The organism is Pseudomonas arvensis, from assembly GCF_056688935.1.
In genome coordinates, this window is sequence record NZ_CP162038.1 from 4065306 (window position 1) to 4122162 (window position 56857).

The 56857-nt window shown below is 59.6% G+C and carries 54 protein-coding genes, 5 tRNA genes and 1 pseudogene (1 of these 60 running past the window's edge); 12 read left to right on the top strand and 48 right to left on the bottom strand.

The genetic code is table 11. The features are described from left to right. Nucleotides 1–521: 521 nt before the first annotated feature. The 9 genes and pseudogenes from AB3G88_RS18195 to thrS all read right to left on the bottom strand — a co-directional run bounded on the left by AB3G88_RS18195 (nucleotide 522) and on the right by thrS (nucleotide 7977). Nucleotides 522–598 (bottom strand) — tRNA-Pro (locus tag AB3G88_RS18195). A 90-nt stretch (nucleotides 599–688) separates the two neighbouring features. Then, complete coding sequence (locus AB3G88_RS18200) at nucleotides 689–1045, bottom strand: MerR family transcriptional regulator (protein ID WP_191959858.1); 357 nt, start codon at nucleotides 1043–1045, stop codon at nucleotides 689–691. Beyond that, nucleotides 1026–1328: an integration host factor subunit alpha gene (ihfA, locus tag AB3G88_RS18205; RefSeq protein WP_002553164.1), complete on the bottom strand. Its 303-nt coding sequence runs from the start codon at nucleotides 1326–1328 to the stop codon at nucleotides 1026–1028. The genes AB3G88_RS18200 and ihfA overlap by 20 nt, the downstream gene beginning before the upstream one ends. 3 nt (nucleotides 1329–1331) lie before the next feature. Continuing rightward, nucleotides 1332–3710, bottom strand: a complete 2379-nt coding sequence (gene pheT, locus AB3G88_RS18210) for a phenylalanine--tRNA ligase subunit beta (protein WP_112196232.1) — start codon at nucleotides 3708–3710, stop codon at nucleotides 1332–1334. A gap of 26 nt (nucleotides 3711–3736) precedes the next feature. Continuing rightward, nucleotides 3737–4753 (bottom strand): phenylalanine--tRNA ligase subunit alpha, encoded by a 1017-nt coding sequence (gene pheS, locus AB3G88_RS18215; RefSeq protein ID WP_017737822.1) that lies wholly within the window; start codon nucleotides 4751–4753, stop codon nucleotides 3737–3739. Between the two features lie 109 nt (nucleotides 4754–4862). Beyond that, nucleotides 4863–5218 (bottom strand): annotated as a pseudogene (rplT, locus tag AB3G88_RS18220) (50S ribosomal protein L20). A gap of 30 nt (nucleotides 5219–5248) precedes the next feature. After that, nucleotides 5249–5443, bottom strand: a complete 195-nt coding sequence (gene rpmI, locus AB3G88_RS18225; protein WP_002553160.1) for a 50S ribosomal protein L35 — start codon at nucleotides 5441–5443, stop codon at nucleotides 5249–5251. 60 nt (nucleotides 5444–5503) lie between these two features. After that, a complete protein-coding gene (gene infC, locus AB3G88_RS18230) occupies nucleotides 5504–6055 on the bottom strand; it encodes a translation initiation factor IF-3 (protein ID WP_015884933.1) in 552 nt (183 codons plus the stop codon). Further along, the gene (gene thrS / locus AB3G88_RS18235) at nucleotides 6055–7977 is read right to left on the bottom strand and encodes a threonine--tRNA ligase (RefSeq protein ID WP_099586515.1); all 1923 of its coding nucleotides are present in this window, start codon (nucleotides 7975–7977) and stop codon (nucleotides 6055–6057) included. The genes infC and thrS overlap by 1 nt, the downstream gene beginning before the upstream one ends. 356 nt (nucleotides 7978–8333) lie before the next feature. On the opposite strand from thrS, the gene AB3G88_RS18240 reads away from it, so the two are divergent. Both AB3G88_RS18240 and AB3G88_RS18245 read left to right on the top strand, forming a co-directional pair. Beyond that, on the top strand, nucleotides 8334–8648 hold the full coding sequence (locus AB3G88_RS18240) for a hypothetical protein (protein WP_400528635.1): 315 nt from the start codon (nucleotides 8334–8336) through the stop codon (nucleotides 8646–8648). A 289-nt stretch (nucleotides 8649–8937) separates the two neighbouring features. Next, entirely contained in the window at nucleotides 8938–9150 is a 213-nt protein-coding gene (locus tag AB3G88_RS18245) for a cold-shock protein (protein ID WP_003234260.1), read from the top strand. A gap of 68 nt (nucleotides 9151–9218) precedes the next feature. Here AB3G88_RS18245 and AB3G88_RS18250 read toward each other — a convergent pair whose 3' ends face one another. Beyond that, nucleotides 9219–9539, bottom strand: coding sequence for an I78 family peptidase inhibitor (locus AB3G88_RS18250; RefSeq protein ID WP_099586514.1), 321 nt, complete (start codon nucleotides 9537–9539; stop codon nucleotides 9219–9221). Between the two features lie 145 nt (nucleotides 9540–9684). After that, on the bottom strand, nucleotides 9685–9990 hold the full coding sequence (locus AB3G88_RS18255) for a hypothetical protein (protein ID WP_099586513.1): 306 nt from the start codon (nucleotides 9988–9990) through the stop codon (nucleotides 9685–9687). A gap of 153 nt (nucleotides 9991–10143) precedes the next feature. Here AB3G88_RS18255 and AB3G88_RS18260 point away from each other — a divergent pair, with 153 nt between their 5' ends. After that, nucleotides 10144–10356: a hypothetical protein gene (locus AB3G88_RS18260; protein ID WP_032886978.1), complete on the top strand. Its 213-nt coding sequence runs from the start codon at nucleotides 10144–10146 to the stop codon at nucleotides 10354–10356. Between the two features lie 33 nt (nucleotides 10357–10389). Here AB3G88_RS18260 and AB3G88_RS18265 read toward each other — a convergent pair whose 3' ends face one another. The 7 genes from AB3G88_RS18265 to AB3G88_RS18295 are packed head-to-tail and all read right to left on the bottom strand — an operon-like array spanning nucleotide 10390 to nucleotide 17354. Then, nucleotides 10390–11418, bottom strand: coding sequence for a nucleoside hydrolase (locus AB3G88_RS18265; protein ID WP_099586512.1), 1029 nt, complete (start codon nucleotides 11416–11418; stop codon nucleotides 10390–10392). Nucleotides 11419–11444: 26 nt separating this feature from the next. Next, nucleotides 11445–11849 (bottom strand): D-ribose pyranase, encoded by a 405-nt coding sequence (gene rbsD / locus AB3G88_RS18270; RefSeq protein ID WP_099586511.1) that lies wholly within the window; start codon nucleotides 11847–11849, stop codon nucleotides 11445–11447. Continuing rightward, nucleotides 11846–12763, bottom strand: a complete 918-nt coding sequence (rbsK, locus tag AB3G88_RS18275) for a ribokinase (RefSeq protein ID WP_191946467.1) — start codon at nucleotides 12761–12763, stop codon at nucleotides 11846–11848. The genes rbsD and rbsK overlap by 4 nt, the downstream gene beginning before the upstream one ends. Nucleotides 12764–12786: 23 nt before the next feature. Next, nucleotides 12787–13809 (bottom strand): LacI family DNA-binding transcriptional regulator, encoded by a 1023-nt coding sequence (locus tag AB3G88_RS18280; RefSeq protein ID WP_099586509.1) that lies wholly within the window; start codon nucleotides 13807–13809, stop codon nucleotides 12787–12789. 3 nt (nucleotides 13810–13812) lie between these two features. Continuing rightward, nucleotides 13813–14790, bottom strand: a complete 978-nt coding sequence (locus AB3G88_RS18285; RefSeq protein WP_099586508.1) for an ABC transporter permease — start codon at nucleotides 14788–14790, stop codon at nucleotides 13813–13815. After that, complete coding sequence (locus AB3G88_RS18290) at nucleotides 14787–16340, bottom strand: sugar ABC transporter ATP-binding protein (protein ID WP_191959855.1); 1554 nt, start codon at nucleotides 16338–16340, stop codon at nucleotides 14787–14789. The genes AB3G88_RS18285 and AB3G88_RS18290 overlap by 4 nt, the downstream gene beginning before the upstream one ends. A 57-nt stretch (nucleotides 16341–16397) precedes the next feature. Further along, nucleotides 16398–17354, bottom strand: coding sequence for a sugar ABC transporter substrate-binding protein (locus AB3G88_RS18295; protein WP_191946470.1), 957 nt, complete (start codon nucleotides 17352–17354; stop codon nucleotides 16398–16400). Nucleotides 17355–17907: 553 nt separating this feature from the next. Here AB3G88_RS18295 and AB3G88_RS18300 point away from each other — a divergent pair. From AB3G88_RS18300 to AB3G88_RS18310, 3 genes are all read left to right on the top strand, one after another. Then, the gene (locus AB3G88_RS18300) at nucleotides 17908–18996 is read left to right on the top strand and encodes an asparaginase (RefSeq protein ID WP_112196238.1); all 1089 of its coding nucleotides are present in this window, start codon (nucleotides 17908–17910) and stop codon (nucleotides 18994–18996) included. A gap of 184 nt (nucleotides 18997–19180) precedes the next feature. Continuing rightward, nucleotides 19181–19432: a DUF1654 domain-containing protein gene (locus tag AB3G88_RS18305; RefSeq protein ID WP_099586504.1), complete on the top strand. Its 252-nt coding sequence runs from the start codon at nucleotides 19181–19183 to the stop codon at nucleotides 19430–19432. Nucleotides 19433–19436: 4 nt separating this feature from the next. Then, on the top strand, nucleotides 19437–20126 hold the full coding sequence (locus AB3G88_RS18310; RefSeq protein WP_112196239.1) for an endonuclease: 690 nt from the start codon (nucleotides 19437–19439) through the stop codon (nucleotides 20124–20126). A gap of 31 nt (nucleotides 20127–20157) precedes the next feature. Here AB3G88_RS18310 and AB3G88_RS18315 read toward each other — a convergent pair whose 3' ends face one another. Next, the gene (locus AB3G88_RS18315; protein WP_099586454.1) at nucleotides 20158–20538 is read right to left on the bottom strand and encodes an SPOR domain-containing protein; all 381 of its coding nucleotides are present in this window, start codon (nucleotides 20536–20538) and stop codon (nucleotides 20158–20160) included. Nucleotides 20539–20784: 246 nt separating this feature from the next. On the opposite strand from AB3G88_RS18315, the gene csrA reads away from it, so the two are divergent. Next, nucleotides 20785–20979, top strand: a complete 195-nt coding sequence (gene csrA, locus AB3G88_RS18320; RefSeq protein WP_003192511.1) for a carbon storage regulator CsrA — start codon at nucleotides 20785–20787, stop codon at nucleotides 20977–20979. Between the two features lie 96 nt (nucleotides 20980–21075). Here csrA and AB3G88_RS18325 read toward each other — a convergent pair whose 3' ends face one another. Continuing rightward, the gene (locus AB3G88_RS18325) at nucleotides 21076–21753 is read right to left on the bottom strand and encodes an HAD-IA family hydrolase (RefSeq protein WP_158878622.1); all 678 of its coding nucleotides are present in this window, start codon (nucleotides 21751–21753) and stop codon (nucleotides 21076–21078) included. A 235-nt stretch (nucleotides 21754–21988) separates the two neighbouring features. On the opposite strand from AB3G88_RS18325, the gene AB3G88_RS18330 reads away from it, so the two are divergent. Together AB3G88_RS18330 and AB3G88_RS18335 are read left to right on the top strand one after the other, a co-directional pair. After that, nucleotides 21989–22660, top strand: a complete 672-nt coding sequence (locus tag AB3G88_RS18330) for a heavy metal response regulator transcription factor (RefSeq protein WP_099586452.1) — start codon at nucleotides 21989–21991, stop codon at nucleotides 22658–22660. Continuing rightward, complete coding sequence (locus AB3G88_RS18335; RefSeq protein WP_480451059.1) at nucleotides 22657–24072, top strand: heavy metal sensor histidine kinase; 1416 nt, start codon at nucleotides 22657–22659, stop codon at nucleotides 24070–24072. Before AB3G88_RS18330 ends, AB3G88_RS18335 begins: the two co-directional genes overlap by 4 nt. Here AB3G88_RS18335 and AB3G88_RS18340 read toward each other — a convergent pair. From AB3G88_RS18340 to AB3G88_RS18350, 3 genes are all read right to left on the bottom strand, one after another. Then, nucleotides 24053–24499, bottom strand: coding sequence for an anti-virulence regulator CigR family protein (locus AB3G88_RS18340; RefSeq protein WP_158878619.1), 447 nt, complete (start codon nucleotides 24497–24499; stop codon nucleotides 24053–24055). The two genes, AB3G88_RS18335 and AB3G88_RS18340, sit on opposite strands and share 20 nt — an antisense overlap. Before the next feature lie 223 nt (nucleotides 24500–24722). After that, nucleotides 24723–25157, bottom strand: a complete 435-nt coding sequence (locus tag AB3G88_RS18345; RefSeq protein WP_112196243.1) for a hypothetical protein — start codon at nucleotides 25155–25157, stop codon at nucleotides 24723–24725. 230 nt (nucleotides 25158–25387) lie between these two features. Beyond that, nucleotides 25388–25464: transfer RNA gene (locus AB3G88_RS18350), tRNA-Val, on the bottom strand. Nucleotides 25465–25648: 184 nt separating this feature from the next. Here AB3G88_RS18350 and AB3G88_RS18355 point away from each other — a divergent pair. Continuing rightward, the gene (locus AB3G88_RS18355; RefSeq protein WP_112196244.1) at nucleotides 25649–26932 is read left to right on the top strand and encodes an NAD(P)/FAD-dependent oxidoreductase; all 1284 of its coding nucleotides are present in this window, start codon (nucleotides 25649–25651) and stop codon (nucleotides 26930–26932) included. 157 nt (nucleotides 26933–27089) lie between these two features. Here AB3G88_RS18355 and AB3G88_RS18360 read toward each other — a convergent pair. The 19 genes from AB3G88_RS18360 to leuC form a co-directional block, all read right to left on the bottom strand. Then, a tRNA-Asp gene (locus AB3G88_RS18360) sits at nucleotides 27090–27166 on the bottom strand. Nucleotides 27167–27272: 106 nt separating this feature from the next. Then, nucleotides 27273–27349 (bottom strand) — tRNA-Asp (locus AB3G88_RS18365). 55 nt (nucleotides 27350–27404) lie between these two features. Next, nucleotides 27405–27480, bottom strand: a tRNA-Val gene (locus tag AB3G88_RS18370). 100 nt (nucleotides 27481–27580) lie between these two features. Beyond that, nucleotides 27581–28345: an SDR family oxidoreductase gene (locus tag AB3G88_RS18375; RefSeq protein ID WP_480451062.1), complete on the bottom strand. Its 765-nt coding sequence runs from the start codon at nucleotides 28343–28345 to the stop codon at nucleotides 27581–27583. An 11-nt stretch (nucleotides 28346–28356) separates the two neighbouring features. After that, on the bottom strand, nucleotides 28357–29568 hold the full coding sequence (locus AB3G88_RS18380) for an O-succinylhomoserine sulfhydrylase (RefSeq protein ID WP_099583998.1): 1212 nt from the start codon (nucleotides 29566–29568) through the stop codon (nucleotides 28357–28359). A 65-nt stretch (nucleotides 29569–29633) separates the two neighbouring features. Beyond that, nucleotides 29634–31139, bottom strand: coding sequence for an amidophosphoribosyltransferase (purF, locus tag AB3G88_RS18385; protein ID WP_099583999.1), 1506 nt, complete (start codon nucleotides 31137–31139; stop codon nucleotides 29634–29636). A gap of 41 nt (nucleotides 31140–31180) precedes the next feature. Continuing rightward, entirely contained in the window at nucleotides 31181–31738 is a 558-nt protein-coding gene (locus AB3G88_RS18390; RefSeq protein WP_003192538.1) for a CvpA family protein, read from the bottom strand. 195 nt (nucleotides 31739–31933) lie between these two features. Next, the gene (locus AB3G88_RS18395) at nucleotides 31934–32584 is read right to left on the bottom strand and encodes an SPOR domain-containing protein (RefSeq protein WP_099584000.1); all 651 of its coding nucleotides are present in this window, start codon (nucleotides 32582–32584) and stop codon (nucleotides 31934–31936) included. Next, the gene (gene folC, locus AB3G88_RS18400) at nucleotides 32568–33875 is read right to left on the bottom strand and encodes a bifunctional tetrahydrofolate synthase/dihydrofolate synthase (protein ID WP_112196247.1); all 1308 of its coding nucleotides are present in this window, start codon (nucleotides 33873–33875) and stop codon (nucleotides 32568–32570) included. Before folC ends, AB3G88_RS18395 begins: the two co-directional genes overlap by 17 nt. Then, on the bottom strand, nucleotides 33872–34792 hold the full coding sequence (gene accD, locus AB3G88_RS18405; protein WP_099584002.1) for an acetyl-CoA carboxylase, carboxyltransferase subunit beta: 921 nt from the start codon (nucleotides 34790–34792) through the stop codon (nucleotides 33872–33874). The genes folC and accD overlap by 4 nt, the downstream gene beginning before the upstream one ends. Before the next feature lie 243 nt (nucleotides 34793–35035). Next, on the bottom strand, nucleotides 35036–35656 hold the full coding sequence (locus AB3G88_RS18410; protein ID WP_480451066.1) for a phosphoribosylanthranilate isomerase: 621 nt from the start codon (nucleotides 35654–35656) through the stop codon (nucleotides 35036–35038). Nucleotides 35657–35719: 63 nt separating this feature from the next. Then, nucleotides 35720–36544 (bottom strand): tRNA pseudouridine(38-40) synthase TruA, encoded by an 825-nt coding sequence (gene truA / locus AB3G88_RS18415; protein ID WP_099584004.1) that lies wholly within the window; start codon nucleotides 36542–36544, stop codon nucleotides 35720–35722. Between the two features lie 232 nt (nucleotides 36545–36776). Beyond that, the gene (locus AB3G88_RS18420) at nucleotides 36777–39347 is read right to left on the bottom strand and encodes a FimV/HubP family polar landmark protein (RefSeq protein WP_480451069.1); all 2571 of its coding nucleotides are present in this window, start codon (nucleotides 39345–39347) and stop codon (nucleotides 36777–36779) included. 162 nt (nucleotides 39348–39509) lie between these two features. After that, nucleotides 39510–40520: an aspartate-semialdehyde dehydrogenase gene (locus tag AB3G88_RS18425; protein ID WP_480451071.1), complete on the bottom strand. Its 1011-nt coding sequence runs from the start codon at nucleotides 40518–40520 to the stop codon at nucleotides 39510–39512. Nucleotides 40521–40687: 167 nt separating this feature from the next. Next, the gene (gene asd / locus AB3G88_RS18430; protein WP_032888280.1) at nucleotides 40688–41800 is read right to left on the bottom strand and encodes an aspartate-semialdehyde dehydrogenase; all 1113 of its coding nucleotides are present in this window, start codon (nucleotides 41798–41800) and stop codon (nucleotides 40688–40690) included. Between the two features lie 64 nt (nucleotides 41801–41864). Continuing rightward, nucleotides 41865–42947, bottom strand: a complete 1083-nt coding sequence (gene leuB, locus AB3G88_RS18435; RefSeq protein ID WP_017530190.1) for a 3-isopropylmalate dehydrogenase — start codon at nucleotides 42945–42947, stop codon at nucleotides 41865–41867. A 52-nt stretch (nucleotides 42948–42999) separates the two neighbouring features. Next, complete coding sequence (locus AB3G88_RS18440; RefSeq protein ID WP_112196251.1) at nucleotides 43000–43764, bottom strand: class I SAM-dependent methyltransferase; 765 nt, start codon at nucleotides 43762–43764, stop codon at nucleotides 43000–43002. Nucleotides 43765–43908: 144 nt separating this feature from the next. Then, nucleotides 43909–44553, bottom strand: a complete 645-nt coding sequence (gene leuD / locus AB3G88_RS18445; RefSeq protein WP_032888286.1) for a 3-isopropylmalate dehydratase small subunit — start codon at nucleotides 44551–44553, stop codon at nucleotides 43909–43911. Nucleotides 44554–44563: 10 nt separating this feature from the next. Beyond that, a complete protein-coding gene (gene leuC, locus AB3G88_RS18450) occupies nucleotides 44564–45982 on the bottom strand; it encodes a 3-isopropylmalate dehydratase large subunit (protein WP_112196252.1) in 1419 nt (472 codons plus the stop codon). A gap of 139 nt (nucleotides 45983–46121) precedes the next feature. On the opposite strand from leuC, the gene AB3G88_RS18455 reads away from it, so the two are divergent. Both AB3G88_RS18455 and AB3G88_RS18460 read left to right on the top strand, forming a co-directional pair. Beyond that, a complete protein-coding gene (locus AB3G88_RS18455; protein ID WP_099584009.1) occupies nucleotides 46122–47012 on the top strand; it encodes a LysR family transcriptional regulator in 891 nt (296 codons plus the stop codon). Nucleotides 47013–47077: 65 nt separating this feature from the next. Then, nucleotides 47078–50356: a sensor domain-containing protein gene (locus AB3G88_RS18460; protein ID WP_158878611.1), complete on the top strand. Its 3279-nt coding sequence runs from the start codon at nucleotides 47078–47080 to the stop codon at nucleotides 50354–50356. Between the two features lie 3 nt (nucleotides 50357–50359). Here the strand turns inward: AB3G88_RS18460 and AB3G88_RS18465 are convergent, their stop codons facing one another. From AB3G88_RS18465 to AB3G88_RS18490, 6 genes are all read right to left on the bottom strand, one after another. After that, nucleotides 50360–51643 (bottom strand): hypothetical protein, encoded by a 1284-nt coding sequence (locus AB3G88_RS18465; protein ID WP_480451075.1) that lies wholly within the window; start codon nucleotides 51641–51643, stop codon nucleotides 50360–50362. Between the two features lie 114 nt (nucleotides 51644–51757). After that, the gene (locus tag AB3G88_RS18470; protein ID WP_480451078.1) at nucleotides 51758–52525 is read right to left on the bottom strand and encodes a hypothetical protein; all 768 of its coding nucleotides are present in this window, start codon (nucleotides 52523–52525) and stop codon (nucleotides 51758–51760) included. 1680 nt (nucleotides 52526–54205) lie between these two features. Further along, nucleotides 54206–55165, bottom strand: coding sequence for a tRNA dihydrouridine synthase (locus AB3G88_RS18475; protein WP_099584014.1), 960 nt, complete (start codon nucleotides 55163–55165; stop codon nucleotides 54206–54208). A gap of 55 nt (nucleotides 55166–55220) precedes the next feature. Continuing rightward, nucleotides 55221–55655, bottom strand: coding sequence for an acyl-CoA thioesterase (locus AB3G88_RS18480; RefSeq protein ID WP_099584015.1), 435 nt, complete (start codon nucleotides 55653–55655; stop codon nucleotides 55221–55223). Nucleotides 55656–55695: 40 nt separating this feature from the next. Beyond that, nucleotides 55696–56529 (bottom strand): alpha/beta hydrolase, encoded by an 834-nt coding sequence (locus AB3G88_RS18485; protein WP_112196256.1) that lies wholly within the window; start codon nucleotides 56527–56529, stop codon nucleotides 55696–55698. 16 nt (nucleotides 56530–56545) lie between these two features. Beyond that, nucleotides 56546–56857, bottom strand: partial view of a TetR/AcrR family transcriptional regulator gene (locus AB3G88_RS18490; RefSeq protein ID WP_099584017.1) — the 3' portion only. The gene runs 228 nt beyond the window's last position; only the last 312 of its 540 coding nucleotides appear in the window; its start codon lies off the right edge, out of view; it ends in the stop codon at nucleotides 56546–56548.

Below are 56857 nucleotides of genomic sequence, written 5' to 3' on the forward strand. Positions count from 1 at the left end.
CAACCGAATATCGAGGCCAAATAGTCCAATCTGCGATGGAGGTACACCCAAAGCCATCCGAATCCGTCCTGGTCTCTGTCATAAATCGCCATTCGCGATCGCTCCCAACACCCGGTGCGAATGGGGGAAAAAATGGGGGCATAACTCGTTTTTTTTCCATCATCAGGAAGTTCATGCCGCCAAAAATACGAACTCCGCCGCTGGCACCATGTGATATCCGATGACTCTACCGGAGTCTGAGCGAATGCCCGACCCACCTCACCAGCAACAGAGAGCTCCGCACTATTTATCGCCTTCGCCCGAAGCTTGCCTCGCAGACTCTCCAAATCGGCAACCCTTTAACAACTTCGCGCCTTCAGGCTCTTGCACTGATACGAGCTGCCCGGGGAAACGAGAGTCGAACGCCTCTCAAGTGGCATATCTACCGAGATCCAAGATATCCGTGGGAGTAAATGTGGGAGTATTTTTTGAGACATGAAAAAGCCCAACCTTTTCAGATTGGGCTAAGTCATTGAAATATATGGTCGGGACGGAGTGATTCGAACACTCGACCCCTAGCACCCCATGCTAGTGCGCTACCGGACTGCGCTACGCCCCGACTAGGCGTGTTACTGGGTTTGCTTCGTAACGAAGCGATCAGGAATATACCGCAAGCTTTTGAAATGTGGAAGTATTTTAAAAGCCTGTATCACTTCTTCAAAACCATCAGCACATCTTCGAGTTCGGAGATCATCTGGCGGATCATTTGCTTGTATTGGGTGGTGTCGTCTTTGGCTTCATCACCGGACATGCGCTGGCGCGCGCCGCTGATGGTGAACCCCTGGTCGTACAGCAACGCACGGATCTGTCGGATCATCAGCACATCCTGGCGCTGATAATACCGACGGTTCCCGGTGCGTTTGACGGGGTTGAGTTGAGGAAACTCCTGCTCCCAATAGCGCAGCACGTGCGGTTTTACCGCACAGAGCTCGCTGACTTCACCGATGGTGAAGTAGCGTTTGCCTGGGATGACGGGTAGCTCGTCGTTATGACTTGGTTCCAGCATAAGCCTCAACTCGGGCCTTCAACTTCTGCCCTGGACGAAAGGTGACCACACGGCGAGCCGTGATCGGGATTTCTTCTCCCGTTTTTGGATTGCGGCCAGGCCGCTGGCGTTTGTCCCGCAGGTCAAAATTGCCGAAACCGGACAATTTGACCTGTTCGTTGTCTTCCAGAGCGTGTCTGATTTCTTCAAAAAACAGCTCGACCAATTCCTTGGCCTCGCGCTTGTTCAGACCCAACTCTTCGTACAGACGTTCCGCCATCTCAGCTTTCGTCAAAGCCCCCATACGTCACTTCCTTAACGTGGCGTTCAACCTTTGTTCGAGCGAGGTGAGGATATTTTGTGTCGTGGTATTCACCTCATCGTCATTAAGAGTGCGCGATGGATGCTGCCAGGTCAAGCCAACTGCAAGGCTTTTTCTATGCGGATCAATGCCTTTACCCTGATAGACGTCAAATAGCCTGAGGTCTGTCAGCCATTCCCCTGCATTTTCACGGATTACATCCAGAACAGCAGTGGCGGCGACTTCACGGTCGGCGATCAGGGCCAGGTCGCGGCGCACTTCGGGGAAGCGCGACAGCTCGCTGAATTTAGGCATCTTGCCCGAGGCCACTTCAGCCAGGACCAGCTCGAAAACGAAGACAGGACGGTCAAGGCCGAGGGTTTTCGACAGTTCTGGATGGATAGCGCCAACGAAGCCGACCAGGCGACCGTCACGTTCAATACGTGCGGTTTGACCCGGATGCAACGCCGGGTGGCTGCCTGGAACGAAGGTGAACGCATCCAAGGCACCGGCAAAGCCCAGCACGGCTTCCACGTCAGCCTTGACGTCGAAGAAGTCCACGGCGTCGCGGCCCTGTGCCCAACCTTCAGGCAAGCGGCTGCCACAAACCACACCGGCCAGCATCGGTTCTTGCTTCAAGCCATCGAGCTGCCCCACGAAACGCAGGCCGCTTTCAAACATGCGCACGCGGTCTTGCTGGCGGTTCAAGTTATGGGAAAGCGCTTTCACCAGACCCGGCCACAGCGACGAGCGCATGGCGGCCATGTCGTTGGAGATCGGGTTGGCCAGCAGCAGCGGCTCGACGCCAGGGTTGAACAGTTCGAACTGTCTCGGGTCGATGAAGCTGTAGGTCACCGCCTCCTGATAACCACGGGCAACCAGCAGACGACGCAACTCAGGCAGGTGCGCACGCGCCTCGGCCTTGGGTTGCGGTGCCAGGCGAGCTTGCGGGTAACGAACCGGCAGCCGGTTGTAGCCGTACAGGCGAGCCAGCTCCTCGATCAGGTCGACTTCCAAGCTGATATCGAAGCGATGGCTTGGCACTTCAACCTGCCACTGCCCTTCCCCACCTGCAGAAATACCGAGGCCGAGGGCCGACAACAGCTGCTCGATTTCAGCAGGCTCGATAACCAGGCCGAGCATTTGCTCGACGCTCTTGGCGCGCAGGGTGATCGGTGCCACCGACGGCAGATACTGTTCGCTGACCGTCTCAGTGATAGGGCCGGCTTCGCCACCCGTGATATCCAGCAGCAGGCCAGTGGCGCGCTCCATGGCTTCACGGGCCAGTTGCCAGTCCACGCCACGCTCGTAACGGTGCGATGCATCGGTGTGCAGGCCATAGGAACGGGCCTTGCCAGCGATAGCGATTTGATCGAAGAACGCGCTTTCGAGGAAGATATCGCGCGTGGTCGCGGACACACCACTGTGCTCACCACCCATCACGCCGGCAATCGCCAGAGCGCGGGAATGGTCGGCAATTACCAGAGTATCGGCGCGCAGAGCCACTTCCTGACCGTCGAGCAATACCAGCTTCTCGCCTTCTTCAGCCATGCGCACGCGGATGCCGCCGTTGATCTCGGCGAGATCGAATGCGTGCAGCGGCTGGCCCAGCTCCAGCATCACGTAGTTGGTGATGTCGACGGCAGCGTCGATGCTACGCACGTCGGCGCGGCGCAGGCGTTCAACCATCCACAGCGGGGTTGGCTTGGACAGGTCAACGTTGCGGATCACGCGGCCCAGGTAACGCGGGCAGGCGTTTGGCGCCAGCACCTCAATCGGCCGCACTTCATCATGTACGGCAGGCACAGTGGCCACCACTGGACGGGTAACCGGGGCGTTGTACAGCGCGCCCACTTCACGGGCCAGACCGGCCAGGGAAAGGCAGTCGCCACGGTTCGGGGTCAGGTCGACCTCGATGCTGGCGTCTTCCAGTTCCAGGTAAATGCGGATGTCCTGACCCACTGGCGCATCGGCCGGCAGTTCCATCAAGCCATCGTTACCTTCGCCTACCTGCAGCTCGGCCTGGGAGCACAGCATGCCGTTGGACTCAACGCCGCGCAGCTTGGCCTTCTTGATCTTGAAGTCGCCCGGCAGTTCGGCGCCGATCATGGCAAACGGGATCTTCAGGCCCGGGCGCACGTTGGGCGCTCCGCACACGACCTGGAACGTTTGCGCGCCGTTGCTGACCTGGCACACACGCAGCTTGTCGGCGTCCGGGTGCTGCTCGGTGCTCAGCACCTCACCCACGACCACGCCACTGAAAACACCGGCGGCCGGCGTAACGCTATCGACCTCAAGACCGGCCATCGACAGACGAGCTACCAGCTCGTCGCGATCTACCTGCGGGCTTACCCAGCCACGCAGCCATTGTTCACTGAATTTCATCCTGCTCTCCTAATGATTCGTTACGACTAGCGAAATTGCGCGAGGAACCGCAAGTCGTTGTCGAAGAACAGACGCAAGTCGTTCACGCCGTAACGCAGCATGGCCAGACGCTCAACGCCCATGCCGAAGGCAAAGCCCGAGAACTCTTCAGGGTCGATCCCGGACATGCGCAGCACGTTGGGGTGAACCATGCCGCAGCCCATGACTTCCAGCCAACCAGTCTGCTTGCAGACGCGGCAGCCTTTACCGCTGCACATCACGCATTCCATGTCGACTTCAGCGGAAGGCTCGGTGAACGGGAAGAACGATGGACGGAAACGCACCGCCAGTTCTTTCTCGAAGAACACCCGCAGGAACTCTTCGATGGTGCCTTTGAGGTCGGCGAAATTGATATCGCGATCTACGAGCAGGCCTTCGACCTGGTGGAACATCGGCGAGTGGGTGATATCCGAGTCGCTGCGATACACACGGCCTGGGCAGACGATGCGGATCGGCGGCTTGTTCGCTTCCATGGTGCGGACCTGTACCGGCGAGGTATGGGTGCGCAACAGCATGTTGGCGTTGAAATAGAAGGTGTCGTGCATCGACCGGGCCGGGTGATGGCCTGGGATGTTGAGCGCCTCGAAGTTGTGATAGTCGTCTTCGACCTCTGGGCCTTCGGCAATGCCGTAGCCGATATGGGTGAAGAACTGCTCGATACGTTCCAGAGTCCGAGTGATCGGGTGCAGACCGCCCGAGGCCTGGCCACGGCCAGGCAAGGTTACGTCAATGGACTCGGCGGCGAGTTTGGCCGCAAGATCGGCCTCCTCCATCGTCGCCTTGCGTGCATTGAGCACCTCTGTGACGCGCTCCTTGGCGACGTTGATCAGCGCACCGACTTGCGGACGCTCTTCAGCCGGCAAATTCCCCAGGGTCTTCATCACCTGAGTCAATTCACCCTTTTTGCCAAGGTAGTGAACCCGGATTTGCTCCAGGGCATTGATATCTTCAGCGCTTTGCACAGCCTCAAGAGCTTGAGCGACGAGCGCGTCCAGGTTTTCCATGTACAGACTCCAGATACAAAATAGGGGAAGAGCTTGAAGGCTCTTCCCCTATTTATGACGTTTACCACCCTGGGCTACAGGAGCAACCCAGGGTGACTGTCGGGGGTACTTAAGCCAAGGTGGCTTTAGCTTTCTCGACAATCGCAGCAAACACCGCTTTTTCGTTCACGGCCAGTTCAGCCAGAACCTTACGGTCGATTTCGATGGACGCTTTTTCAGGCCAGCGATGAAACGGCTGTAGGACAGACCGTTAACACGTGCACCGGCGTTGATACGAGCGATCCACAGAGCGCGGAACTGACGTTTTTTCTGACGACGGTCACGGTAGGCGTATTGGCCTGCCTTGATTACCGCTTGCTTGGCAACACGGAATACGCGTGAACGCGCGCCGTAGTAGCCTTTAGCAAGTTTCAGAATTTTTTTGTGACGCTTACGGGCCATGACGCCACGCTTAACACGAGCCATGAGTTACTTCCTCTAGTCTTGATCCAAAAATTAACGAAGGCGCAGCATGCGCTCGACTTTTGCCACGTCAGACGGATGCAGCAAGCTGCTACCGCGCAGTTGACGCTTACGCTTGGTCGACATTTTGGTCAGGATGTGGCTCTTGAAAGCGTGCTTGTGCTTGATACCGTTAGCGGTTTTCAGAAACCGCTTAGCAGCACCACTTTTAGTCTTCATCTTTGGCATGTTCGGATACTCCGCATTCAGTTGATAAACATAATCAGAAGGCCTGCCGTGCCCTGTTGATTACTTCTTCTTTTTCGGGGCGATGACCATGATCAGTTGGCGTCCTTCCATCTTAGGATGCTGTTCGACCGAACCGTACTCGAGCAGGTCAGCTTCAACCCGCTTGAGGAGTTCCATCCCCAGCTCCTGGTGGGCCATCTCACGGCCGCGGAATCGCAAGGATACCTTGGCCCTGTCCCCATCACTCAGGAAACGTACCAGGTTGCGCAGTTTTACCTGGTAATCCCCTTCCTCCGTCCCTGGACGAAACTTGATTTCTTTTACTTGAATCTGCTTCTGGTTCTTCTTCGCCGCGGCAACCTGCTTCTTCTTTTCGAAGATCGACTTGCCGTAGTCCATCACCCGGCAAACGGGTGGGATTGCATCGGCGGAGATTTCCACCAGGTCCAGTTTGGACTCTTCTGCAATACGAAGCGCTTCATCAATCGAGACGATGCCAATCTGCTCGCCGTCAGCGCCAATTAACCGAACCTCGCGTGCCGAGATATTCTCGTTGATCGGGGCTTTCGGTGCAGCTCGTTTATCTTGTCTCATTTCACGCTTAATAATAATTACTCCGAATCTGGGCGACCACGCCGGGAAACCGCTTGCGCGAGGAACTCAGCGAACTGGGCGACGGGCATCGAGCCCAGGTCAGCACCTTCACGAGTACGCACAGCGACAGTCTGCATCTCGACTTCCCGATCTCCGATAACCAAAAGATAGGGAACCTTGAGCAAAGTATGCTCGCGGATTTTAAAGCCGATCTTTTCATTTCTCAAGTCGGACTTGGCACGAAATCCGCTTTCGTTGAGTGTTTTTTCAACTTCAGCGGCAAAATCTGCCTGTTTATCAGTGATGTTCATGATCACTGCCTGGGTCGGCGCCAGCCACGCGGGGAATGCACCCTCGTAGTGCTCGATCAGGATCCCGACGAACCGTTCGAACGAGCCGAGGATCGCCCGGTGCAGCATAACCGGGTGTTTACGGCTGTTGTCTTCGGAGACGTATTCGGCTCCCAGACGGATCGGCAGGTTAAAATCGAGCTGCAGGGTACCACACTGCCAGACGCGGCCAAGGCAATCTTTCAGCGAGAACTCGATCTTCGGACCGTAGAACGCACCTTCACCCGGCTGCAGGTCGTACGCAAGCCCCGCACTGTCGAGTGCTGCGGCCAGTGCCGCTTCGGCGCGATCCCAAAGCTCATCGGAACCGACGCGTTTTTCCGGACGAGTGGACAGTTTCATTTCGACGTCGGTGAAACCGAAATCGCGATAGACGTCCATGGTCAGCTTGATAAACGCGGCGGATTCGGCCTGCATCTGCTCTTCGGTGCAGAAGATATGAGCATCGTCCTGAGTGAAGCCGCGTACACGCATGATGCCGTGCAGTGCACCCGATGGTTCGTTACGGTGGCAGGCACCGAACTCGGCCAGGCGCATCGGCAACTCGCGGTAGCTCTTCAGGCCCTGGTTGAACACCTGCACGTGGCACGGGCAGTTCATTGGCTTGATGGCGTAATCGCGGTTTTCCGACTGGGTGGTGAACATGTTGTCGGCGTAGTTGGCCCAGTGCCCGGATTTCTCCCACAGGCTGCGATCAACGACCTGCGGGGTCTTGATCTCCAGGTAACCGTTGTCACGCTGAACCTTGCGCATATATTGCTCAAGCACTTGGTACAGGGTCCAGCCATTCGGGTGCCAGAACACCATGCCCGGCGCTTCTTCCTGGAGGTGGAACAGGTTCAGGCGCTTGCCGATCTTACGGTGGTCGCGTTTTTCAGCTTCTTCGATGCGCTGGACATAGGCGGCCAACTGCTTCTTGTCAGCCCAGGCCGTGCCGTAGATACGTTGCAGCTGCTCGTTCTTGGCGTCGCCGCGCCAGTAGGCACCGGACAGCTTGGTCAGCTTGAACGACTTGAGGAAGCGCGTGTTCGGCACGTGCGGGCCACGGCACATGTCGACGTATTCTTCGTGGTAATACAGGCCCATGGCCTGCTCGTCCGGCATGTCTTCCACCAGACGCAGCTTGTAGTCCTCACCACGAGCAGTGAACACGTCGATCACTTCGGCGCGCGGCGTGACTTTCTTGATGACGTCGTAATCTTTTTCGATCAGCGCGTGCATGCGCTGCTCGATGGCCGCCATGTCGTCCGGCGTGAAAGGACGCTCGTAGGCGATGTCGTAATAGAAGCCTTCTTCGATAACCGGACCGATCACCATCTTCGCCGTTGGGTACAGCTGCTTGACCGCATGGCCAATCAGGTGCGCGCAAGAGTGGCGAATGATCTCCAGCCCCTCTTGATCCTTGGGCGTGATGATTTGCAAGGTGGCATCGGAGGTGATCAGATCACTGGCGTCAACCAGTTTGCCGTCGACCTTGCCTGCTACGGTGGCCTTGGCCAGACCGGCACCAATGGATGCGGCGACCTCGGCTACGGAAACCGCATGATCGAATGAACGTTGACTGCCATCGGGAAGAGTAATAGTTGGCATGGCGCCTCCTCTCCTAGTGGTGACCCCTACCAAAGGTCACGTGGGTTGGGATGAGCCAGTACAAGATCCAACACCAGGCCGTTCAGTGATGAACGCCTGCCTTACAGCGGCAGGAGCCTTTCGGCCAACCGATAATCGAACCAGAGTGACTGGAGTGAACTAAAAAGAAACTGGCAAGACGGCAAATGGCGCGCCTGGAAATGGCCAGGGCATCGATGCTAGCACAGATGAACGGTCATCGCGCCCACGCCTTCTTACGCAAAGACAAAATAGCGGCGAAAGTGAACTTGGGCTGTACGCATGCCCTCAAACCCACTGAGAATCGCCGTTCGTCCTCGACCCAAAGGAGCATCCTCATGATGCGTTTTACCTCTACCCTCGCTCTAGCCGCTTCCCTGACCCTGCTTTCCGTCGGCGCACATGCTGCGGCCCCGTCGAACTGGCCTGCCGGTGCCCGCGACAGTTTCGTCAGCGATTGCAGCGCGGCCGCCAGCCAGAACGTGGACGCCAAGACCGCCAAAGCCCACTGCGAATGCGGCGCCGACAAGATCAACGCCGAATTGAACACCGCCGAAATCAAGGAGCTGATGACCAACCAGAACGCCAGCCCTGAGCTCAAAAACAAAGCCGTGGCGGCTATTTCTTCCTGCAAAGTCGTGAAGAAAAAGTAAGTATGCCCCGCGATCAGACGGATTTTCAGCCGTAAAAACAGCCTGAAAACTGCCATTTCTCACAAATTACGCAGCTTTTACGGCTTTTTTTACCAGCTGATATTTCGTGCGAAAGCCCCGTAAATCGGGGCTTTCAGCCAACACAGCGCCTAAACGCAACGCTATTGATTAGCAAACAGTGCCTAGGGGGGGCTCCCAAGTCGAACATTTCGACTATGATAGCCCGGTGTGCCCAGTTGGCCTGAGCAGCACAGCACTACTGAAAATATATGTTTCTTGGAGATACACCATGTCTAATCGCCAAACCGGCACCGTTAAATGGTTCAACGATGAAAAAGGCTTCGGCTTCATCACTCCTCAAGGTGGCGGTGACGACCTGTTCGTACACTTCAAAGCTATCGAAAGCGACGGTTTCAAAAGCCTGAAAGAAGGCCAGACCGTTTCCTTCGTGGCTGAGAAAGGCCAAAAGGGTATGCAAGCTGCACAGGTTCGCGGCGAGTAATTCTCCGCTGAGCTAAAAAAACCCCGTCCATGTGACGGGGTTTTTTATGGGCGCTGCAAAAGCAGCGATCAGCCGCAATTGACGCGCGTGATCACCAGGTTGTCGTCGGTGTTCAGATTCAAGCGGTCGGAACGGTATTCCAGCGTGATCATATCGTTGGGCTTGAGGATCCGCGCATTCTGCGCACCGGCGCGACTACGGGCCTGCTCCAGCAACTGGGGCGAAGCTTTCTGGCCGATTGTGAACTCGGCAGCCTTTGACTCACAGCGGCTATGACCGGCATCGGTCACGGCGGTGTCTTTGGCTGGCTCAGAGGTACCTGGGGTGCTGCAACCCGCCAACGCGAGTGCTGCCAACAAAGTACCGAATGATGCGAGCTTCCAAGGCATGAAGCCTCCTATGATTAAAAAATGGACAGAGATCGTGCGACAGTGGTCTGGCGGATTGGTTTCAAGACGTAAACCGTCGTTGGGCAAGTCTGCCTGACTCTCAAGCAGCGTTCGCCCGGACAATCGTGACCAGATATGAACGCAATCAGTAGATGTCGATATAGTCAAACGGTGGATTAGGCCAGTTCTGCAGCAGGGCATTGAAGATCTGCATGACCCAGACCTCGTCGTTCGCCGCGACATTGCCGACGTAACCGGAGCCCTTGGCCCAGGTCTCCAGGCGAAACAGCAGGCCCTCCGTGTCAGTGCCCGCCACCACGCCAGAAGACAGGTAGGCAATCCCGGCCTTGGTCACACGCAGTTGGGTGTGTTCGTCGTCACTGGCGCTGGCGATCAATTGCTTTACGGCGGCCAGCGTGAGGTTATCGGGGTTATTCAAATCGATTTGCACACGGTTTCCCCGGCAATTAAACAGAGGGACAGTGTCGCACAGCACTCGCGTCATGCCTAAGTAGCAGTGCCAAACACCGCGCAAAATGCTTAACTGCGCCCGGTAGAACCGCGCGCCAGCGCATTGCCCCGTATTTCAGCCCGTGAGATTTCCATGACCACCGTAACGCTGCAAGCCGACATCAAAGCCAAGTGGCCACAAGGACAAAGCTCCTACAGCCCAGGAAGCCCGGAGGAACTGGCAATCATCGGTATCGACCTGCTGGTCAAGGAACTCGGCACCCAGGCGGCACAAGCCTTCATCGGCCAGGTGTTCGAGAAATACCCGGCCGATCACATGGGGGCACACAACCCCGAGCGCGAATAAGAACCGGCCGACGAACGTCGACCGGCAAGCGGTTTACTTCAGACGCGCCAGGCGCTCGGTCAACAGATCGAAAAAGCCCTGGGCGTCGCCGTTCTCAACCCAGAACGCGTTCTTCGGTTGTTTAAGGCCGTCGTACCAATCGACGATGGTCTGGCCGAAAGTCGGGCCTTCGCGACTGTCCACCACCACATTGACCTCACGGCCACTGAACAGCGAAGGCTTGAGCAGGTAGGCAACAACGGTGGCGTCATGCACCGGGCCGCCGGGGATGCCGTAGTGTTCCATATCGCCTTTGACGTATTCGTTGAGAATATCGCTAACGACCTTGCTGGCATTGTTCTTGAGGTCGGCGATCTTTTTCAGACGCGCTTCACTGGTCAGCACCTTGTGGGTCACATCCAGCGGCAGGTAAGTCAGTTTGACGCCACTCTTGAGCACAATCTCCGCCGCAATCGGGTCGGCAAACAGGTTGAACTCGGCAACCGGCGTGATATTGCCGCCATTGAAGTGCGCGCCCCCCATCACTACGACTTCCTTGATGCCCTGGGTAATTTCCGGGTCCTGGGTCAATGCCAGCGCCAGGTTGGTCTGTGGGCCAAGCATGGCAATCGTGATGCTGTGAGGCTTCGCGGCGCGCAAGGTCTTGATCAGGTAATCAACGGCATTGCCCTCGGCGAGGCCCTTTTTAGGCTCATGCACGGTGACGCCGGAAATGCCTTCTTTGCCATGAATGTTTTCGGCATAGATCGGCTTGCGCAGCAGCGGCGCTGGCGCACCGGCGTAGACCGGGATGTCCTCGCGCCCTGCCCACTCGCGGGCCAGGCGAGCGTTGCGCGAAGTCTTGTCCAGGCGCACGTTGCCGGCGACGGTGGTCAAGGCTCGGATGTTCAATTCGTCCGGAGAGGCCATGGCAAAGAGCAAGGCCACCACATCGTCGGCACCTGGGTCGGTATCGATGATCAGGTCGATTTTCTCCGCCGCGTGGGCGCTTGCAGCAGTGAGCGCGGACAAAAGCAAGACACTCCGAAACAGATTTCTCAGGATTGGAATACCACGTTGCATAAAACACTCCTTGTCGTTGGGGAACTCTAGAAAGTTACGCCGGACACCAGCGCGATATTGCAGTAAGGCTGGCATTCGCCAGTGCGTACAACGGCCCGCGCCTGGCGGCTCAGTTGCTTGAAGGCTTCATGACTGAGCAAACGTTGCTCGCCAAGAGCGGCCTGCTCATTCAGCACATTCAGTTCAGACAGAGCGGGCGGCTGCTTGAGCAGGATTTCCTCCGCCAGCACGTGGCTTTCCACCTGCATCTCACTGAGCACGATACGCAAGGTGCTGATGAAATCAGGAATACCTTTGGTCAATGCCAGGTCGATCAACTCGACGCCCGGCGGCACCGGCAAGCCCGCATCACCGATCACCAGAATGTCGCCATGGCCCAGGGAGGCGATCACCCGCGACAGTGCGATATTGAGCAGAGGGGTCTTTTTCATAAAGGTACAAAACCTTGAACGTCATGCAGCGTAGGAATGGAGGGTTGCGCACCGGCACGGGTGACTGACAATGCTGCCGCGACCTGACCAAAACGGATGGCCTCGGCTTCACTTTTACCGCTGGCCAGGGCTGCTGCGAAACCACCGACAAAGGTATCGCCGGCAGCCGTGGTATCCAACGCCTTGACCCTGGGCGCCACCAAGTGCTCAAAGCCTTTGCCATCCGCAAACAATGCGCCTTGGGCGCCGAGGGTGATAATGACTTTGCCTGCCCCGGCCTTGATCAGTTGTGTGGCAGCCACTTTGGCGCTGTCCAGAGAATCGACTGTCACACCGCTCAGTGCGGTGGCTTCGCTTTCGTTGGGAATCAGATAGTCGACCGAGGCGTACCAATCGGCAGGCAACGGCGCGCTGGCCGGCGCCGGATTGAGGATTACCGTCTTGCCCAGCTCACGGCCGCGCTTGAGGGTATACGCCACGGTTTCCATCGGCACTTCAAGCTGGCAGATGATCACGTCGGCGGCCTGCAACACCGCATCAGACGCCTGCAGTGATGCGGGTGTCAGTTCACCGTTGCTGCCGGCGACAATCACAATCGCGTTCTGGCTGCTGTCATCCACCACGATCAACGCCACCCCGCTGGAACCGTCCACGGTGCTGACGGCCTGGCAATCGATACCTTCCACCAGCAATGCACCACGCAACTCAGTGCCGTAGGCGTCGGAGCCAACACAGCCGATCATTGCCACGCTCGCCCCCAGTCGCGCCGATGCCACGGCCTGGTTGGCGCCCTTGCCGCCCGGCACCGTGGAAAACGTTTGGCCGATCAGTGTCTCACCGGCGCGGGGCAGCCGGCTGGCGCGGGTGACCAGGTCCATGTTCAAGCTGCCTACTACCACTACTTTTGCTGGCATACATCAGTACTCATCAATTCGGTTCAGCGGTATTGCGCGAACACACCGGCGACGGGCGCCGTCGACTCGCGCAATACGATGCTCGGCGTCACGATGCGTTGATCGATCGGCAGTTGGGGTGTTGCAATACGTCGCAGTAAAAGCTCGGCGGCCATCTCGCCCAGTTGCAGGATCGACTGGCCGACCGTGGTCAGCGCCGGGTAAACGTAGCGGCCCATTTGAATGTCATCGAAACCGATCACCGACAGCTCGCCCGGCACGCGGATATTGCGTTCGGCTGCGGCACGCAACACGCCGAAGCCGATCATGTCGTTACTCGCAAAAATCGCACTGGGCGGGTTTTCCGCAAGCAATTGCACGGCAGCAGCATAACCGCCGGTGCTGGTGAAGTCGCTTTCCTGCGTGCGATTGGCCAGTACTTCCACGCCTGCCTCATGGAGCGCGCGGTGGTATCCCGCCAGGCGCATTTGAGCGACACGGGTATGGGCCGGGCCGCCGATGCAAGCGATGTCGCGGTGCCCCAACTCCAGCAAGTGCCGGGTCGCCAGGTAAGCGCCCTCCTCATGGTCGATACGCACCAAGTCGACATCAATGCCGTCCAGCGCCCGGTCGACAATCACCATGGGCGTGCGCACCGCGCTCAACCCGGCGGCGAGGCCGCTGTCATCGCCGCCCACTGAAGTCACGATCAAGCCGTCGATGCGTTTTTCCAGCAACACCCGCAAATAGCTGCGCTGCTTTTCTGCGTTGTCGTCGGAGTTGCACAGGATCACGCAGTAGCCGTTGCGCTCGCAGTAATCCTCGATGCCCCGCGCCAGCTCGGCAAAGTACGGGTTGAGGCTGTTGGGCACCAGCAAACCAATGGTGGCCGTGGTCTTGGCCTTGAGCGAGCGTGCGACGGCGCTGGGCACATAGTCGAGCTGCTTGATAGCGGCTTCGACCTTGACCCGTACCGGCTCGCTCACTGGGCGCGTCTTGTTCACCACGTGGGACACAGTGGTGTAGGAAATACCTGCAAGCGCGGCCACATCCTTGATCGTTGCCATGGCTCAGGCGCGCCGACTGGCGCGTTGGCTGCGGTACGTATCGAGGACCACCGCAATCACGATCACGGCACCAGTAATGATGCGCTTGGTGGGCTCGGTGGCGCCGATCTGTGCCAGGCCGGCGGCCAATACCGAGATAATCAACACACCAAAAAAGGTACTGATTACCGAACCACGCCCGCCCATCAGGCTGGTGCCGCCGATCACCACGGCGGCGATCACTTGCAGCTCCAGGCCGGAGCCGGCGTTCGGATCTGCGGCTTCCAGGCGCGAAATCTGGAACAACGCGGCCACGCCGGCCAGCAGACCCATCAGGCTGAACACCAGAATCTTGTAGGGCTTTGGATTAATCCCCGCCAGCCGCACGGCTTCCTCATTGGTGCCGATACCGATCAGGTAACGGCCAAACACGGTACGCGTCAGTACAAGCTGCGCAACGATGATCACCAGCAAGGCAATGATGAAGGACGGTGAAATACCGAACGCAATCGGGTTGGACAGCCAGGCAAACGAATCACCGATGTAGGCCGTGCGCGAACCGGTCATCTGGTACGCCACGCCGCGAGCCATTTCCAACACACCGAGGGACACGATAAACGACGGGATTCGCCAGGCCACGGTGATCGAGCCAGTGATAGTGCCGGCCAACGCGGCGCAGCCCATGCCGAGCAGCGCGGCGGGCAATACGCTCCAGCCCCATCCAAGAATCGCCACGCTGACGGCCGACGCCGCCAACGCCAGGACCGAACCTACCGACAGGTCGATACCGCCGATGATCAGGATGAACGTCATGCCCACCGCCAGCACCATCAGGTCCGGGATCTGGTTGGCCAGGGTGCTGAAGGTGTCATAGGACAGGAAGTGGTCGCTGAGCACCGAAAACAGCGCAATCATCGCGAGCAAGGCACCCGCCAGCCCCAGATAGGTACCCAGGCCGTAGAAGTTGCCGCCAGTTTTACCGGGGGTCGTTGTGGTTTTCATGGGGTATCCCTAAGCACTGCATCGTTGAGCAGCGCATCACGTTTCTGATAGCCGGCAAAGGCGGCGGCGAGCAATTCGTCCTGGGTCCAGCTGTCGCGCTCGAAGGTCTCGATCAAGCGCCCGGCAGAGAGCACGCCGATGCGGTCGCAGATGAGCATGAGTTCACGCAAGTCGCTCGATACCACCACCAGCGCTTTGCCTTGGCGGGTCAATTCACCGAGCAAGGCATAAATGTCGAACTTGGCACCCACGTCGATGCCGCGCGTGGGCTCGTCGAACAACATCACCGAGCAATCGCGCTCCAGCCAGCGGCCAATTACCACTTTCTGCTGGTTGCCGCCGGACAGTTCCGACACCAATTGCGCCGGGCTGGAACTGCGGATACGCATGGCGTCAATCTGGCGCTTGGCCAACGCGGTTTCGTCGCGGCTGTTTACCACACCGCCGCCAGAGATTTCCGGCATGTTGCCCAGAGCAATATTGGCGCTGATGGACTGGGTCAGCAGCAGGCCTTCGCCCTTGCGGTCTTCCGTAATCAGGGCAATGCCATGCCCCACTGCATCCACCGGCGAGCGAATGCTCACCACCTGGGCCGGTGAGCCCAAGGCCACGGTGCCGCTGTCGGCCAGGTCAGCACCGAAGATCAAACGCAGCAATTCGGTACGGCCAGCGCCGATCAGGCCGGAAATGCCATAGATCTCGCCCGCACGCACCTCAAAGGACACGTCGCGGACTTTGTCCGAGCGGCTCAGACCTTTGACGGTCAGGGCCGGGCCACCAATGCTGCGCGGCCCCAGGTCGATGTGTTCACCCAGCTCGCGACCGACCATCAAAGTGACCAGTTGCTCGCTGTTGTAATTGGCCATCGGCTCGACGCAGACCAGTTTGCCGTCGCGCAATACCGCAATGCGTTGGGCGACGCGGGCCAACTCTTCCAGCCGGTGCGAAATGTAGATAATCGCCACGCCCCGAGCCTGCAGGCGGGTGATTTGTTCAAACAGCATCTCGACTTCACGGGCCGTGAGCATGGCCGTGGGTTCGTCGAGGATCAGTACGTGGCAGTCGCCAATCAGGTTGCGGGCAATCTCGACCATTTGCTGATGGCCGATACCCAGGCTACCGACCAGCGTGTCCGGGTCGATGGCATCCAGACCGACCTGGGCCATCGCCTCGATCGCCGCTTTGCGCAGTTGCTTGCGGCTGATCCAGCCACAGTGGCTGGGCAGGTTATCCAGGAACAGGTTTTCGGCCACGGTCAGCGTCGGCAGCAGGTTGAGCTCCTGCATGACCATGCGCACGCCCAGCGCCTCAGCCTGGGTACGGCTGGCGGGACAGTAATCCTGACCATTGAATTGCATGTGCCCGGTGGTCGGCGTGACCAACCCGCCGATGATCTTCGACAAGGTGCTTTTGCCTGCGCCGTTCTCACCGGTCAGCGCCAGCACCTCCCCTCGGTTGAGCGTAAGGGTGATGTCGGACAGAACCGGTTGGGCATAGGTCTTACCGATACCGCTGACCGAGAGGACAGCGTTCGGGGCGGAAGATGACATAGGAAAATCTCCAGGCGCCCGCTCAGAGCGAGCGGGCGCTGTTGGGTGCCGCCAGGATTACTTCTTGAGGACGAGTTCGACCGGGGTTTCGATCACGCCGTCTTTGGCATCGACTTTCTCACCCTTGACCAGCTTGAGCGCATTCTGGATACCGAACACTGCTTGCTGGGCAGCCGCCTGGTCGGCAGTCGCCAGGACACGGCCGTCCTTCAGCATCGGCTTGATCGCTTCGATATTGTCGTAACCCACGACCATTACCTTGCCCGCCTTGCCTGCCGCACGTACGGCGGAGACGGCGCCCAGGGCCATGTTGTCGTTACCGGCCAACAAGGCCTTGAGGTCCGGGTATTCGCTCAGCATGGCCGAGGCGACTTTCTGGCCCTGGTCAATTTCCCAGTTGCCGGATTGGGTGGAAACGATCTTCATACCGGCAGCGTCCATCGCATCCTTGTAGCCGGCGGTGCGCTGCTGGGCGTTGGTGGTGGTCGGTACGCCTTCAATGATGCCGACCTTGTCGCCTGCCGTCAGTTGCTTGGCCAGGTAGTCGCCCACCAGTTTGGAGCCTTTGCGGTTGTCAGGGCCGACGAAGGGAATCTCGAGATTTTTGCTTTTCAACACGCCCGGGTCCAGGCGGTTATCGATGTTGACGATCTTGATACCGGCGTCAGAGGCTTTTTTCAGCACGGTGACCAGCGCCTTGGAGTCAGCAGGCGCGATGACGATGGCGTTGACCTTGGCAAGGATCATTTGATTGACAATGTCGATCTGCGCGCTGGTATCGGTTTCGTTCTTGATGCCGTTGGTGATCATGTCGAAATCGGCGGCGTGGTCTTTCTGGTACGTCTTGGCACCGTCTTGCATGGTGACGAAGAATTCGTTGGCGAGGGACTTCATCACCAGGCCAACCTTGGGTTTGGCGGCGGTGTCAGCGAATGCGGAGGACAGGGGTAAAGCGGCGGATGCGGCAGCAAGCACAGCGACAGCAAGAAGACGTCCAGCAAATGGCAGCTTCATGGGTTCACTCCGATCTTATGATTATTGTGAGCAACGCTTGCACCGAAGAATGCTTCGGCAACCCTCCCACCCGGGTGGCTGATAAGAGCCTTCACAGCGCTCTTGAAGTACGCCGTGAAACATCTCGCAAACGTTTGCGTTGGTCGAACTATGAGAACCTTGTCGAGATTTGTCAACGGTAGAACACTCCCTTTCATGCAAGGCCTCTAGCTCCTGGCCTTCCGTGCGGCGAAAGGACGTTATTAAACATTTCCCCCACCGTTTCGTCCTCTGAAACAACAGACTTCAACAGGCGACCCAGGATTTTCTGGTGATCATTTTCGGACAACCGAACGCAATCGCGCAGCTTGTTCGGAAAGCCGGACAGCCGCATCACCCCACCTGTCAGCCCTCCAATAATAATCGTTATAAATCAATAAGTTATTTTATATCCGCAAACACAATCAGCCTGGTACAGATCCTGCTCCTACCCAGCACCTCGTGGCATTCAGAATCGCCCGGGCGCTCTAGATGAACCTGCTACAGCACTCATCAAAAACCAGAGAGAAAAATAATGAAATCTGCACTGAAGAATTTTGTTCCGGGCGCGTTAGCCCTGCTGCTGCTGTTCCCCGTTGCCGCTCAGGCAAAAGAAGTCGAATCCAAGGCCAAGCTGGCCAACGTGGTGATCCTCGCCACCGGTGGCACCATTGCCGGCGCTGGCGCCAGCGCCGCCAACAGTGCCACTTACCAGGCGGCCAAAGTCGGTATCGAGCAATTGATCGCCGGTGTTCCTGAGCTTAGCCAGATCGCCAATGTGCGTGGCGAGCAAGTGATGCAAATTGCGTCCGAAAGCATCAACAACGAAAACCTGCTGCAACTGGGTCGCCGGGTCGCCGAACTGGCCGACAACAAAGACGTGGATGGCATCGTGATCACCCACGGTACCGACACCCTGGAAGAGACGGCCTACTTCCTGAACCTGGTAGAAAAAACCGACAAGCCAATCGTAGTGGTCGGCTCCATGCGTCCGGGCACCGCCATGTCGGCCGACGGCATGCTCAACCTGTACAACGCCGTGGCTGTAGCCGGCAGCAAAGACGCGCGCGGTAAAGGCGTGCTGGTCACCATGAACGACGAGATCCAATCGGGTCGCGACGTCAGCAAGATGATCAATATCAAGACCGAAGCCTTCAAGAGCCCTTGGGGCCCGCTGGGCATGGTGGTCGAAGGCAAGTCCTACTGGTTCCGCTTGCCTGCCAAGCGCCACACCATGGATTCGGAATTCGACATCAAGACCATCAAAAGCCTGCCCGATGTGGAAATCGCCTACGGCTACGGCAACGTAAGCGACACCGCCTACAAAGCCCTGGCCCAGGCTGGCGCCAAAGCCATCATCCACGCCGGTACCGGCAATGGTTCGGTGTCGTCCAAAGTGGTGCCTGCGCTGGTGGAACTGCGCAAGCAAGGCGTGCAGATCATTCGCTCTTCCCACGTGAATGCCGGCGGCATGGTGTTGCGTAATGCCGAGCAGCCAGACGACAAGTATGACTGGGTTGCTGCCCTCGACCTGAACCCGCAGAAAGCGCGGATTTTGGCGATGGTTGCCATGACCAAGACCCAGGACAGCAAAGAACTGCAACGAATCTTCTGGGAATATTGATTCCTGACTGTATAGGTGGCGAGGGAGCAAACTCCCTCGCCACAACAACCTCGCTATTCCTCTCTCCCCGCCCTACACCTCACTCCCTAATTCGTTGTCAGACGAACTTCTTGAATTTTAAGCAGTTGCGAAATTGCCCACAGTTAAATACTGTATGCACATACAGCTTACCAAGGAGTATTCCGTGGCAAAATCCTCTTCCGCAGCGCCCACCCCGCCTGATGCCTACACACGCCTGGCAACTCGCGTGCAAAAAATCATCAATTCCACCAACGCGCAAAAAGCCAAGGCAGCCTTGCTCTTCCGTTTGCCGGAAGAACCGGAAGACGAGTGGCAGCGTTTACTGGAAGAAATCGCGGAGAACGACAACGTCACCCTCGCCTATCGAGATGATGGTGGCGTGCAGATTTTCTGGGTTGTGCCGAAGGAAGATTGATTGAATGAGTGCCCGTTTTATTGCTGTGTGTTGCCTGCTTTTTGCCGTTACCGCTCATGCGCAGGCACCCAGAACCTTCAGTGAAGCCAAGAAAGTCGCCTGGACACTCTACGCCCCGCAATCCACCGAGTTCTATTGCGGCTGCAAGTACAGCGGCAACCGCGTGGACTTGAAAGCCTGCGGCTATATCCCACGCAAAAACGCCAGCCGCGCCGCACGCATCGAGTGGGAGCACATTGTTCCGGCCTGGCAGATTGGGCACCAGCGTCAGTGCTGGCAGGATGGCGGGCGCAAGAACTGCACGCGCCATGACGACGTGTTCAAGCGTGCCGAAGCAGACCTGCACAATTTGGTACCGAGTATCGGCGAGGTCAACGGCGACCGAAGCAACTTCAGTTTTGGCTGGCTGCCGGTGCAAAACGGGCAGTACGGTTCATGCCTGACCCAAGTGGATTTCAAGGCAAAGAAGGTGATGCCGCGCCCGTCCATTCGCGGGATGATCGCGCGCACCTACTTCTACATGAGCAAACAATACGGCTTGCGCTTGTCGAAACAGGATCGCCAGTTGTACGAAGCCTGGAACAAGACCTACCCGGTACAAACCTGGGAGCGCCAGCGTAACCAGACGGTGGCGTGCGTGATGGGGCGTGGCAATGAGTTTGTCGGCCCGGTCAATCTGAAAGCCTGCGGTTGAACAGGGGCGGCACTGCCGCCCAAGCGGCCCGTTACTGCGCGGGCTGGTGTTCGATGATCTCGGACACCGTGTCGGTTTTCTTGGCACGGGCCATCTTTTCGTTAAGCAGCGTCTGCTTTGCCTCAGCTTCGGCCCTGGTTGCAAACGGCCCCAGCAGCACGTCGTCCTTGCCGTCGACTTTCACGATATAAAAATTGAAACCATGTTCGAGCAACCAGGCGGTCAGGTCGGTGATCGCCTGGAGTTTGTGGTCAGGCGGACCGACTCGCAGGTCCCACTCCTGAGCAGCAATCGCGCCGGTCTGTGGCTGACTTTCGGTAACGGCAGGCTTGGCCTTGGGGGCGTCGACAGGTTTACCCTCACCGCAACCGGCCAACGCCAACACCGCAATTGCCATCGCTACTTTACGCACTGCCCTGCTCCTTTAAGGATAAAGAGGCGACTTTATCATTCACTGTCTATTCTGGCCGTCATAAACGTTGGCTTAAACAATGCGAATGATGTATCCCAGACCTGTATGATGCCGCCATGGGAATTAATGTCGCCTCTATGCGTCCTAAAAGAGGCAGTCACAGGGAAGCGCTTAGCAGTAAGCTACACACATCCGACACCTGCCCTGTTTGAAACATGTGTCCTAAAAGCAATCAAGGAGAAGTCCATGCTTATACTCACCCGCAAAGTCGGTGAAAGCATAAACATCGGTGATGACATTACGATCACCATCCTCGGCGTCAGCGGCCAGCAAGTACGAATCGGCATCAACGCGCCCAAGGATGTTGCCGTGCATCGCGAGGAGATCTACCAGCGCATCCAGGCCGGCCTGACTGCTCCGGACAAAAACCAGACGCCTTGAAGTACCCTCAGTAGCCAGCCCTTTCGTTCAGGTAACGGCTGGCGAAAACCTCTTCGAACTGTTCTTGGGTTAAGGGCACGACCCGTTTTTTTAGTGTCAGCCCACCGCGCTTTGCAAGTACAACAAGCCATCAGCGCCGCGTTGCACCTGCACCTGTTCATACCCTTCAATCGATGGATGCTCAGTGAGCATGGGCTTGAGGTGCGTCGACGTGACGACCAGCACATCCGCTCCAGCCGCCTCCCCCGCACGAATCCCTACCGTCGCATCTTCAAACACCAGGCAGTCCTGCACCGACACACCCAGGCGTTGCGCACCCAGCACATAACAGGCGGGGTTCGGCTTGCCGATGGCCACGTCTTCAGCCGTGACCAGCACCGCCGGCGGCGTAATGCCCGCTGCCTTCAACCGACGTAATGCCAACGCCTTCGGTGCAGAGGTGACCAGCGCCCACTGATCACCGGGCACGTTATTAAGAAACTCGACAGCACCGGAAATCGCCACAACGCCGTCCACGTCATTGATTTCCGCCTCGGTAATCCACTGCGCTTCAACCTGTGGATCGACACCGGGCAATGCCTGGCGCGTGATGGTGTCAATTGCCCGCGCACCATGAATGGTGGTCAGGAAGGCCGCTACATCCAGCCGATGGCGTTCAGCCCAGGTGCTCCAAACGCGCTCGGCGGCGGCGATGGAGTTGAGCAGGGTTCCGTCCATATCGAACAAGAAGGCGTGGTAAGGGCGGGCAAGTACGGCTGAACCTCGGATAGACACTGCAGGGCTTCCTCGTGAGCTGAAACGAATAATCGGCCCGTTGCAATCTACGGATCACCTCCTGAGTTGTAAACGCTGATGCCAGCACCGCGAGGCAATCATTACGAACTTGTCATCATTCTGTTGGTTGGCTGTACGCGGCCGCGGATTACCGTGAACGCACTGGCACGACTCAATGCGCCAACGACAATTGATCCGGCTACACTGGCGCCAGTATTGAATCAGGGCATTTCCCATGAACATCCTCGTTATCGAAGACGAACCCAAGGCCGGCAACTACCTGCTTAACGGCCTCCAGGAGTTGGGCCACTCCGTCAGCCTGGCCCGGGATGGCGTGGACGGCCTGCACCAAGCGCTGGAAACGCCGTTCGACGTGATTGTGCTCGATGTAATGATGCCGAAAATGGACGGCTGGGAAGTACTGCGTCGCCTGCGTAAGGACGCCGATACCCCAGTGATTTTTCTGACGGCGCGCGACGATATTGCCGACCGCATCAAAGGCCTGGAACTGGGTGCCGATGACTACCTGATCAAGCCCTTCTCCTTCGCCGAGCTGGTAGCACGCCTGCGCACCCTGAACCGTCGCGGCCCGAGCCGGGAAGAAGAGCACCTGCAGATCGCTGACCTGCACATCGACGTAATGAAACGCCGCGTCACACGCGCCGGTACACGCATCACCCTGACCAATAAAGAGTTCGCCCTGTTGCACCTGTTTGCCACTCACCAGGACCAGGTACTGTCGCGTTCGTTGATTGCCTCGCGGGTGTGGGACATGAACTTCGACAGCGATACCAACGTGGTGGACGTGGCCGTGCGGCGCCTGCGCCTGAAAATCGACGACCCGTTCCCGCTCAAGTTGATCCACAGCGTGCGGGGCATTGGCTACCGTTTCGATACCCAGCCATGACCCACCGCCGTCATTATTCCCTGACCCTGCGCCTGGCCGTGATCTTCGCCCTGCTCGCCTTTGCCCTGCTCGCCACCCTCGGCGTGGTGCTGTACCGGGAGCTGGAGCGCGAGCTGATCCTGAGCGACGACGTGCAATTGATTTCCCGGGTGAATCAACTGCGCAACCTGCTCAACGACAGCAACACACTGGACCTGATCAGGACCAAGCCGGAACTGTTCCAGAACATGCTGGGCAACCGCGAATCCGTGCTGAGCATCGCCGCGCCCGGCCAAAAGCCGCTGCTGCTGGTGAACCCCGGCAACATCGAGCTGCCAGCCATCAAGCCAGTCCCCAAAGACCACATCCTCACACTGAACGACGTGCAACACCTGCCCGGTGTGAATGGCGTGCCCTTCTCCACCCTGGCCGCGTCCATCGACTCCGGCGACCTGGGCAGCCTGCAAGTCACCAGCGGGCGCCTGATGACCGAGCGGACCGCCCTGCTCGCCAGCTACCGGTTGAGCGTGTATCTCCTGGCGAGCGTTGCCGCGATCCTCCTCGCACTGGCCGGCTACCTGTTGGTGCATCGCGGCCTGCTGCCCTTGCGTCGGCTGGCTCGACACGCTGAAGGCATCGGCGTCGGCAACCTGGCCGAACGCCTCGACAGCCAGGGAGTACCGAAAGAACTGCTGCCGATGATCGACTCGTTCAACACCATGCTTGAGCGCCTCGCCAAGGGCTTTGCGCAACTGGGGCAAGTGTCTACCGACATGGCCCACGAACTGCGCACGCCGATCAACAATCTCCTGGGGGAAACCCAGGTCGCACTGCAACAGAACCGCAGCATCGAAAGTTATCAGCAGCTTTTGGCCTCCAATGTCGAAGAGCTTGAGCGCCTGGCGCGGATGCTCGACAACATGCTGTTCCTGGCCCGCACCGACCCGGCCAGCGCCCTGCGCCAGCGTCAGGAATTGAGCGCGGCGGATGAAGTGGCGCGCATCGCCGATTACTTTGAAGGCGTGGCAGGCGACGCGAACATCAGTATTCGTGCCGAGGGCGAAGGTGTGATCTGGGCCGAACCGATGCTGCTGCGCCGTGCCCTGGCGAACCTGTGCGCCAATGCCATCAAATACGGCGCACCAGCGTCCGAGTTAGTGATCCAGACAATTGCGGACGCCGAAGGCATCTACCTTAAGGTCACAAATCAGGGTGAAACCATTGCGACGGAACATTTATCGCGGCTGTTCGAACGGTTTTACCGGGTGGATGAGTCACGGGAGCGTTCGGCCCAGTCCAATGGCCTGGGCCTGTCGATTGTGGCGACCATCATGCAGCTGCATAACGGTCGGTACAGCGTCAGCAGCGAGGCAGGCGAGACCTGTTTCGAACTGTTTTTCCCGGCCCGCGAGTTCAATCAAGGGCGCCATTGAGGACTTCATAGATGATGCCCGTCGCAATGGCGACCAATATCAGGTCGGTGCCTGCCTGCTGCCACTCGTACCCATCGTAACGGGGCAAGTGGCCCAGTAAGCGGCCATCCAGTTTCTTCGCAATGCCCGGCGGCAGCGGCTTGCCCCGTGCCAGGTTTTTCTGGATGCCAGGGGGCAACGCCGGCCCAGGGCGCCAGTAGTCGCGATAGCCACCCAACACATTCAGCACGCTTCCACGATCGACACTGGGGCCATGGTTGCCCGACCCACCTTTGCCTTTGGGTTTGTCATGCCCCTGGCCGCCTTGGTTATTGCCTTTATTGTTACCTTGCCCCTTGCCATTGCCGGGATCCGCCAGCGCCATGCCTCCACCGGCAAACAGGACCAGCGACAGCGCGACTGACACAAACTTGGACGACTTGATCATGGCGATTACCCAAGGCTGAAACGTAGTTGAACTGTAGTCGAAGTTGCCAAAGCACGCGCACCGTTGCGAACCCGTAAACCTCGTAACCATGACCGTTCAACGGCATGGGGTTCAGGCGCAGGAGGGGGATTGGCGCTGGTGGAGGTGTATCGATTGCCCAAGGGGCGGGAGCAAGTGTGTTGAACCGCTGATAAATACAGCGGCTCAACCCACTTTGCGGCAATCAGGCGGTGGTGCTGACCATCGAGCCCGACGTGCTGCCACCCTCTGCGGTGACGGCTTGCAATAGCGCCGAAGTCACCGTCTGCAACGCGGCAGAAGTGCCTGCAATTTGCGTTTGAGCCGCCGCCACAGCGGCAGCCTTGGCGTCTGCGCTCTGGTTGCTGGACTGGGCTTTCTGCAAGGCTTGCTGCTCTGCTTGAAGTTGCTTCTGCAACTGTTCGATCTGCTTTTTCAACTCTTTGACGGTATCTGACTCCGTCGAACTGGATGACGCCTGACTACCGCCGCCTGCACCCGCCGCACTTTTAGTCTCAGTGCTTGCGCCAGCAGTGGCGCTGCTGGAGGTAGCCGTCCTTTCGGTGGTCGCGGCATCCATCGAGCTGACAGTGCTTGGAGTGCTTGCTACGGAAGCGGTAGTGCTAATGTTGATAAGCATGCCAAATGTCCGAGTGTTGGAGGTTTGCGCCCTTTATCGGCCTGGCATTCAAATACTTTAGACAGCCCTTGATGCTTAGTCGCAACCGCCGAAAACAGCCAACATGGAGTAAGCGCAGAATTGCCGTACTGAGCTGGAGGCTTTACAAACGTTTTGCAAATCGCAGACAACAAAAAAGGGCCCACCTTTCGGTGAGCCCTTCTAGACCGCCCAGCAGAGCGGATTTTGTTTGGTAGGCGCGATTGGACTCGAACCAACGACCCCCACCATGTCAAGGTGGTGCTCTAACCAACTGAGCTACGTGCCTGCTGTGAGGCGGCATTCTACGGAATTGTGGAGGGGTGTCAACATCTTTTTTGCAGCTAACCCTATGAATATGCGAATTTTTTATTTGCGACCGACATACCGGCATTTTTCGCGTGGCTGGCAGGCAATTTTCAACTCAGGTAGGATCGGCGCACTCGTAAAAAATATAAAACAGAGGTTCCAGGATGGCGAACACCCCCTACCCCCAGTCGTATTACGCCGCTTCCGCGAATGCCGTTCCGCCGCGCCCGATGCTGCAGGGTGACGTCGAAACCGACGTGTGTGTAATAGGTGCCGGCTATACCGGCCTCTCCAGTGCGCTGTTTCTGCTGGAAAACGGCTTTCGCGTGACGGTGCTGGAAGCCGCCAAGGTGGGCTTTGGTGCGTCGGGCCGTAATGGCGGGCAAATCGTCAACAGCTACAGCCGCGATATCGATGTGATCGAGCGCAGCGTCGGCCCTCAACAGGCACAGTTACTGGGGCAGATGGCGTTCGAAGGTGGCAGGATCATTCGCGAGCGGGTCGCCAAGTACCAGATCCAGTGTGATTTAAAGGACGGCGGCGTGTTCGCAGCACTCAACAGCAAACACATGGGCCATCTGGAGTCACAGAAGCGCCTGTGGGAACGCTATGGCCACACTCAACTGGAGTTGCTGGACGAGCGCCGCATCCGCGAGGTGGTTGCCTGCGACAACTATGTGGGCGGCCTGCTGGACATGAGTGGCGGTCACATCCACCCGCTCAACCTGGCACTCGGCGAAGCAGCGGCCGTGGAATCCCTTGGCGGCACGATCTATGAACAATCGGCGGCAGTGCGTATCGAGCGCGGCGCCAACCCGGTAGTGCATACAGCCCAGGGCAAGGTGAGGGCCAAGTTCATCATCGTCGCGGGCAATGCCTATCTAGGCAATTTGGTGCCGGAGCTGGCCGCCAAGTCGATGCCCTGCGGTACGCAAGTCATCACCACGGCGCCGCTGGGAGATGAGCTGGCCAAGACCCTCCTCCCGCAGGATTACTGTGTGGAAGACTGCAACTACCTGCTCGACTACTACCGCCTGACAAGCGACAAGCGCCTGATCTTCGGCGGCGGCGTGGTATATGGCGCGCGCGACCCGGCAAATATCGAGGCGATCATCCGCCCGAAGATGCTCAAGGCATTCCCTCAGCTCAAGGATGTGAAGATCGACTATGCCTGGACCGGCAATTTCCTGCTGACCCTCTCGCGCCTGCCCCAGGTGGGGCGCCTGGGCGACAACATCTACTACTCACAGGGCTGCAGCGGCCATGGCGTGACGTACACCCATCTGGCAGGCAAAGTACTGGCTGAGGCACTGAGAGGCCAGGCAGAGCGTTTTGATGCGTTTGCCGACCTGCCGCACTACCCGTTCCCAGGCGGGCAACTGTTGCGCACGCCGTTTGCGGCGCTGGGGGCCTGGTACTACGGCTTGCGGGACAAACTGGGATTCTGACAATGCCACGGGAGCCGGCGCGCCGGCTCTTGCAACACGCCATCAAATCGCAGACACAAAAAACCCCGGTCTTTCGACCAGGGTCTTTGCTATCGGATCAAAGTAGCCAGAGGCTTGCTTTGTGCTCCAAGGCGTTCAGTGGGCCTTGAGGCAGATATGGCGCAGCGGACGGGACTCGAACCCGCGACCCCCGGCGTGACAGGCCGGTATTCTAACCGACTGAACTACCGCTGCGTATCGCTTGACCAGTTGAGCAAAACACCTCAACCGTCTTTTAAACATCTGATCAATCAGCCTTGGCTGTTCAATCTCAAGCCCGACAAGTCAGACCTGGAAAATATGGCGCAGCGGACGGGACTCGAACCCGCGACCCCCGGCGTGACAGGCCGGTATTCTAACCGACTGAACTACCGCTGCGCGTCGGTGCAACCTTTAACGTTGCGTCTTACCCAAAGGTAAAACTCTCAAGAAGTGGTGGGTGATGACGGGATCGAACCGCCGACCCTCTGCTTGTAAGGCAGATGCTCTCCCAGCTGAGCTAATCACCCTTTGCTTCGTTGAGGCCGCGAAATTTACGCAGGTAGCGGACCTAAGTCAATAGCCTGCTTGAAGTTTTTCTAAAAAAGACAAAATTGCTTCAAGACTGCACTACTCGCTGTAGATCATCTTCTTGCTCATGCCGCCGTCCACCACGAACTCTTGCCCGGTGACAAACCCGGCCTGGCGCGACAGCAGCCACGCCACCATTGCCGCAACATCCTCGACCGTACCCACCCTGCCCGCCGGATGCTGGGCATGATCGGCATCAGTCAACGGCTCGGCACGCCGCGCCGCAGGATCACGAGCGTCGATCCAGCCAGGGCTGACCGCGTTCACCCGCACCTCCGGCCCCAGGCTCATGGCCAAGGCATGAGTCAGGGCCAACAAGCCGCCCTTGCTCGCCGCGTAAGCCTCGGTATCGGGTTCCGATTGACGAGCCCGAGTCGACGCCAGGTTGACGATGGCCCCGCCGTGAGCGCGCAGGTACGGCGCACAGTGCTTGGCCAGCAACATCGGCCCGCTGAGATTCACCGCCAGCACGCGATTCCAGTAAGCCAGGTCGAGGCTTTCCAGAGTGATATTGCGCGGGTCAGCCACCGCCGCGTTACACACCAACGCGTCCAGGCGGCCGAATTGTCCGAGCACTTCAGCAACGCCCTGAGCGACCTGCTTCTCGTCGGCAACGTCCATGCTGATAAACCAGGCGTTCTCGCCCAGCACCTTGGACACCTTGGAGCCGCGCTCGCAGTCCAGGTCGGTCAACACCACTTGCCAGCCTTCACTGATCAGCCACGCGGCAATACCAAGACCAATGCCCCGCGCAGCCCCTGTGACGAGCGCGACGCGGCCGTTAGTGGCCGCTGCAGCCTCCATGGACCACTCGATCACAAGGCAGCCAGCCCGCGGGCCAGGTCTGCCTGCAAGTCGGCGACATCTTCCAGACCGACCGCGATGCGGATCAGGCTGTCGCGGATACCGGCCGCTTCACGCTCCTGCGGCGCCAGGCGCCCGTGGGAGGTGGTGCTCGGGTGCGTGATGGTGGTCTTGCTGTCACCCAGGTTGGCGGTGATGGAGATCAAGCGCGTCGCATCGATAAAGCGCCAGGCACCCTCTTTGCCGCCCTTCACCTCAAAGCTCACCACGGCACCGAAACCACGCTGCTGGCGCTGGGCCAATTCGTGCTGCGGATGGCTCTTCAGGCCGGCGTAGTGCACTTTCTCGATACCGTCCTGCTGCTCAAGCCACTCGGCCAGGGCCTGGGCGTTGGCGCAATGAGCCTTCATGCGCAGGCTGAGGGTTTCCAGGCCCTTGAGGAAGATCCAGGCGTTGAACGGGCTCAACGTCGGGCCGGCAGTGCGCAAGAAGCCCACTACTTCCTTCATCTGCTCGCCGCGACCGGCAACCACGCCGCCCATGCAACGGCCTTGACCATCGATGAACTTGGTGGCCGAGTGCACAACGATATCGGCCCCCAGCTTCAGCGGCTGCTGCAACGCCGGCGTACAGAAGCAATTGTCGACAACCAGCATCGCGCCCTTGGCGTGAGCCACTTCGGACAGAGCGGCGATATCCACCAGTTCGGCCAGCGGGTTGGATGGCGACTCGACGAACAGCAATTTGGTGTTGGCCTTGATTGCTGCGTCCCAGCCGGACAGATCCGCCAGAGGCACGTAGTCCACTTCGATACCGAAGCGCTTGAAGTACTTCTCGAACAGGCTGATGGTCGAACCAAACACGCTACGAGACACCAGCACGTGGTCGCCAGCGCTGCACAGGCTCATCACCACCGCCAGGATCGCCGCCATGCCGGTGGCGGTGGCCACGGCTTGCTCAGCGCCTTCCAGGGCCGCGATGCGCTCTTCGAACGCGCGCACGGTTGGATTGGTGTAGCGCGAATACACGTTGCCCGGCACTTCACCAGCAAAGCGCGCAGCGGCGTCGGCCGCGGTACGGAACACATAGCTGGAAGTGAAGAACATCGGATCACCGTGCTCACCTTCGGGAGTGCGGTGCTGGCCGGCACGCACAGCCAGGGTATCGAAAGCTACGCCATCGAGGTCGCTGTCCAACCGACCGGCATCCCATTCCTGACTCATGCTGCCACTCCTTACTCAATTCTTTATTTAAGATACAAAACCGGCCCCTCAGGGCCGGTGTTTACTCAGTTGTTGTACAGATCGATGATCGCGCTGACCGCCTGGGTCTTGATCTTCGACGAGTCATTACGCGCCTGCTCGATCTTGTTCAGGTAGGCCTCGTCGACGTCACCGGTCACGTACTTGCCGTCGAACACGGCGCAGTCGAACTCAGCGATCTTGATCTTGCCACCGCCGACCGCTTCGATCAGATCCGGCAGGTCCTGATAGATCAGCCAGTCGGCGCCGATCAGGTCGGCCACGTCTTGGGTAGTACGGTTGTGGGCGATCAGTTCGTGGGCGCTCGGCATGTCGATACCGTACACGTTCGGGTAACGCACGGCGGGCGCTGCGGAACAGAAGTACACGTTCTTCGCACCGGCTTCGCGGGCCATCTGGATGATCTGCTTGCAGGTGGTGCCACGTACGATGGAGTCATCCACCAGCATCACGTTCTTGCCGCGGAACTCCAGCTCGATGGCGTTGAGCTTCTGGCGCACCGACTTCTTGCGTGCAGCCTGGCCCGGCATGATGAAGGTACGGCCGATGTAGCGGTTCTTCACGAAGCCTTCGCGAAACTTGACGCCCAGGTGGTTGGCCAGTTCCAGCGCAGCGGTACGGCTGGTGTCCGGGATCGGGATCACCACATCGATGTCGTGCTCAGGACGCTCGCGCAAGATCTTGTCGGCCAGCTTCTCGCCCATGCGCAGACGCGCCTTGTAGACCGAAACGCCGTCGATGATCGAATCCGGACGCGCCAGGTAGACGTGTTCGAAGATGCACGGGGTGAGCTTCGGCGCCACGGCGCACTGACGGGTGTGCAGCTTGCCGTCTTCAGTGATGTACACCGCTTCGCCCGGCGCAAGGTCGCGGATCAGGGTGAAGCCCAGCACGTCCAGGGACACGCTTTCGGACGCGATCATGTACTCGACGCCTTCGTCGGTGTGACGCTGGCCGAACACAATCGGGCGGATGCCGTGCGGGTCACGGAAGCCGACGATGCCATAGCCGGTGATCATCGCAACCACGGCATAACCACCGACGCAGCGGTTGTGCACGTCGATCACGGCGGCGAAGACGTCTTCTTCGGTCGGCTGCAGCTTGCCACGCTGTGCCAGCTCGTGGGCGAACACGTTAAGCAGCACTTCCGAATCGGAGCTGGTGTTGACGTGGCGCAGGTCAGATTCGTAAATCTCCTTGGCCAGTTGCTCAACGTTGGTCAGGTTGCCGTTGTGCGCCAGGGTGATGCCGTAAGGCGAGTTGACGTAAAACGGCTGAGCTTCGGCCGAAGTCGAGCTACCGGCAGTCGGATAACGCACATGGCCAATGCCCATGTGCCCGACCAGACGCTGCATGTGACGCTGATGGAACACGTCACGCACGAGCCCATTGTCCTTGCGCAGGAATAACCGGCCGTCGTGGCTGGTCACAATACCGGCAGCATCCTGGCCGCGGTGCTGGAGGACGGTTAGCGCGTCATACAGCGCCTGATTGACGTTCGACTTACCGACGATACCGACGATGCCACACATGCGACGCAACCCCTACTTAATGAATCTTGACTGAACACAGCTTACTGCGGCGTTTTGGCCGGCAAGAGGTGTTCCTTGAACGGAAGATCAGCGGGTACGCTGATTCCGCTGGCCAGCCACTGACTGCTCCACCCCAATATGAGGTTCTTGGACCAATCTGCAACCAATAGAAATTTTGGCACGAGTACCGACTCCTGCCACCACGAATCCTGCTGTACCGGCCCCAGGCTCAACAGCCCGACCGCCACGACCACCAGCAACGCGCCACGCGCGGCGCCGAAGGCCATGCCGAGAAATCGATCGGTCCCGGAGAGGCCAGTGACACGTATCAATTCGCCAATAAGATAATTGACCATTGCCCCCACCAGCAGCGTGGCGATGAACATGATGGCGCAGCCCGCGATGACGCGAGCCGAAGGTGTCTCTATGTATCCGGCCAGGTAGACAGACAGTGATCCACCGAACATCCAGGCTACGACTCCTGCGATGATCCACGTCAGCAACGACAGTGCTTCTTTAACGAAGCCGCGGCTTAGACTGATCAAAGCGGAGATGGCGACGATTGCAACAATCGCCCAGTCAACCCAGGTAAATGGCACGTTTGAGCCTACGGACGGATGAGGCGGCGCATTTTAGCAGAGCGCCGGGCTATCGGTAAGCGGTGATTGCGGCTGCTTTGCAAATCAATAGTTTGTGGTGAGCCAGCCCGATTTCAACCCCACCACAAAACCAATGTGGGAGGAGGCTTGCCCCCTCCCACATTTGATTGCATTCCAGGCTGACACCCTGCGAACTCAGCCGCGCTCAGGCTGAAACCGGGTAACAAATCCCTTCAGGTTCTGCTGACGATCCAGCAAGTCGCGCAGGCGATCCGCCTCGGCACGCTCGATCAACGGCCCGATGAATACGCGATTCTTGCCATCGGCACTGCGGATATAGGCGTTATAGCCCTGGGCACGCAGCTTCTTCTGCAAGGCATCGGCACCCTCGCGATTGCCCAGGCTGGCCACCTGGATCGACCAGCTGATCGGCAGGCCATTCGGGTCGATACGGCTCTGACCCACGTCCGGCTTGCCCGGCGCAGCGGGTTGCGGCGCCACCGGCTTGGGCGCAGGCACCGGAGCGGCCGGCTTGGCGGCTACAACAGGCGCCGGAGCGGGCTTGACCACTGGCACGCTCGGCTGCACAGGCGTGGACGGCGCTGCAATCTCTTCATCCACAGGCAAAGGCGCTTCCTCGGGCAAGGCCTGAGGCTCAGGCACCACCACCGGCTCAACCTGCACCTGTGGCAACGCCGGCGCTTCGGGCGCAGCCGGGGCCTCGACAACTACCTGGCGCTGTTCGTCCTGACGGGAAAACAGCATCGGCAGGAAAATCACCGCCAGTGCCACCAGCACCAGGGCGCCGACCATTCGCTGCTTGTATGCGCTATCCAGTAATGCCATCTGCAGCTTCCTCCGTGGAGCGCCGGGCCAACCACTCAAGCGCCTCGGCAACACAATAAAATGATCCGAACAACAGAATCTCGTCCTCGGCCGTCGCTACCGCGCACTGCGCCTCCAGGGCGGCAGTTACGCTTGCATACGACGTCACGGGCGCACCAAGGTTCTGCAACGCCACTTCAAGCTCAACAGCCGGACGGCTGCGCGGAGTGTCCAGCGGTGCTACGGCCCACGCCTGCACATTGCCCAGCAACGGCGCAACCACGCCACCCAGATCCTTATCGGCAAGCAAACCAAAAACAGCAAGACGACGCCCCGCCGGCGGCGTGCGCGCCAGGCGTTGCGCCAGGTACTCGGCCGCATGGGGGTTATGGCCCACATCCAGCAGCAGGTTCAGGCGCTTGCCTTCCCACTCGAACGCACGACGATCCAAACGCCCCACCATACGGGTCGCCAGCAACGTCGCGGCAATCTGTTCAGCCTGCCAAGGCAGATCCAGCAGCAGATAGGCTTGCAGCGCCAGCGCGGCGTTTTCCATCGGCAGGTTCAGCAGCGGCAAGTCACGCAGCTCTACTGCCTGGCCGCGAGCATCGTGCCCACGCCATTGCCAGTGTTGCGCACCAATTTCGAGATTGAAGTCGCGACCGCGTAGGAAAAACGGGCAATCCAGCTCGCGCACCTTGTCGAGCAAGGGTTGCGGCGGATCCAGGTCACCACACAATGCGGGCCTGCTCTGACGGAAAATCCCGGCCTTTTCGTAAGACACCGACTCGCGGGTATCACCCAAATAGTCAGCATGGTCCACGCCAATGCTGGTAACCAACGCCAGGTCAGCATCCACCACGTTGACCGTGTCGAGACGCCCACCCAAGCCAACTTCCAGAACGACCACATCCAACCGCGCACGCTCGAACAGCCAGAACGCCGCCAGGGTGCCCATCTCGAAATAAGTCAGGGAGGTCTCGCCCCGGCCCGCATCCAGTGCGGCGAAGGCTTCGCAGAGCTGCTCATCAGTGGCTTCGACGCCATTGAGCTGCACCCGCTCGTTATAGCGCAGCAGGTGCGGTGAGCTGTACACGCCCACTTTCAGCCCTTGGGCTTGCAGCAGCGCGGCGACAAAGGCGCAGGTAGAGCCTTTGCCGTTGGTGCCGGTCACCGTGATCACACGCGGTGCCGGCCGGCCCAACCCGAGGCGGGCCGCTACCTGTTGCGAGCGCTCCAGGCCCATGTCGATGGCGGAAGGATGCAACTGCTCAAGGTAGGCGAGCCATTCGCCCAGGGTACGCTGGGTCATAGGTTCGCAGGCACCGGCGGCACGACGATCGGCTCGACTTTAGGCGCGACGTACACCGGCGTCGGCAGGCCCATCATTTGCGCCAGCAGGTTACCCAGACGCGGACGCAGTTCGCCGCGCGGGATGATCAGGTCGATAGCGCCGTGCTCCAGCAGGAACTCGCTGCGCTGGAAACCTTCCGGCAGTTTTTCGCGAACGGTCTGCTCGATCACGCGCGGACCGGCAAAGCCGATCAGGGCTTTTGGCTCGCCGACGATCACATCACCCAGCATTGCCAGGCTGGCGGAAACGCCACCGTAGACCGGGTCGGTCAGCACGGAGATGAACGGAATGCCTTCTTCACGCAGACGCGCCAGCACCGCCGAGGTCTTGGCCATTTGCATCAGGGAGATCAGGGCTTCCTGCATACGCGCACCACCGGAGGCGGCGAAGCAGATCATCGGGCAACGGTTTTCCAGGGCGTAGTTGGCAGCGCGAACAAAGCGCTCACCGACGATGGCCCCCATGGAGCCGCCCATGAAGGAAAACTCGAACGCCGAGACCACAACCGGCATGCCCAGCAACTTGCCACTGATGGAGATCAGTGCGTCTTTCTCACCGGTCTGCTTTTGCGCGCCGGTCAGGCGATCCTTGTACTTCTTGCCGTCGCGGAACTTGAGACGGTCCACCGGCTCCAGGTCAGCGCCCAGCTCGTTACGGCCGTCGGCGTCCAGGAAGATGTCGATGCGGGCGCGGGCGCCGATACGCATGTGGTGGTTGCACTTGGGGCAAACGTCCAGGGTCTTTTCCAGCTCCGGACGGTACAGCACCGCGTCGCAGGATGGGCATTTGTGCCACAGACCTTCAGGAACCGAGCTTTTTTTCACCTCGGAACGCATGATCGAAGGGATCAGTTTGTCTACTAACCAGTTGCTCATGCTTTCTTTCTCCAGTACCGGTGGCTTGAACACAGCCCCGCGTATGCCCTTGAGCTAAATTCATATGTGGCGATGACGCCAGCTGGACGGGGTCAGACGTTCGACCTGCCATTTCCAGCCTGCACCCTCAGCCTTCCAGACAACCTGCCCGTGCAGGTTTGCCACTTCATTTCCGGGCCACCTAAGGCGGCACCGGGCTGTTTTACACAGTGGTAGTTATGGACGGCGGCAGACTGCCAGCCGTCACATCCCGCGCACAGCCTGCATAAATGCGCGAATCTTGTCGTGATCCTTGATGCCCTTGCCCTGCTCCACCCCACCGCTGACGTCCACGGCATACGGGCGAACCTGTTCGATGGCCGCCGCGACATTCGCGGGGTTGAGCCCACCGGCCAGAATGATCGGCTTGCTCAATCCCTCGGGGATCAGCGACCAGTCGAACGCTTCGCCGGTACCACCGGGTACGCCTTCGACATAGGTATCCAGCAAAATCCCGCGCGCGCCACCATAAGCTGCACACGCACCGGCGATATCGTCCCCGGCCTTGACGCGCAGCGCCTTGATGTACGGGCGTTGGTAGCTTTCACATACATCCGGGGTTTCGTCGCCATGAAACTGCAACATGTCCAGCGGTACCGCGTCCAGGGTTTCATTGAGTTCGCAACGACTGGCATTGACGAACAAACCCACGGTGGTCACGAAGGGCGGCAATGCGGCGATGATCGCCCGCGCCTGCAACACATTCACCGCTCGCGGGCTCCTGGCATAAAACACGAAACCAATGGCATCCGCTCCCGCCTCGACTGCCGCCAGCGCATCTTCTATGCGGGTAATCCCGCAAATCTTGCTGCGAACGACGGACATAGCGCAGAAACTCCAGGGTTGGACCGAGAAAGTCCCGGATGGTAACAAAAGCTTTTCCGGGCGTCAGCCGCCAAGTTCGCTGAAACCCGTGAGGAAGTGTGGCCCGATAAATCGCTGGGGCAGTTCGAACTCGTCGCGATACTCCACATCCACCAGGTAAAGGCCAAATGGATGCGCCGTCACGCCGCCGGTCCGGCGAACCCTGCTCTCCAGCACTTCCTTCGCCCACTCGACCGGGCGCTCGCCGGTGCCGATGGTCATCAGCACTCCTGCGATATTGCGCACCATATGGTGCAGAAAAGCGCCGGCGCGGATATCCAGCACGATCATCTTGCCGTGGCGGGTCACCCGCAGGTGATGGACTTCCTTGATCGGCGACTTGGCCTGGCACTGACCGGCCCGGAACGCGCTGAAGTCATGCACCCCCACCAGATGCTGCGCGGCCTCGGCCATGCGCTCGGCGTCCAGCGGGCGATGGTTCCAGGTGATTTCTTCGTTGAGGTGCGCCGGGCGGATCTGGTCGTTGTAGATCACATAGCGGTAACGCCGGGCGATGGCCTTGAACCGCGCATGAAAATGCGCCGGCATGACCTTGGCCCAACTGACGCTGACGTCATGGGGCAAATTGATATTGGCGCCCATCACCCAAGCCTTCATGGTCCGCTCGGCCTGGGTATCGAAATGCACCACCTGGCCGCAGGCATGCACCCCTGCGTCGGTACGCCCGGCGCACATCAACGACACCGGCGAATCGGCGACTTTGGACAGGGCCTTTTCCAGGGTTTCCTGCACCGTCAGCACGCCCGACGCCTGGCGCTGCCAGCCGCGATAGCGTGAACCTTTGTATTCAACGCCCAGGGCGATGCGGTAAAAGCCTGCGGCCGCCATTTCGGCGGCTGCGTTATCTATATTTGCCAAGAACTGAGAGCCTGATGAGTTGCGCAAAGGCGGCCATTATAAATGCGGCGGCCGTGTGACGGGCGCTTTTGTTCAGGATTGACGCGGACCGAATGCCAGAGGGGGCTTGCTCCCGATAGCTGTGGGGTCAGCAACTAGCTGTGCTGAATGGCCCGGCGCTATCGGGGGCAAGCCCCCTCCCACCTGTGTGTTGTATCAGCCGTCAAATTCTACCGAGCATTTCCTTGGCCTCGCCGCGCTGAATCTCATCGCCTTCGGTGAGCACTTCGGAAAGGATATCCCGCGCTCCGTCCGCATCGCCCATGTCGATATAGGCTTGGGCCAGGTCCAGCTTGGTAGCGACCTCATTGGTGCCAGACAGGAAGTCGAACTCAGGCTCATCGCCGCCAAGCGCCGCATCTTCAGCCGTGAAAGAAGGCTCGATGGAGGGATGTTCCAGGCTCTGGGATAGGCGATCCAGCTCGGCGTTGACATCGTCCAGCTCCGAGGCGAAAGCATCAGGCTTGGCCGCCGTTTGCGGCTCGTCCGCCAGGGACAGATCAAAATCTTCCGGCAGATCGAAGTCATCCAACGCTGCAGGCTTCAGCGTTGGCGGTTCGACAGCTGGAACGTCGCTCATCTGATCTTCAAGGCCAGACAGGAAGTCATCGTCGGACTGCGTTGACGACGGCGCATCCAACTGCAGGTCCAGGTCAAAGTCAGACAGGTCATCCGAGGCCGACTTGGCGGCGGTTTGCTCTTTCAGAAGCGACTCGAACGTCTGTTGATCGTCCTTGATCTCGGCCGGTGAGGCAGCCTCCAGATCGTCCAGGCTCAGATCAAAATCACTGTCAAAAGCCTCCGGCTCTGGTGCAGCCGGCTTGTCTTCGAGCAGATCCTTGACGTACTGAGCATCCAGTGCCGCCGCAGCAACCGCCGCACTGACACCTGCCGCCAATACGGCCATCGCCGGGAAGCGCGCTTTGAGCTGCTCGACCTGGGCATGGTTTTCACCATTGGCCACGAGTTGGCGCTCCTGGGTTACGAAGCCGTCCTTGTCGCTTTGCAGGCCATAGACTTCCATCAGCTTCAAACGCAAGTCGCTGCGCTTGGGCTCGTGCTTGATCGCTTGCTCCAACACATCGGCAGCCTGGTTCAGGTGACCACGGTCGATATGGGACTGGGCTTGCGCCAAGGCATCGTTGGCATTCTGCGGGGCGACGGCAACAGCCAGCGGCGCGAGCACGGAGGCGACTGTTGGCACAACCACAGCAGGCTCAACCACTGGCGCGGGCGCCGGAGCAGCGGCCAGCTTGACGCTCGGTGGCGGCACCTCAAGGCCCTCGAAACTGTCCGACGGCAGGTCGTGCTCGATATCCGAGGTGAATTCCGGTTCTTCGGCCAGCGCTCGCGCCATGCGCAGGTGCTTTTCCTCTTCGCGACGGGCGTTGCGATGGCGCGCCCACAGCAGCAGGAGCAACAAGACTACCAGGCCCGCTGCCCCCCCGATAACAGAGAGGACAACCGGGTTGGTCAGCAGGTCGTTGAACTTGCCTTCCGGGGCCTCGGCGTCAGTGGTGGCGACCGGTTTGGCCGCTTCCGGCGCGGGGGCCGGAGCGTCCGGTGTCGGCGCTGGCGCAGTGGTCTGTGCGGGGGCTGCCGGAGTGGCCGCCGGGTCGCTTGCCAGCTGTGCAGGCATCGCTGTCGCCGCCGTCGCCGGGTCGCCTTTCTCCGCCTGCAAACGAGCCAGTTGATCGTTCTTCAATTGAATCAGCTTTTGCAGTTTATCCAGCTGGCTTTGCAGGTCCGCCGCACGACTCTTGAGTTCCTCGTTATCACGGCGAGTGGTATCCAACTGCTCCTGGGTCATCGCCAGCTTGTCGCTCAGGCCCTGGCTGTCGCCGGCCTTGCTCTTGCCGCCCTTCTTGGCGGCTTCTGCCGAGACCAGGCTCAGCTTGTCCTGGGCATTGGTGGTCGAGGGCGCATTACCGGCCTGGGTACGCTTGGTGGCGTCCAGTTGTTGCTTGCCTGCGGCCTGATTGGAGGCCGTGCGACGCCCCTGGCGCCAGGCATCATTCTGCGCCCGTACTTCGGCAATCGCCTGGGGTTGCGGCAGTGCGGTACTTTGTACGGTGTCCGGCAGGCGTAGCACCTGGCCGGTTTTCAAGCGGTTGATATTGCCGTCGATGAAGGCGCCGGGGTTCAGCGCCTGGATAGCCAGCATGGTCTGCTGCACCGAACCGCCATTGCGGTGCTTCTCGGCGATTTCCCAAAGGGTGTCGCGGGAGGTCGTGGTGTGCTGGGCCGGCTTGCTCGCAACAGGCGCGGCGCTGGCAGGTGCGCCCAAGCGTGGGGCTGGCGCCGCTGCGACCGGGGCCGGGGCAGACTGGTCAAATTTGGCCGGATCGAGCAGCACACTGTAGTCGCGCATCAATCGACCGTTTGGCCATTGCACCTGCAGCAGGAAACGTACATAGGAATCAGGCAGCGGCTTGCTGGAGGTGACACGCACCACGCTGCGACCATTGGCGTTGATCACCGGGGTAAATGTCAGGTCATTGAGGAATGCCTGGCGATCGACGCCAGCATCCACAAACGCCTGGGAGGACGCCAGGCTAGGCGTGATCTCGGACGCTGTGAGGCCGCCGACATCGAGCAATTCGATTTCCACCGACAAGGGCTGGTTCAACTTCGACTTGAGGGTCATTTCCCCCAGCTGCAGCGCCTGCGCCATACCGGAGGACAGCGCCGAGGCGGCCGCTATTGCTAACACCAGTTTGCGAACTTGAACCATAGCCTCATCCTTTGTCTGAACACTCCCCGGCCTGCGAGAAGGTTGGTAACCGCTTGCCATAAGGCATGGCGAGCCGATAGGTTACCGACACGCTTCTGTTGCACTTCGGACCAAGCATAGCGCCTGGCTAGAATCAATCTACAAATTGACGCCAAGTATCTTTTACGCAAGGCCTTTTATCAACAACTGCGCCAGCTGCACCGCGTTAAGTGCGGCACCTTTGCGTACGTTATCTGACGTCAGCCACAGATTTAGTTCCGCCGGGTCGTCCACGCCAGCACGAACCCGGCCGACATAGACCACATCCTGGCCGACCGCATCGCCCACGGCTGTCGGGTAATCGCCCTCCTCCACCAGCTCTACACCCGCAGCGGCATCAAGGGCCAGGTTGACCGCAGCCAGGTCGACCGGTGCGGCCAATTGCAACGACACCGTCAGGCTATCGCCAAAAAACACCGGAGCTTGAACGCAGGTTGCTGAAATCTTCAGTGACGGTAATTCAAGCACTGTGCGCAGTTCGTGTACGAGACGCTTCTCCAAGGCTGTATGACCTTGCGCATCTGGCGTGCCGACTTGTGCCAATAGGTTGAAGGCCATTTGCCGGTCGAAGAACTTCGGCTCCAGCGGGCGTACGTTCAACAACTCGGCGGTCTGACGGGCCAGTTCGCTCACGGCTTCACGCCCTTGAGCAGACACTGCCAGGTTGGCCGTGACGCTGACACGCTGGATATCCAGCAAGCCACGCAGCGGCGCCAGCACCACCGCAAGGTTAGTCGCGGACGGGCTTGGGCTGCCGAGCTGGAACGGTTTCTTCAATCCCTTCAGGACATGGGCATTGGCTTCCGGCACCACCTGTGGCGCCTGCTCGACGGGCAAGGCACCGGACAGATCGATCACCGAACAGCCGGCTGCCGTTGCACGTGGTGCGAAACTCAGGGTGACGGCGGGGCCGGCGGCGAAGAACGCCAGTTGCACCTTGCTGAAATCGAACTCATCAACCTCCTTGACCCGCACATTCTTGCCGCGAAATGGCACCGAGGCACCGGCGGAATTATTGCCGGCCAGCAGGTACAGGGTGCCCACCGGGAATGCCAGTTCTTCGAGAATCTGCACCAGGGTTTCGCCAACAGTACCGGTGGCGCCGATCACGGCGATTTCAAAGGTCTGGGTCATGGGGGCTGCCTCGGGCATTGCGGGGGGAGCGGCACTTTACCGGGTGGCCGGGGGTGAAGCAATTAACCTGGGTTTTATGGTGTGGCTGATGCCCCCGATAGGGCCGAAAGAACAAAAAAACCCGCGCCTGTCACCAGAGCGCGGGTTTCTCTTACTGCCTCAAGCGATCAACGCTCCAGCAAAATCCGCAGCATGCGACGCAACGGCTCAGCCGCGCCCCACAGCAGCTGGTCGCCAACCGTAAAGGCGCCGAGGAACTGACTGCCCATGTTCAGCTTGCGCAGACGGCCAACCGGTACATTCAGGGTGCCGGTGACCTTGGTCGGGCTCAGCTCCTGCATGCTGATATCGCGGTTGTTCGGCACCAGCTTGACCCACGGGTTGTGCTGGCTGATCAGCCCTTCGATATCAGCGATCGGCACGTCTTTGTTCAGCTTGATGGTCAGCGCCTGGCTGTGGCAGCGCATCGCGCCGATGCGCACGCAGATGCCGTCGACCGGGATCGGGCTCTTGAAACGACCGAGGATCTTGTTGGTTTCGGCCTGGGCCTTCCACTCTTCGCGGCTCTGACCGTTCGGCAGTTCCTTGTCGATCCACGGAATCAGGCTGCCAGCCAATGGCACACCGAAGTTCTCGGTCGGGTAGGCGTCGCTGCGCATGGCTTCGGCCACACGGCGGTCGATGTCGAGGATCGCGCTGGCCGGGTCGGCCAGTTGATCGGCGACTGCAGCGTGGGTCGCGCCCATCTGCTTGATCAGCTCACGCATGTTCTGCGCGCCGGCACCGGAGGCCGCCTGATAGGTCATGGCGCTCATCCACTCGACCAGACCCGCTTCGAACAGGCCACCCAGGCCCATCAGCATCAGGCTGACGGTGCAGTTACCGCCGACGTAGTTCTTGGTGCCCGCATCCAGCTGCTGGTCGATGACCTTGCGGTTCACCGGGTCGAGGATGATCACCGCATCGTCCTGCATACGCAGGCTCGACGCGGCGTCGATCCAGTAACCCTGCCAGCCGGCTTCGCGCAGTTTCGGGAAGACTTCGCTGGTGTAGTCGCCACCCTGGCAGGTCACGATCACGTCGAGTGTCTTCAACTCGTCAATGCTGTAGGCATCCTTGAGCGGGGCAATATCCTTGCCCACGGACGGCCCTTGGCCACCCACGTTCGACGTGGTGAAAAACACCGGCTCAATAAGATCGAAATCCTGCTCTTCCAGCATCCGCTGCATGAGCACGGAACCGACCATACCGCGCCAACCGATCAGACCTACACGTTTCATCGCAACTACACCTTGTTAAAAAGTGGGCCGCGTTGCAGCAACAACTGCAAGCGGGCCCGAGAGATTACAGATTCCGCAGCGCGGCGACTACTGCGTCGCCCATTTCTTGCGTACCGACTTTGGTGCAACCCTGCGACCAGATGTCGCCGGTGCGCAAACCCTGGTCCAGCACCAGGCTCACGGCCTTCTCGATCGCGTCCGCCGCATCGCTCAGGTTGAAGCTGTAGCGCAGCATCATCGAGACCGACAAGATGGTCGCCAGCGGGTTGGCAATGCCCTGGCCCGCGATGTCCGGCGCCGAACCGTGGCAAGGCTCGTACATGCCCTTGTTGTTAGTGTCCAGGGACGCCGACGGCAGCATGCCGATGGAGCCAGTGAGCATCGACGCCTGGTCGGACAGGATGTCGCCGAACAGGTTGTCGGTCACGATCACGTCGAACTGCTTCGGCGCACGCACCAGTTGCATCGCGGCGTTGTCGACGTACATGTGGCTCAGTTCGACGTCCGGGTAGTCCTTGGCCACTTCTTCGACGATTTCGCGCCACAGTTGGCTGGACGCCAGTACGTTGGCTTTATCCACCGAGCAGACCTTTTTGCCACGCACGCGGGCCATGTCGAAACCGACACGGGCGATACGACGGATTTCGCTCTCGCTGTATGGCAGGGTGTCGTAGGCCTGACGCTCGCCATTCTCCAACTCACGCACACCGCGTGGCGAGCCGAAATAGATACCGCCGGTCAGCTCCCGCACGATCAGGATATCCAGGCCCGCGACCACTTCGGGCTTGAGGCTCGACGCATCAGCCAGTTGCGGGTAAAGGATCGCCGGGCGCAGGTTGCCGAACAGGCCCAGTTGCGCGCGGATTTTCAGCAGGCCGCGCTCAGGGCGGATGTCACGCTCGATCTTGTCCCACTTCGGACCACCCACGGCGCCGAGCAGCACGGCGTCGGCGGCACGGGCGCGGTCCAGGGTTTCGTCGGCCAGGGGCACGCCGTGCTTGTCGATGGCTGCGCCGCCGATCACGTCGTGGCTCAGTTCGAAGCCCAGGCTGTACTTGCTGTTGGCGAGTTCCAGGACTTTGACCGCTTCGGCCATGATTTCCGGACCAATACCGTCGCCAGGGAGAATCAGAATCTGCTTGCTCATGGGTTCCTCATTTCATCAAGCGACCCGCCCGTGGGCAGGTCGGGAAAAATAACTAGCGCTCGGCCCAGACCACCAGCACGTCGGTGCTGAAGGTGCCGTCGGCTTGAATCTCGTAATAGTCACGCACTTCCTGGCCCATCGCCTGTTGCAGCTCCAGGATCGCGGCGCGCAAGACTTGCGGCGTGCGCATACGCTCGACCCACGAGGTGTATTCCAGGCGCAGCCGCTGGCGACTGCTGTTGCGCACATGCAGACCGGCTTCGCTGAGCTGACGCATCCACTCGGCAGCAGAGTAATCGCGCACGTGGCTGGTGTCCCTCAGTACTTCGACGGTTTGCAGGTAAGTGTCCAACAGCGGGCTGCCCGGTGACAACACATCAACGAAGGCCGCCACGCCGCCCGGCTTGAGCACGCGACGCACTTCACGCAGGGCCAGGCCGAGGTCGCTCCAGTGGTGGGCCGAGTAGCGGCTGAACACAAAGTCGAACTCGCCGTCGGCAAACGGCAGGCGTTCTGCGGCGCCGTTGACAGTGCTGATATTGGTGAAGCCGCGATCTTGCGCAGCAGCGGCCACCACGTCGAGCATCTGCTGGGACAGGTCGTAGGCCACCACTTCTTTAACCAGCGGTGCCACATGAAAGCTGACATGACCGGCGCCGCAGCCCAGGTCCAGCAGGCGTGCACCGCCCTGCCCGGCCAGTTCGGCCTGGAGCAGCGCAAATTCGCTGCCTTGGGCGTGCACGGCACTGCTGAGGTAGGCAGAGGCCTGTTCGCCGAATTGTTTTTGCACGACTTGGGTGTGGGCGGTGCTGGTCATGGTGGTTTTCCTTGGGTTTTGGGGTGGCTGTACGGGCGCTATCGCAGGCAAGCCAGCTCCCACATCGATCGGTGTTCTCCTGAACAACTCGGTCAACTGTGGGAGCGGGCTTGCCCGCGATGGGGCCCGCACGGTTACCGCAAATCAGGCATCGCGAAACAACCAAGGCTGGCTAGCCCGGTGCTTGGCCTCAAACGCTGCAATCGCATCGCCGTCCTGCAAGGTCAGGCCGATATCATCCAGGCCGTTGATCAGGCAGTGCTTACGGAAGGCGTCCACTTCAAAGTGATACACCTTGCCATCCGGACGGGTCACGGTTTGCGCGGCCAGGTCGACAGTCAGCTGGTAGCCCACGTCGGCTTCGACTTGCTTGAACAGCTCGTCAACTTCTTCGTCGGTCAAGATGATCGGCAACAGGCCATTCTTAAAGCTGTTGTTGAAGAAGATATCGGCGTAGCTCGGCGCGATGATGCTGCGAAAGCCATATTCTTCCAGAGCCCACGGCGCGTGCTCACGGCTGGAGCCGCAACCGAAGTTTTCCCGGGCCAACAGGACGCTGGCGCCCTGGTAACGTTCGGCGTTGAGCACGAAGTCCTTGTTCAGCGGGCGCTTGGAGTTGTCCTGGTAGGCGTAGCCCACGTCCAGGTAGCGCCACTCGTCGAACAGGTTGGGGCCAAAACCGGTGCGCTTGATCGACTTCAAGAACTGCTTGGGGATGATCTGGTCGGTGTCCACGTTGGCACGGTCCAACGGCGCGACAAGACCTGTGTGTTGGGTAAAAGCTCTCATCGGGTATTCCTCAGATCAATTCGCGAACGTCGATGAAACGACCGTTGACGGCAGCCGCAGCGGCCATGGCCGGGCTGACCAGGTGGGTACGCCCACCAGCGCCCTGACGCCCTTCGAAGTTACGGTTGGAGGTCGACGCGCAATGCTCGCCCGACTCCAGGCGGTCCGGGTTCATCGCCAGGCACATCGAACAGCCCGGCTCACGCCATTCAAAACCGGCTTCGAGGAAGATCTTGTCCAGGCCTTCGGCTTCGGCTTGCGCTTTGACCAAGCCAGAACCCGGCACCACGATGGCTTGCTTGATGGTCGAGGCCACCTTGCGGCCCTTGGCGATCACCGCGGCGGCGCGCAGGTCTTCGATCCGCGAGTTGGTGCAGGAACCGATGAACACACGATCCAACTGGATGTCGGTGATTGCCTGATTGGCTTTCAACCCCATGTACTTCAAGGCGCGCTCGATGGAGCCGCGCTTGACCAAATCGGCCTCTTGGGCCGGGTCCGGCACGTTCTGGTCGACGGCCAGGACCATTTCCGGGGAAGTGCCCCAGCTGACTTGCGGCTTGATCTGGGCTGCGTCGAGCTCGACCACGGTATCGAACACCGCATCGGCGTCGGAGACCAGGTCCTTCCAGGCCTCAACGGCGGCATCCCAATCAGCGCCGGCAGGGGCGAAAGGACGGCCCTTGACGTATTCGACGGTCTTTTCGTCCGCCGCCACCATGCCCACACGGGCACCGGCTTCGATGGACATGTTGCAGATGGTCATGCGGCCTTCGATGGACAGGTCGCGAATCGCACTGCCGGCGAATTCGATGGCATGGCCATTACCGCCGGCGGTGCCGATCTTGCCGATCACGGCGAGCACGATGTCCTTGGCGGTCACGCCAAACGGCAAGGTGCCTTCGACCGAGACCAGCATGTTCTTCATTTTCTTGGCGACCAGGCACTGGGTGGCGAACACGTGTTCGACCTCCGAGGTGCCGATGCCGTGGGCCAAAGCGCCGAAGGCACCGTGGGTGGATGTGTGGGAGTCGCCGCAGACCACGGTCATGCCCGGCAAGGTGGCACCCTGCTCCGGGCCGATCACGTGGACGATGCCTTGACGCACGTCATTCATCTTGAATTCGGTGATGCCATATTCGTCGCAATAGTCGTCGAGGGTCTGTACCTGCAAGCGCGACACGGTGTCGACGATGGCGTCGATACCGCCCTTGCGCTCAGGGGTGGTCGGCACGTTGTGGTCCGGGGTGGCAATGATCGAGTCGACGCGCCAAGGCTTGCGCCCCGCCAGTCGCAGGCCTTCGAACGCTTGGGGCGAGGTCACTTCATGGATGATGTGACGGTCGATATAGATCAGCGACGACCCATCATCGCGCCGTTTCACTTCATGGGAATCCCAAAGCTTGTCGTAAAGCGTTTTGCCGGCCATCAGTCGGTCCTCATCAGCGGTATTTCATGCGCCGGGCTTTTCAATAACCCTTTGGCTTGTGAGGCTGATGGTATGGCGCTACATTAAATAACTCAAATTCATATTTTTTATGCTTTGGATTACCAACTGGAATACCACCATGGACTTGGCCAATCTTAATGCCTTTATCGCCATCGCCGAGATCGGCAGCTTTTCCGGCGCCGGTGAACGCCTGCACCTGACCCAACCAGCCATCAGCAAACGCATCGCCGGCCTGGAGCAGCAATTGAAGGTGCGCTTGTTTGATCGCCTGGGCCGCGAAGTCGGCCTGACCGAGGCCGGGCGCGCCCTGCTGCCGCGCGCTTACCAGATTCTCAACGTGCTCGACGACACCCGCCGTGCCCTCACCAACCTCACCGGCGAAGTCAGCGGGCGGCTCACATTGGCCACCAGCCACCATATCGGCCTGCACCGCTTGCCGCCGATCCTGCGCACGTTCACCCGCGAATACCCGAACGTGGCGCTGGATATTCAGTTTCTCGATTCGGAAGTGGCCTACGAAGAAATCCTCCACGGGCGCGCCGAAGTGGCGGTGATCACCCTCGCACCGGACCCTCACAACCTGGTACGCGCAACGCCGGTGTGGGACGACCCGCTGGATTTTGTGGTGGCGCCCGAACATAGCCTGATCAGTAACGGCTCTATCAGCCTGGCGGATATTGCCGGCCATCCGGCGGTTTTCCCTGGCGGCAACACCTTTACCCACCATATTGTCAGCCGGCTGTTCGAGGCCCAGGGCCTGACGCCAAACATCGCGATGAGCACTAACTACCTGGAAACCATCAAGATGATGGTGTCCATCGGCCTGGCCTGGAGCGTGTTGCCGCGCACCATGCTCGATGATCAGGTGGCAAGTATCGCTTTGCCGGGCATACAACTCAGTCGCCAGCTAGGCTATATCGTGCACACCGAAAGGACGCTGTCGAACGCTGCGCGGGCTTTCATGAGCCTATTGGATGCACAGGTGGATCTGCCAGGAATGCCGGCATGACGCCGTGCGGCCTGGGTTCTGATTAAAACCGTGCTGTTTGCCCATCGAATCAAGGCCCGATGATAATGCGCAACCCCGTCGATTCCGTGCCACCCCTGCCCCGCATTTACGCCCTCGATCCCCAGGCGGCGGAAGAGAGCTGGGACAGCGCCCCACAGCTGCTGGCCGCCCTCAATGCGGCCCGCCTGGGCGCATGGTGCTGGGAAATCGACACCGGACGAATCAGTTGGTCACGGGGCACCCAGGCGCTGTTTGGGTTTGACCCGCGCCAACCGTTGCCCAAGGATCTGGATTACCTCGACCTGCTCGCCCAATCGGATCGCGCCCGCGTGGTACGGGCCTTTCACGCCGTATTGGCCGGCGAGCCGTTCGAGCAGGCCATGCATCACCGCATCCAATGGCCCGACGGCAGCTTTCACTGGCTGGAAATCAACGGCAGCCTGCAGCCGGACAAAGCCGGTCGACGCCGTATGATCGGGGTGATCCGCGAGATCACCCACCAGCGCGAACGTGAGAACGCCCTGGGGCACTCCGAAAAACGCTTCGCCACGCTGTTCCACCTGTGCCCGAACATGGTGCTGCTGACCCGTCAGGCCGACGGCCTGATCAGCGAAGCCAACCAGTATTTCGAGATGCTCTTCGGCTGGCCTCTGGGCGACGCCATCGGCCGCACCACCCTGGACCTGGGCCTGTGGTGCGATCCGGAGCAGCGCGCTGAACTGATCAAGGCGACCCAGCGCAAGGGCGAGCCCATCAGCATGGAGGTGCAGTTTTGCGCCAGCAACGGCCAGGTCCACGATGGCACCCTCAGCGCGCAAAAAATCGAGTTGGAGGGTGAGGCGTACCTGATCAGCACTTTCCTCGACACCACCGAACGCAAGAATGCCGAACAGGCACTCAAGGACAGCCAGGAACGCCTCGACCTGGCGCTGGACTCGGCGCAACTGGGCACTTGGGACTGGCACATTCCCAGCGGCATGCTCTACGGCTCGGCACGCGCCGCCCAACTGCACGGCCTGCCGTTCGAACCGTTCCACGAATCCTTCGATGCTTTTTTCGAAGGCATGCCCGATGAGGAACGGGACAATATGCGCAGCGCCTACCGCACCCTGCGAGAAGGGCCGGCCGGCAACTACCAATTGACCTATCGGGTGCCCATGGAAGACGGCAGCTCACGCTACCTGGAAAGCCGTGCGCGCCTGTACCGCAACGAGCAAGGCGCGCCGCTGCGCATGGCCGGGACGTTGCTCGACATCACCGACCAGGTAGAGCGCGAGCAACGCCTGAGCGCCTCCGAAGAGAAATTCGCCAGCCTGTTCCAGGCCAGCCCCGACCCGATTTGCGTCACCGGCATGGACAGCGGCGCGTTTATCGAGATCAACCCGGCCTTTACCCAGACCTTTGGCTGGACCGCCGCCGAGGTCATCGACAAGAGCGCCGACCAGATCGGCCTGTGGGACGATCCCAGCCAGCGTCTGGAGCGTATCGAACGGGTGATTCGCGAGCAGGCGTTGAGCAACGTGGCCGTGGTGGTGCATCACAAGAATGGCCAGAGCCTGACCTGTATGATTTCCAGCCGCTTGATCAAGGTCGGCGATCAACCGTGCATTGTCACCACCTTGCGCGATATCACCCAGCAACAACGCTCTGAAGCCGCGCTGAAGGCCAGCGAGGAAAAATTCGCCAAGGCCTTTCATTCCAGCCCTGACGCAATTTCCATCACCGAGCGCGACACCGGCCGCTATGTGGAGGTCAACGACGGCTTCTGCCGCCTCACCGGCTACCGCGCTGAAGACGCCATCGGCCTGACGCTGTATCAGATCGGCATCTGGGCCGACGAAAACCAACGCTCGGCGCTATTGGCCGAGTTGCAGATCAAGGGCCGTATCACCCACCTGGAAATGCTCTGGCACAACAAACGCGGCGACGTGCTGGCAGTGGAAGTCTCCGTTGAGCCCATCACCCTGAACGAGACTCCGTGCCTGCTGCTGACCGCGCGGGATGTGAGCCTGCTGAAAAACGCACAGGCGCAGATCCGCCACCTGGCCTACCACGACCCGCTGACCAACCTGCCCAACCGGGCGCTGCTGATGGATCGCCTGAGCCAGCAGATCGCCCTGCTCAAGCGCCATAATTTACGCGGCGCGCTGCTGTTCCTGGACCTTGACCACTTCAAGCACATCAACGACTCCCTTGGTCACCCGGTGGGCGATACCGTGCTGAAAATCGTCACCGCGCGCCTGGAAGCCAGCGTGCGCATGGAGGACACCGTGGCACGCCTGGGTGGTGATGAATTCGTGGTACTGCTCAGCGGCCTGAATGGCTCGCGCATGGAGGTCAGCAAACAGGTGCAGGCGCTGGCCGACACCCTGCGCGAGTTGCTTTCGGAGCCGATGTTCCTGGACGGGCACCGCCTGCAGGTCACGCCGAGCATTGGTGTGGCGTTGATTCCCGATCACGGCACCACCCCGGCGGATCTGCTCAAGCGTGCCGACATTGCCCTGTACCGCGCCAAGGATTCAGGGCGCAATACCACGCAGATGTTCCACAACAGCATGCAAAAAACCGCCAGCGAACGCCTGCGCATGGAAACCGACCTGCGCCTGGCCCTGGCGCGTGGCGAGTTCAGTGTGCATTACCAACCCCAGGTGGATGCGCGCGGCAACAAGATCGTCGGCGCAGAGGCACTGGTGCGCTGGCAGCACCCACAATTGGGCGCGCAGTCACCGTCGGAATTTATCAAGGTGCTGGAAGACAGCGGCCTGATCCTCGAAGTGGGCACCTGGATCCTCGATGAAGCCTGTGCCGCTTTCGAACAATTGATCAAAGACGGCAAGGTCGACCCGCTGAACTTCAGCCTGTGCGTAAACATCAGCCCTCGGCAGTTTCGTCAGAACGACTTCGTGGAGCGGGTAGAGCACAGCCTCAAGCAGCACTCGTTGCCCTATAGCCTGCTGAAACTGGAAATCACCGAAGGCATCGTGATCCAGAACCTGGACGACACCGTGAACAAGATGCGCCGCCTGAAAAAGCTCGGCGTGAGCTTTGCGATGGATGACTTTGGTACCGGCTACTCATCTCTGACCTACCTTAAGCGTTTGCCAGTGGATGCGCTGAAAATCGATCAATCGTTCGTGCGCGACGCAACCCACGACCCCAACGATGCCGAAATCATTCGCGCCATCGTGGCGATGGCTCGCAGTTTGAATCTGGAGGTGATTGCCGAGGGTGTGGAAACCCCGGAGCAACTGGCGTTCCTGCAAAAACTGGGCTGCCATTTGTTCCAGGGGTATTTGCACAGCCGTCCGTTGCCGATCGAGGGGTTCAGACGGCTGCTGGAGTAACCCTCAGGCCAGCTTCAATGCCCGCATCCCCGCGGACATCCAGCGTGAGGAAGCCAGGGCCAGTTTTCGCCCATAGTCATCAAGCGCGCCATTGATCACTGCAACCGAATGGGCACTGTCCGCCAGGGTGCCGATCGCGCCGTCAGCCAGCTCTTTTACCGTGCTTTCACGGATGTAACCAAACAGGCCCAGCCGGCGAAGTGCCTCGCCGGGGTATTCGCCGTCATTGAGGGTCTGCAGCGCCACCTCATAACTCTCGCGAGCCCGAAAGTCGTTGTTCTCTATCTGCGCGCGCTTGGCACTGACCGCGTAGAGAAAGTTGGCGTAACTGAGCAACTGGGGATCACTGCCGTAGAAGTTCGAGGCCGCCGTGGCCTGGCGCAGCTCAGCATGGGTCAACTTAAGCGGGAAGGAATCCCGCATCGTCACCTCAAAGCCGTCCGGCGTGACCTGGATGTGCTTATAGATCCCCATGGGGTCCTGCGCGAACCGGATAATGGCTGCCTTGATCGCCGACACGGTGACGCAATTGCCTTGCGCGCCTTGATAAAAGCCACTCCAGATTTGCTCAGGCGCCGCGTCGGTGGCCACATGAGACACCGTCCTGGCGTCGCTGCGGGGCGCGGATTTATCGTTGAACAACACGTAGCCATACCCCCCATCGACCGACTGCCGTTCACCGTAATTATGTTTGACCCCCTCCACCACCAAGGCGGAGCCGTGGTTATGGGTCCCCATGACTCCGATCGCGCCCTTGGCCGCCATGTCAGCCGACGACACAAACTGAGAAAGCCCGAAAACCCCCATGCCCTGCAGGCACCGCTGGGTCGTCTCCCCTTCGAGTGTCTTTGCCAGAGCGGCCTCGAACGTCGAGTAACCCCCTTCCAGTTGCTTGCGTTTCACAAAGGCCGCAAACACAAAGTTGGCGTCCTTTACGGCACCGGAATCCGCCCCCTGAAATCGCGAAGCTTTCGACGCCTGCGCCAACTCGCTGGCAGACAGGTGAACCTTGAATTCATCCTTCATGGTGACGTGATAGCCGTCACCGGCGCGAATCAACTCACTGAACATGGCAGCAGGGTGGCGACCGAACGTCATCATCATCAATTTGATGACTGCGGCATGCGTGCTGCTATCAAAGTTCTCGCCAAACCGTCGCTCAGTCGTGTTGAACGCCGGGGCAATATCCGCAGGCGGTCCCTCGCTACGCGCCGCAGCAACAGGTGCAAACGCCTCATGCCCCATATCAACCGGAAAAACCGGCTGATCAGCCATTGAAATATTCATTTTCGGGATTCCTGACACTCAAAGAATTGTCTGTCGCTCATGCGGCCAGGGCTACACGGAGCAGCCTAGGCTGAACCGACGCCTGAGGCCCTGACCACATCGACGCACTCAAGATCAAACCAGGGCAACAGCGTGCCCCTGGGTGGGCGCCCTCCCTTGTCGTCCCCATAGTTCTTCGCGACCATTGATAACTGCCACCGAATGCCCGGTGCGGTTACACATGCCCAATTGCCCAGCGGCAAGTTCGCGTACAGACACCCTCTTCATGTGCTGCCTCAGCCCCAGTCGCAGGAACCCCTCACCGGGTCCGGACTCATCCTCACCGTCATTCAAGCTACGCACCGCCGCCTGATAACTCCTGCCCGCCGTGCGATCGTTATTCTCCATTTGTGCGCGCTTGGCACTCACGGCAAAAAGGAACTGCGCATCCTTGAGCATCCCTTGATCGCCTCCGACAAAGCGCGAACCGCGTGCACCTTCGATCAGTTCGCGGTCTGTCAGGGTGAGTTGAAAGCCATCACGCATGACAACTCGATAACCGTCAGTGACCTTGGCTACCTGCCTGAAAATATCCGTGGGACTTTGCCCAAACCGATACATGGCGGCCTTGATGGCCGATACCGTCACACAGTTGCCATCGGGCCCCTGGCGAAACCCGCTCCAGATATTGTCCGGCTTGGCGCCGTTTCGTTTGTTTGACAGGCCAGGAATATTCTCAGCGGGCCTTGGCGCCACGGGTTCGGGGACTACCCTTGGGGCGACTTGCGGGCGTGGCAGTGGGGCCGGAGTAGGTGTATCAGGAACTGTTTTGGCCTTATTACCTGAAATCAAGTTGATTAATTGCGTGAAAAAAGAGCTAAAAAGAGCAGTCAGTGTGGCCAATACTTCTGAAGGGTCACCTACACCTGCATCGCTCTTGTGTGTGGCAGGTGCGGCATGAGAACTTCGACTTGTAATACCCTCAAGGGGCTCGGGCTGATAACTTTTATCATTACTGACACCCAAGTCGTCAACGGGACCGAACTGTCTTACATCAACGACGTACGCAACATTTATAATTGAGCAACAGGACACTTTTGTTCTCCTAGAGCACGCACTTCTCCAGACCTTGCATTCCGAAGAAGTACATGCCTCAGCCAAAAAGTTTAACCAGGGAAATTAACGTCAGGACTTAAGCTTGGGTCGGGGACTGAATCGCCAGTCTCTTGGATCAAATCGATTATCAGCAGGACCCGGGCTGGTTAAATCCGGGACAGGTGTATCCGGTCGCGGTGTGGGCTTGATATCCGGAGTAACAGACGGGGTCGGCTGTGGCGTAACCTCAGATTTCAAGGTTGGTAGCACTTTTGCCTTGGGCGTGGGGATTGCGTCAGGCCTGGGAAATACGTCAACTGTGTGCCGCCCTTTCGTATCAGGGCAATGACAATGACTGAGACTAACGTTTACTTGCACGTTAGCCTTGGCATCGTCGGTGACGGAAACCTCTGGTTTTGGCGTTGCCGGCATGACTTGCAACGAATCCGGTTTACGGCCATCAAGCCGAACTGTGCGGGGGTCAGCTGGCTGCGGATTCACTGGTAACCCAGGTGTGCCCGGCCTTACCGGCTGTTTGCCCACATCCGGCTTTACAGGCTGCTCGCGAGCCTCAGGTTTGCTCCCTGGCAGCTTTGTCTTATCAGGCGACAGGTCAGCGTTCATGGCTCTGCCGGACAGCATTTCGCGCATTGCCCTGAACACCATATCCAGCATGTCGAACAACTTTGCGAACGCCGCGGAGGTCAGCATGGCCTCACCCTGTGGCGCTCGCGAATTGTCGTGGCGTAGGGGCGTGGGACTCGTATTGTTATTGGAAGTACCCGGAGACGGGTTCACGCCTATTTTAGGCGTCACAGAGGAGGACTGCTCCAAGAGCGTTGTGCCAACTTTGGCGAAAGGCGAGTTATTAATCGATAGAGACATAAGTAAGTTCCTTACTCAGCACAACCCGACACTTTTAACGACCGGGATGGCGATGGATTTATGGACTTAGAACAACAGCACTACTTTGCTGCCGATATATTCGTGGGCAGCAGCGCCATTGGGTTCCAAAAATCGCGACTCATATAAAGAAATCAAACCAAACTTTCGGAATTTGCCTCATGACCTTCGCACAAAGCCTCTGAATTAAGCGGTTCGCATGCACAACCTATTGACACACACGCTAATAAACAGTCCGCCAGGCAACTCAGCGACATAAATCCACACGGCGTAAAGCGGCCGATTGTGATATTTCGCGCACGAAGTGATAACCGTCCGAACCGACAACGTACTTAATATTAATAAAATGTCAGAAGATAATTAAATTTACATAAACAATTATTCTGCAAACTAAAAACAGCCCCTTATCTGTTTATGTAATCCAAGAAAGAAACAGGTAGAACCCCCAATAAAAATCCGCTCTGTCCCCCCCATAAACGCAAAATGCCCCGCCTCTTTCGATACGGAGCATTTTTTTGCAACACCCAACAGAGGGCTCGGCGCTTGAAGCACCCTCCAACTCCCCCCCAAGCGTTACAACATGACTCAGTGACGACCGGGATGAGGCATGCCGAGCAAACGGCTGACCTGCTCCAGATCGGTCTCGCGACGCAGGGCGGTAAAAAGCTCCACCGCCTCCGGGTAGTTGCGTGTCAGCATCGCCAACCATTGCTTCAAACGGCCGGGCGCCTGCTTCTCGGTGAGCTGCGCTACCGACTGGGTCCAGAACTCGCGGAGCATGGGCTGCATCTCCACCCACGTCATTTGCACGACTTCCTCGCCCGCCCGCGCAGCCGCAATCTGCCGCGCCAGGTCAGGGCGCGCCACCAGGCCACGGCCGAGCATGATGTCTTCTACGCCGCTGATCTCGCGGCATCGGCGCCAGTCTTCGACGCTCCAGATATCGCCATTGGCAAACACGGGCACCTTGACCACGTCCTGCACCCGCGGGATCCATTCCCAATGAGCTGGCGGCTTGTAGCCATCGGTCTTGGTCCGCGCATGCACCACGATATGCGCCGCACCGCCTTCGGCCAGGGCCGTGGCGCACACCAGCGCGCCGTCGGGGCTATCGAAGCCCAGGCGCATCTTGGCGGTCACCGGGATATGCGCGGGAACTGCTCGGCGAACGTGCTCGACGATCTGGTTGAGCAACTCCGGCTCCTTGAGCAGCACGGCACCGCCTCGGGACTTGTTGACAGTCTTGGCCGGACAGCCGAAATTCAGGTCGATCACTTGTGAACCCAGCTCGCAGGCCAGGGCGGCGTTTTCCGCCAGGCACACAGGATCGGAGCCGAGCAGCTGCACGCGCAAGGGCACACCCGCCGCGGTGTGGGCACCGTGCAGCAACTCAGGAGCAAGCTTGTGGAAATAGGCCGGGGTGAGCAGGCGGTCGTTGACGCGGATGAATTCGGTCACGCACCAGTCAATACCGCCCACGCGGGTCAACACGTCCCGCAGGATGTTGTCGACCAACCCCTCCATGGGCGCCAAAGCAATTTGCATGGGAAACACTCAACAAAAATCGTGGCGCAGTTTACTGGGTTTCCTACGGCAACCGTTAACCCGCTGTCAGGGCGGGGCCATAGCCATCGAGAAACTCGGCGGGCATGCGCTTAGGCTTGCCCGTGGACAGCTCGATGCAAACGAAGGTGGTTTGCGCGCGCAGCAGGGTTGCACCGTCACGCGGGCGGACCAGTTGAAAGCGGCGGGTCATCTTCAGGCGCTGGTCCCAGTCGACAATCCACGTGGCCAGTTGCAGCTCGTCGCCTTCGTAACCGGCCGCCAGGTAATCGATCTCGTGGCGCACCACTGCCATCGCGCGATCCAGGCGGCGATACTCGGTCAGGTCCAGCCCCAGTCGTTGGGAGTGGCGCCAGGCGCAACGCTCCAGCCAGGACACGTATACCGCGTTATTGGCGTGCCCCAGGCCGTCGATGTCTTCAGGCGCAACCTGCAGATCAATGATAAACGGCGTTGCCAAATCCCAGCCCATGCGGTGCTCCCAGTCGATTAATGTCGGCGGGGGCAGTGTATCAGGCGCTTTGCCGCTCCTGTAGACAGCAGCCGGCCAACAGCGTCAGCACGGCCTCGATCACGCGAGGATCGGCCAGTACTTTCTGGTGGCCGCCTTGTTCCAGGCGCAGCAGACGACTGTCGAACCAGGCGTCGTGAATGGCTTGAGAGGCTTTGACGGGGACGAAGGTGTCGTCTTCGGCGTGCACGATCAGGCCGGGGATATTCATCTGGTAATGGGCCACATCCAAGTACTTGAGCGGCATGCCGAACGTCATCTCCACCTCCTGGATAAACGCCGAACGTGCCCGCGCCGGCAAACCGACCATCCGGGTAAAACCACGCAGCGCATCCAGGAAGCGCGACGGGGCGGCAATGCTCACCAGCGCCTGGGTACGCAACCCCAACTGCACCGCCAGCATCGCACTGGCGCCGCCCATGGAATGACCAACCACCGCATGCAGCGGCGGCAACTCGGCAGCCGCCTCCAGCATGGCGCGAGCGAACAACAGCACATGGGCTTCACGCCCTGGTGAGCGGCCATGGGCAGGTCCATCCAGGGCTATCACGCAGTAGCCGTTGTCGACCAAGGCCGTGATCAGACTGGCGAACTGGGTTGGACGGCCTTCCCAGCCGTGCATCAACAAAACGGCAGGACCTTGCCCCCAGCGCAGGGCCGACAAGCCAAAGCGCAGGGTGATGCGCTCCGATTGCGCCAGCAGCGGTAATTCCCAGTCACGGGGCGGCAGCTTGCGCGGGGTCATGAAGGCGCGACGCATCTTGTTGGCCACCGTGTGCGGTGCCACATGCCCCAGCGTGCCGTTGAAACGACGAATCCAGGTTAACGCGCCCATTCTGCGAGCCCTCTTCCTATCGCACAGCCGACTTGGCAGCGCGTATCACACGATCCGACAACTCGCCCGGCCCGAGCGCCCGCGCCAAGGTCAGCCCGCCGACCATCAAGGCCATGTCCGCCAGGGCCTTGTCAGTGTCTTCCGGGCTGCCGGCCAACTGCGCAGCCATCAACTCGACGTGCTCGTTCAATACCTCGCGAAAGGCGTCCGGCAGACGGCCCATCTCGCCCACCGTTGCAGGCAACGGGCATGCCTGGGAGGTTGAATCGCGGTGCTTGCGCGACAGATAAAAGGCCGCCACCAGCGTACGACGCTCCTCGCCGGTGAG

Bases quoted from the DNA above. Each gene is read 5' to 3' on its own strand.
- AB3G88_RS18475 (WP_099584014.1), bottom strand. From the start codon at position 55,165: ATGCAAATTGCTTTGGCGCCCATGGAGGGGTTGGTCGACAACATCCTG.
- AB3G88_RS18485 (WP_112196256.1), bottom strand. From the start codon at position 56,529: ATGGGCGCGTTAACCTGGATTCGTCGTTTCAACGGCACGCTGGGGCAT.
- AB3G88_RS18440 (WP_112196251.1), bottom strand. From the start codon at position 43,764: ATGACCAGCACCGCCCACACCCAAGTCGTGCAAAAACAATTCGGCGAA.
- rbsD (WP_099586511.1), bottom strand. From the start codon at position 11,849: ATGAAAAAGACCCCTCTGCTCAATATCGCACTGTCGCGGGTGATCGCC.
- thrS (WP_099586515.1), bottom strand. From the start codon at position 7,977: ATGCCAACTATTACTCTTCCCGATGGCAGTCAACGTTCATTCGATCAT.
- AB3G88_RS18245 (WP_003234260.1), top strand. From the start codon at position 8,938: ATGTCTAATCGCCAAACCGGCACCGTTAAATGGTTCAACGATGAAAAA.
- pheT (WP_112196232.1), bottom strand. From the start codon at position 3,710: ATGAAATTCAGTGAACAATGGCTGCGTGGCTGGGTAAGCCCGCAGGTA.
- asd (WP_032888280.1), bottom strand. From the start codon at position 41,800: ATGAAACGTGTAGGTCTGATCGGTTGGCGCGGTATGGTCGGTTCCGTG.
- accD (WP_099584002.1), bottom strand. From the start codon at position 34,792: ATGAGCAACTGGTTAGTAGACAAACTGATCCCTTCGATCATGCGTTCC.
- AB3G88_RS18280 (WP_099586509.1), bottom strand. From the start codon at position 13,809: ATGGCAACGATCAAGGATGTGGCCGCGCTTGCAGGTATTTCCTACACC.
- AB3G88_RS18465 (WP_480451075.1), bottom strand. From the start codon at position 51,643: ATGAATATTTCAATGGCTGATCAGCCGGTTTTTCCGGTTGATATGGGG.
- AB3G88_RS18455 (WP_099584009.1), top strand. From the start codon at position 46,122: ATGGACTTGGCCAATCTTAATGCCTTTATCGCCATCGCCGAGATCGGC.
- AB3G88_RS18240 (WP_400528635.1), top strand. From the start codon at position 8,334: ATGATGCGTTTTACCTCTACCCTCGCTCTAGCCGCTTCCCTGACCCTG.
- rpmI (WP_002553160.1), bottom strand. From the start codon at position 5,443: ATGCCAAAGATGAAGACTAAAAGTGGTGCTGCTAAGCGGTTTCTGAAA.
- leuC (WP_112196252.1), bottom strand. From the start codon at position 45,982: ATGGCCGGCAAAACGCTTTACGACAAGCTTTGGGATTCCCATGAAGTG.
- AB3G88_RS18375 (WP_480451062.1), bottom strand. From the start codon at position 28,345: ATGGAGGCTGCAGCGGCCACTAACGGCCGCGTCGCGCTCGTCACAGGG.
- purF (WP_099583999.1), bottom strand. From the start codon at position 31,139: ATGTGTGGCATCGTCGGTATCGTCGGTAAGTCGAACGTCAATCAGGCG.
- csrA (WP_003192511.1), top strand. From the start codon at position 20,785: ATGCTTATACTCACCCGCAAAGTCGGTGAAAGCATAAACATCGGTGAT.
- AB3G88_RS18285 (WP_099586508.1), bottom strand. From the start codon at position 14,790: ATGAAAACCACAACGACCCCCGGTAAAACTGGCGGCAACTTCTACGGC.
- AB3G88_RS18300 (WP_112196238.1), top strand. From the start codon at position 17,908: ATGAAATCTGCACTGAAGAATTTTGTTCCGGGCGCGTTAGCCCTGCTG.
- AB3G88_RS18330 (WP_099586452.1), top strand. From the start codon at position 21,989: ATGAACATCCTCGTTATCGAAGACGAACCCAAGGCCGGCAACTACCTG.
- AB3G88_RS18335 (WP_480451059.1), top strand. From the start codon at position 22,657: ATGACCCACCGCCGTCATTATTCCCTGACCCTGCGCCTGGCCGTGATC.
- AB3G88_RS18295 (WP_191946470.1), bottom strand. From the start codon at position 17,354: ATGAAGCTGCCATTTGCTGGACGTCTTCTTGCTGTCGCTGTGCTTGCT.
- AB3G88_RS18480 (WP_099584015.1), bottom strand. From the start codon at position 55,655: ATGGGCTGGGATTTGGCAACGCCGTTTATCATTGATCTGCAGGTTGCG.
- leuD (WP_032888286.1), bottom strand. From the start codon at position 44,553: ATGAGAGCTTTTACCCAACACACAGGTCTTGTCGCGCCGTTGGACCGT.
- ihfA (WP_002553164.1), bottom strand. From the start codon at position 1,328: ATGGGGGCTTTGACGAAAGCTGAGATGGCGGAACGTCTGTACGAAGAG.
- AB3G88_RS18425 (WP_480451071.1), bottom strand. From the start codon at position 40,520: ATGACCCAGACCTTTGAAATCGCCGTGATCGGCGCCACCGGTACTGTT.
- AB3G88_RS18310 (WP_112196239.1), top strand. From the start codon at position 19,437: ATGAGTGCCCGTTTTATTGCTGTGTGTTGCCTGCTTTTTGCCGTTACC.
- AB3G88_RS18395 (WP_099584000.1), bottom strand. From the start codon at position 32,584: ATGGCATTACTGGATAGCGCATACAAGCAGCGAATGGTCGGCGCCCTG.
- AB3G88_RS18265 (WP_099586512.1), bottom strand. From the start codon at position 11,418: ATGCAACGTGGTATTCCAATCCTGAGAAATCTGTTTCGGAGTGTCTTG.
- AB3G88_RS18260 (WP_032886978.1), top strand. From the start codon at position 10,144: ATGACCACCGTAACGCTGCAAGCCGACATCAAAGCCAAGTGGCCACAA.
- AB3G88_RS18200 (WP_191959858.1), bottom strand. From the start codon at position 1,045: ATGCTGGAACCAAGTCATAACGACGAGCTACCCGTCATCCCAGGCAAA.
- AB3G88_RS18420 (WP_480451069.1), bottom strand. From the start codon at position 39,347: ATGGTTCAAGTTCGCAAACTGGTGTTAGCAATAGCGGCCGCCTCGGCG.
- AB3G88_RS18250 (WP_099586514.1), bottom strand. From the start codon at position 9,539: ATGCCTTGGAAGCTCGCATCATTCGGTACTTTGTTGGCAGCACTCGCG.
- folC (WP_112196247.1), bottom strand. From the start codon at position 33,875: ATGACCCAGCGTACCCTGGGCGAATGGCTCGCCTACCTTGAGCAGTTG.
- rbsK (WP_191946467.1), bottom strand. From the start codon at position 12,763: ATGCCAGCAAAAGTAGTGGTAGTAGGCAGCTTGAACATGGACCTGGTC.
- AB3G88_RS18460 (WP_158878611.1), top strand. From the start codon at position 47,078: ATGCGCAACCCCGTCGATTCCGTGCCACCCCTGCCCCGCATTTACGCC.
- pheS (WP_017737822.1), bottom strand. From the start codon at position 4,753: ATGGAAAACCTGGACGCGCTCGTCGCTCAAGCTCTTGAGGCTGTGCAA.
- truA (WP_099584004.1), bottom strand. From the start codon at position 36,544: ATGGCGGCCGCAGGCTTTTACCGCATCGCCCTGGGCGTTGAATACAAA.
- AB3G88_RS18290 (WP_191959855.1), bottom strand. From the start codon at position 16,340: ATGTCATCTTCCGCCCCGAACGCTGTCCTCTCGGTCAGCGGTATCGGT.
- AB3G88_RS18380 (WP_099583998.1), bottom strand. From the start codon at position 29,568: ATGAGTCAGGAATGGGATGCCGGTCGGTTGGACAGCGACCTCGATGGC.
- AB3G88_RS18355 (WP_112196244.1), top strand. From the start codon at position 25,649: ATGGCGAACACCCCCTACCCCCAGTCGTATTACGCCGCTTCCGCGAAT.
- AB3G88_RS18345 (WP_112196243.1), bottom strand. From the start codon at position 25,157: ATGCTTATCAACATTAGCACTACCGCTTCCGTAGCAAGCACTCCAAGC.
- leuB (WP_017530190.1), bottom strand. From the start codon at position 42,947: ATGAGCAAGCAGATTCTGATTCTCCCTGGCGACGGTATTGGTCCGGAA.
- AB3G88_RS18410 (WP_480451066.1), bottom strand. From the start codon at position 35,656: ATGTCCGTCGTTCGCAGCAAGATTTGCGGGATTACCCGCATAGAAGAT.
- AB3G88_RS18340 (WP_158878619.1), bottom strand. From the start codon at position 24,499: ATGATCAAGTCGTCCAAGTTTGTGTCAGTCGCGCTGTCGCTGGTCCTG.